Consider the following 57,671-nt stretch of genomic DNA (forward strand, 5'->3'; position numbering starts at 1 on the left):
GAAGACACTAGGCTGGAAAACGCCGGCGGAGGCGCTTGACGATCTTCTGTTATGAGTGAAAGTAACTGGTGTTGCGACGACCGTTTGAATCCGCCTTGGCTGCCCCTGTCGCTGTGGTGAACGAGCCCGCCACGATGAACCGGCCGTCGATCGTGCAGAGCCTGTTCCAGCGCATCCAGCACGAAGCTGGCGTGCGCTGTGCGAGAGGCTCACCAGCCCACGATCCTGCGGGCATAGGCGTCGATCACGAAGGCGACGTAGACAAATCCGGTCCAGGTCGCGACATAGGTGAAGTCGGACAGCCACAGGACATTCGGCCTTGGCGCCTTGAACTGGCGGTTGACGTGATCCAGCGGGCATGGCGCAGCCTTGTCGCTGATCGTGGTCTTGACGGGTTTGCCGCGGATGACCCCTTGCAAACCCATGTCCCGCATCAGTCGCGACACCGTGCAACGGGCAACATCGAAGCCTTCGCGCTTGAGCTGGCGCCAGACCTTGCGCACGCCGTAGACCCGGAAGTTCTCGTCGAAGACGCGCCGGACCTCGATCTTCAGCCTGGCATCCTGCCTGGCTCGCGCCGACAGCTTGGCCGGATCGCGCCGCTTGGCCACATGGGCGTGGTAGGTCGAGGGGGCAATCGGCAAGACCTTGCAGATCGGCTCGACCCCATGCGCCCCACGATGATCGTCGATGAAGGCGATCATGGCTTGGACCGGCGGTCGAGCTCCGCCATCGCAAAATAAGCGCTCGCCTTGCGCAAGATCTCGTTGGCCTGTCGAAGCTCACGGTTCTCCCGTTCCAGGGCCTTCAGCTTCTCGGCCATGTCGGTCGGAACGCCGGCTCGCTGCCCGCTGTCGATCTCGGCCTTCTTGACCCAGTCATGCAGCGTCTGCGGTGTGCAGCCGATCTTGGCCGCAATCGAGGTCACTGCCGCCCAGCGCGACGGGTGCTCGCCGGCGTGATCCAGAACCATCCGAACCGCACGGTCCCGGACCTCAGGCGAAAACTTGTTCGTCGTCTTGCTTGTCATGGCTCCATCCTCTCAGGAGTTGGAGCCTCCGGCAAACCCGGGGCGGTTCAGTCCAATCTGCACTGTCATTTTGTGTTGGCGTGATGTTTCCAGGCGGGCGTTCTCGACCAAGAAGACCGCAGTCAAGCTTACTCGACGCGCTTGCGTCTACTGCGATTGGTTTGTCGCATCTCAGACATTGACAGAGCGGGCGGCAGATGACGGCAATGAGGTGCTTTTGCGCAAGCCAACCTACGGGATCTTACGTAGGGCATGTGTCGCATTCTCTTGATCTAAAAATTGCATCGTCTTTTGCATGAAGCAGAAGAAGCCATTCTCCGACGCCAAACATTGGCGAGGCCGTGCGGAAGCGACGCGAGTAAAAGCGGAGTCGCTCAAGGACGACACATCCAGACGCAGGCTCCTCAGGATCGCCAAGGAATATGATAAGCTGGCTCGCCGCGCGGAGGAGCGGCAAAGAAAGGAGGTTGACGGGCAGTTCTGATCCCCGCCGGAGCGAACGGTTGCATCGAAGGTCAAGGCGTTGTGATCGCAGCGCAAAGCCTCGGCCGTCGGACGGCTCTAGGGCAAACGCCCTGATCGGTAACGCCAATGAGCGAGGCTGCTCAAACGTGCGGTCAGCGCGTCCGAGCCTCTGGCCGTGAATCGCTTGTGGGTCAGGGTGGCCGGCCACTTAGATGATGCGTTGACGGTGTCTCAGGCGTCAAGCTGGCTAACCGCTGGACATGGAAAGGCATGAGATGAAAGCCGACCGTCTGATCGTCGCAAAGAGCGAAATTACAACCTCTCGCTCGACGAACTGGCGAAGCATTTGGCGTCGCTTTGCATCATTTGCTGAAGCCGGCGACGTGTCTTTGGGTGACAAAGTAGCCGGTTCACCGGATCACGCCACGCGAATTGGCTTCCGCCGCCATTTTGGGCGTCAGGCGTTTCAGTCGAGCTCTGGCGTCTTGGACCAAACACACGGATAGCTCAACGCCATAACGTTGCGGCTTATTAAGGCGAGGCGGCGAGCAGAAGCTCCTGCTGGCTGGCTTGCGTGGCCAAACCATCGGAGATGTCTGCGCGGATCGTCTGCATGAGGCAAGTTCGCACCGAAGTCACGCATGACGAGAAGATCCAAGCGAAAATCATAGCCGAAAGACCTACCACGAAGAGCTGTCCGGTGGACGATTCCTGACGGACCGATGTTCTTCATCCAGATAAGTTCGGTGCAGATGATCAGGAGTAATTGCGACTGCTCATGCCGGGGTGGCAACCGCTCGATATATCAGTCAGAGGACACGAGCGGTGCCGGCGTCAACTCTATCGGCCGAAGCAAGGAGGAACGCGTGAGGAAGCAAATTGTAGAAAGACTCGAGGCAGGGCGCGTCGGCGATGGCCGACTCGCCGCCGAACCAGGATCTGGTCCTTCCGCTCACTTCTTCGTGCAGGGGCCTTGTGGCTGCCACCTCAAGATCATCGGCTTCGTTCGTCCGGGATGGGAGCATGTCTCGGTGTCGGCGCGACGCCATCTCCAAACTGGGACGAAATGTCGCTCGTCAAAGACCTGTTTGGGACGGCGCGGCGAAATCCGTTATGAGATCGCACTCATCTGCGCAAACAGATTTGCCGCTTGAGACGGCCGGAGCCCGACGGTGTTTAAGTCGAGCGGCGGCAAAGTACTTTGCTGCTCCTACAGGCGGGGAGCACACCGTCGATGGAGCCTAGGTGACCTAATGGTGCACAGGCCCGCCAACGGCGTGCGGGTCACCACTCTGCGCCCAAAGCCCAACCCGCTGCTCCAGGCGGCGGGAGGCAACGCTCACACAAGTGGCTCGTCCGAACACCGTTTATTGTGCGGAATGCGACGTGCGTAACCACACCAGCGAGGAATCGTCCGGGGACGAATAGAGCAGGTCCGTGAATCCGTTATATATGGCGCGCGGCCAAACACATTAATTTTAGGAAGGGATCCTATGGAGCGCAACCACGGTACGCATCGGCTAGTTGCCTGAGTGAGAGGCGCTGAGCAGTGTTGTTGCGCGTTCCTCGATGGTGCGAGGGAATCCTGCGTGAGAGGCGGCTATGAGCCTGATATGAGCGCCATCCCGGCGAAACTCGGCGACAATTCTCGTTTGATACCGGGCAAGAGTGTTGCTTTGCAGAGCTACGCACGATGGTGTCGACTATATGATTGAGCGAAAGTCTTGGGGGGCTGAGGAAGTCGAAGGCAATCGCGGCCGCAACGGCGCGCCGGTTGGCCGCGACTGGGAACGTGCCGAGGCCGGGGAGCTCTACGCGCTGCCACTTGCCGACCTCCTGTTTCACGGCCAGCACGTTCATTGCGACAATTGTGGTCCAAACCACGTCGGAACCGCAAGCTTGCTCAGCGTCAACACCGGCGGTTGTTCTGAAGACTGCGCCTACTGCGCACAGGGCGTGCATTACGACACTGGCCTGAAGGCGACTCGCTTGATGGATCGCGCGGATGTGGTCGCCGCCGCGCAGCACGCCAAGGCCGCCGGAGCGATTCGCTTCTGCATGGCCGCGGCCTGGCGCAGTCAAGGACCGCGATCTCGATCAGGTCTGCGACACGATTGTCGCCATTAAACGTGTTGTCACGGAGACGTGCGTAACGCTCGGCATGCTCACGCCAAAGCAGGCCGCACGGCTCGTCGACGTCGGCCCCGACTTTTACAATCACAACATGGACGTCGCTTAGGTTGTCAAACCGATAGAGGTGCTGCGCGCAAGCGATCAGCGTAGGTGAAAAATGCGAATTGTCTTGATGAAGGGAACGATTCATTGTGCCTCGGTAACTGAAGCCGACCTGCACTATGAAGGCTCGATCTCGATTGATCGCGGGCTCCTGGACGCGGCCGGTATCCTGATCAACGAACGCGTCGAACTCTACAATCTTGAGACGGGAGCACGCTTTGCAACGTTTGTGACAGAAGCGCCACAAGGATCCGGCACCGTAGACGTGAACGGTGCGGCGGCCCGACTGGCGATGCCCGGAGATAAGATAAGTATCGTCGCATACGCGTCATTTGACGAGGAGGATGCAAAAATCTTCAGGCCGCGCATCGTGCTGGTTGATCGAGAAAATCGCATCCTGCCGGTTTGAATTCAAAAGACCCTATTTTTCGTCGCCAGTTGAAGTTTTGCGGCGTCCATCGTTGCTCAGCGAGTGAAGAATGAGTTCCGTCATTGCCGCTAAATCGGCCAGCTATGTGGCAGGCCTGGATGCGGTTAAAGAAGACGATCGCCTGCGCGGTGTCATGCCGCGCATCGGGACCGACTTTTCATCAAGCGATTATCTGGCCCTGGCAAGCGTGCCGCGCATGGAAAAGGCCATTCTGACCGCCCTGGAAGCCGGTGCTCCGATCGGAGCCAGCGGACCACGGCTTCTGCGCGGTAACTGCGAGGAGCAGGAATGCCTCCAGACAGAAGCCGCGGGGCTCTTCGGGGCGCAGACCGCGCTCTTCATCGGCGGTGGCTATTTCGCAAGTTTTCCAGTGCTGACAATGCTGCCGCAACGGCACGGTCTGCTTGTCCTTGAGTCTCTGGTTCACGCCAGTACTCATGAAGGGGCGCGAGCTGGCCGAGCCGCTTTCAGAATCTGCGCACATAACTATCCGGAGGCTATTGAGAGCGAAACGCGCGACTGGCGTGCCGCGGGCGGAGCGGGGCAGGTCTGGATCGTAGTCGCGAGCCTTTACAGCGTGGATAGCGATTTACCACCGCTTGAAGAGTTGCTCACGATCGCGGACCGACACGATGCGTTCTTGGTTGTGGGCGAGGTGCATGCCACCGGTGTTTGCGGCGAGAAGGGACGAGGGCTCACAGCGCCCAATGAAGGACGCGAGAATCTCCTCGTTGTTCATGCCTGCGGTAAGGTGCTGCGAGCTGCCGGCGCACTTGTCACCGCCTCCGGCGTCCTGCGCGACTTCATAATCAATTTCTGTTGCCCGTTTGTTTTCGCGACCGCCCCTTCGTTAATAGCGTTGGCCGTACGCGAGGCTCTGTTGATCCTGCAGGAGGAGGCGGAGCGCCAACAGCGCCTGGCGAAGCTTGTCGCGTTCACGCATCTGGAGATGGTGGCGCGAGGCGAGAAGAGACCTTCGAACTCGCAGATCCCGCCCTATATGGTAATTTTGCTGACGCTCAACGTCGAAGAGCATGAGGTTACGTGCGATGCTCGATGCGCTCACTGAGGAGACGAGGGGCGGGTCCCGATGAGTCAGCGGATCGTGGTGACCGGCACAGATACTGGGATCGGAAAAACTGTCTTTTCGGCAGGCCTTGCCCATCTGCTCGGCGCGAATTATTGGAAACCAATTCAGGCCGGTCTTAAAGAAGAGACCGACAGCCAGCTGGTCGCCCGACTGGGCGGTCTGTCGGCCGATCGGATCATTCCGGAGCGTTACCGTCTTAGAACGCCCGCTTCCCCGCATCATTCCGCCGAAATAGACGCAATTCGCATCGATCCCGATTCGCTCGTGGTGCCGGATGCCGGGGAGCGACCGCTCATCATCGAAGGCGTCGGCGGGCTGATGGTGCCGCTGCATTCCAGCGCACTTTACATCGACGTCTTCGAGCGGTGGCGGCTTCCCGTCGTGCTTTGCGCCCGCACGCAACTCGGGACCATCAATCACTCTCTGCTGTCGATAGAGGCCTTGCGAAAGCGCCAGATCGAACTTCTTGGGATCGCATTCATCGGGGAAAGAAATTCTGAAACTGAGAGCGCAATTTGTGAAATCACGCGGGTGCGTTGGTTAGGACGGCTTCCCTGGATTTCTCCTCTGACAGCAGACAACCTGCAGGCTGTCTTCAAGGGCTCGTTTATCCCCGGCGATTTCGGGCCTTGATGCCAAACAAGAGGTGGCCAACTTGGCATCCATTCACGCAGCATGCTCTTGACAACGAAATGGCCAAAGTTGTGCGTGGCTACGGTGCTTATCTCTACACTGCGCCGGTCGGATCAAAAATGAAACCGCATCCTGGTGGGTCGCCACTCACGGCCATTACTATCCGCAAATCGTGAGCGCGATTTAGAAGAACAGGCCGGCAAGCTGAACCAACTGATTTTCGCCGGCTACACGCACGATCCGGCTGAAGAGGTCGCTCGGCTCCTTCTGAACATCGCACCCCGAGGCGTCGAACCTGTTTTCTACTCGGATAGTAGCTCAGGAGGCGACGCACGCGGAGATGGTGGACAGGTCATCCGCATTCTGGAGTGTGCGGCAGCCGTGCGAGCGCCGGCGCATCTTTCCTGTTTCGCTCGCCTGGATCACGGTCGCTTCGGAATTGCCTGCAGTCCGCCGAAGCCGCGGCTTTGAGCGCCAATCAACGGCCATACGAAATCGACATGCCGCCTTAGCGTGGGCTTTGACACGTAAATCGGAGCCTCATAAGGACATTCACCGACGCCGCGCGCGTGCATCGTCTACAGGCCGCCGTTTTGAGTCGCAGAATGTTTGGATGCTGGAGTCCCAGAATCACATCGCAGAGGAACATCTTGAAAGAGTTTGTTTGCTGATCGCGCAATCATTGGAAACTTTGTGCTCTCCAACTTCTCAGTGACGCGCCTTTTCAGGCTCCCTATTGACAGAGACCATTTGCTCTTCCAAGGGAAAGGCCATTTCCAGAAACATGCGGGCCGGGTCCGATCGAACATGAGTCACATTTCGCAGCTGTCAGGTGAGCGCGTCACGACTCCAGTTCTGCAACGATTCAAAGAGGAGAGGCGCGCCATCGTCATGACCACGGCTTATGATGCGGTAACGGCACGTATCGCCGATCCTGTGGTCGACGTCATTCTTGTTGGCGATAGCGTCGGCAACGTATGCCTTGGGTTTGATGACACGTTACCGGTCAGCATGGCTATGATGAACCACCACCTGGAGGCGGTCGCGCGGACAAGGCCTCGGGCCATGCTTGTAGCTGACATGCCGTTTCTTAGCTTTCATCTCAGTCCCGACGACACGATACGCAACGCTGGAGGATTCCTTCAGCGTGGCGCCGACGCCGTCAAGCTTGAGGGAGGGGGTAAGCGTGTCGAGATGATCCGAGCCTTGGTGAATTGCGAAATTCCCGTGATGGGCCATCTAGGTCTCACGCCACAAAGCGTCAACGCAATGGGTGGCTTCAAGGTGCAAGGTCGGAACGCGGACGATGCCCTACGTCTGCTTGACGATGCGCACCAGCTACAGCAGGCGGGATGCTTTGCTCTTGTCCTTGAAGGCATCCCGGCTGAGCTCGCTGCCCGAGCGACTGAATCTCTGACCATACCAACGATTGGGATCGGAGCGGGTCCAAGTTGCTCAGGCCAAGTTCTAGTGTTCCACGACGTGTTGGGGCTCGCAGGAAGCCATTATCCAAAATTCGTGCGTGTCTATGTAGAGGGCCATCAGCTGCTGCAGGAGGGCCTCTCGCGCTGGGCAGCTGATGTCCGTAGCGGAGCATTCCCTGCGGCGCAGGAGTCATATCGGCTTCCGGACGGCTTGCGCGGGGCGATCGTAAACTGGACGCCTTCCAAGTCAAGCTAGTGCAAGGTCCAACATGCAAACGAGCAAGTACGGTCGGGGAACTGCGCGGCGCCATTGCAGAGGAGCGCCAGTCCGATAACGAGGCGGGGCTTGCTGCGACGATACGTTGGCCGCACGATCGTCATCTAGCCCTGGCCGAAAGCTCGACGACCTGCGTTATCACCGTTAGTGAGTGCCTTCCTCGCACCCGCCCGAGTTGAGACCAAAAGAGGATCTCGGCAGATCGTCTCGTGACTTCCCAAACGGTGGCCGTGCCGCGAAGCGGGTCGGGTTCGTCTCTGCGCCAGATCCCGGGAGACTTGTCCGGCTTTATTTGAGACCTCGTCGAACCGGCGAACCCGCCAAGCCTCGGCACGCTTGCATTTTCGCGGGCATGCAAAGTACGTGTGCAAGCTGTTTCATCGTGCAGCCATTGTCGCATGCATTGGACGCGGGAGTTCAACAACGCGCGGTCGTGCGCCGCATGATCGTTAATCTCAATTAAATCTTCCGATCGAGATCGTCACCGTCTCGAGACGGTGAGAAGCAGACAGGCTCGCGATGAGCAATCGGATCGCCTCAACGAACATGAACGGCTTGTTGGTTTCCAAGGGCCTTTTACTTCGGGCAGCTGCGGGTCTAGACGGAGATTCGAACGACTGGGAGATCTCGGGTTCAGGCAGTCGAAGAACCATCTTGTTGAGTGTGAATGGATTGGCTTCGATCTGGGAAAACTGACGGCTAGACGATTGGTACAGCCGAAGCTAATCTCACGGCACTCGACCGTATTTGGATGGACGGCAATGGGCTGAGTTCGCCGGTGCCATACAACTGAGAGCAATACACGCTCGATGGGGTTGCTCTTATGCCGATCATCGCCTCGACGGCGGCTCGCCGTCGCCGCCGGATCTGGGTTCGAAAGCTATTCCAGCGGCTTCACAAGTCGTTGCTATCGGCACCTGCCGTACTCAAACGATCAAATGGATACAGCTAATTCATTGCAGGTTTGGCTTGCGGGAGACCTGAGCGTGGCGGCATTCCAAGGACGAGCTGGGACAGATATGGAACGCCTCGAACGATCGAGCGGATCGTTAGGGCGATCGCAATGATCGCGGCCCCGAGCACACCCGCGATGATCAACCGGGTCGTGAGATCCCAAAGTTCTCCGAATTGTATGAAATCCATGAGACGGAACACGGTACCCTGGACCAGGTAGAGCAGCAGCGTGGTCTGGCCCAACTCCACAGCGATAAAGCGGGCCATTCGATTTGAATGGCCAAAGCGCCAGCATTGCAACAGGAGTACGATAGCGATTGCTGACGCAGCTGCAGAGCCAACAAACATCACAAGCACGTCTTGAGTTGACCGAAAGTCGTGAATTACCCCAAGATTGTTGTAGACATAGGTGCTCTTACCCCAAGCTAGAAAGCATACGCAGGTCACAATTGAGAGAGATAAAATCAGGAGCGGCTTGTGATGTCGCAATGCACTGGTCGATCGTTCTCCCGATTGAGCAAGCAAGAAGCCGAAGCAGAAGAACGGGTAAGTAAATCTGATCAGCGGTGATATGGAGAATGTCAGAGGCGCGAGCGCGACCATTATGGCTGAGCCAGCTATGACCCACGATCGGCGGGTAAGCATGGTAGAAATCTTGATGAGAAGGTAGGAAATAAACGTGGCCCAGATGAACCAATATGTGCCAGCGAGATCGTCTAAAAATTCCGAAAGTCCGCTCGTTAGGCTGGTCGCGCGCCACAACGCCGCTAACTTAGCTGTCTCCATTATTGCCCACCAAAACAGCATCGGCAGCAACAGCTGCTTCGCACGGTCGGTGGCGGCTCGAGTGAACGGCTTTTGCAGCAGCGATCGAGCAGAAAGATATCCGCTTATCGCCATAAAAAGTGGCATGTGGAACATATAGATCGATTTGTAGTACGGCGAAAGCCAAAACCCGTCGTCTCGGTAGATGACATACTGGATCAGGTGCCCAACAATCACCAAAACAATGAGTGCACCTTTCGCGAAATCTAAACTGAGATCTCGATCGTATGCCTCTGCCGTGCGCGACCTGGGGACGTTCGTTCGAGTCACGGGTAGCAATGCATCAAACATCTAGATATCTGTTGTTGAGGAGCCGGCGGCCCGTTGTCCGCTTCTTTTGCCTCATTTTTGATCCAAACGAAAGGCGATGGCGGGAGTTTTTGGAAGGGGGAATAGGCTCAGCTTGTTAGGCCTTCCACGAACTAGCTGTGGGCCGCGCATCTCTGAATGCCTCGCGGAACTTTGTGGCAAAGACAAGATACCCTAATTTCGCACACGGCCGTAGCGGCATAGGCGCGGCATACGACTTGCAGACGCGTTTGCGGGAGGGAGACTGTCACGCTCAGTCTCCCACTCGGCCCGACGCATCTCAGACCCGGCAGATGCGTCGGGCTTCCTTGGTTGGCCCAGCATAGTTGGCATGCGGTCCATCACTTTCGCTTGACGCCGAGGTGCTCACGCCAAGAGGGGCTTCTGATAGCGGAACGGCGAGCACGCCAACATTGGGATTACGGCACGTGCTACGGGCGTGCGCCGATAGCGGTGCTCTGCAGTTCTGGAGCAAAAGCCGAGGACCAACCGTTTTGATTGGCTTGTTCGGCTTCGTGTGACTGATGCCGTCAATCCGCGTGCCATGACGACTTTCGTCGCGCTATCTCTTGGTGCAGCTCGTGGCTTGGTGTGCATCCGCGACGGCCTTTAGTTGGATCGTACTCGCAGGATGATTGATAGAGAGCCAGCTCCACTAGTGTCGTTCGCGATTGCGAGGTTCTATGCTCAAAGGTGCTGCTCGCACTCACTGTTGTGGATCGAGGGCAGCAGGCGTTCTTCGCGCATCAGCCGACTCAGCGGATCACAGACAGAATCGGCGTTCAGGCGGCACCTCCATAATCGCGGCTTCAAAACTCCTGAACGTTTCGGCAAGGAGGAGCTCGCGCCAGTGACTTGTGCGGCGATGCTGTTGCGCAACGAATTTGTCTCGTGTGCCTACAAATTAGCTTCCTTGGGCTGAATTCAACGTTTCGGTCAACGACTCCTCGAATATGTCTAGGCCTTGTCCCAACGTGTCTTGGTCGATCGTAAGTGCGGGCAAGAACTTCACAACCTGATCCGTCGCTCCGCATCGCTCGATGATTAAGCCCTTCTTAAACGCTTTATGTGACGTCGCCTCTGCGATCTGTGTCGTTTTGCAATCGAAGCCGCATACCATGCCTCGTCCACGAACAGCAAACTTGTTTCCGTACTGATGCGCGATAGCATCGAGCCGACGCCGCATAAATGCGCCCAAGCGTTGGACCTGCTGCGAGAACATCTGGTTACGCCAATACAGGGTCACGGCCGCTTTGCCAGAAACGAGTGCAAGATTGTTTCCTCGAAACGTTCCCGTGTGCTCGCCTGGTTCCCATGCGTCGATCGCTTCTTTGATCAAGAGCATCGACAACGGCAAGCCGTAACCACTCAGCGATTTCGACATCACAACAATGTCTGGCGACAAAGCAGCGAACTCAAAGCTGAAGAACTCGCCTGTGCGACCACAGCCCATTTGGATATCGTCAACTATGAAAATAGCTCCGACCTCTTTTGCCAAAGCCTGAATTGACTGCAACCATTCCTTACCGGCGACGTTAATGCCTCCCTCTCCTTGCACGGTTTCGACGAGAATGGCGGCGGGAAGGTCAATACCACTGCTCTCGTCCATTAATACCTTTCGCACGTAATCCGCCGGACTGTCAGCGGAGCCAAGATACCCATCATACGGCATGAAAGTTGTGCCGGATAAGGGAATGCTGCTGGCGTTGCGGTAAAAGCGGTTACCGCTCGCAGCTAGGGCTCCCAAGCTGTGGCCGTGATATCCGTTCGTGAAAGAAATGACGTTGTGACGCCCTGTGATCTTACGCGAGAGCTTTAGGGCTGCTTCAACGGCGTTAGCTCCCGTAGGACCCGTAAATTGAAAGCGATAACAAAGATTCCGTTCACGAAGGATGACAGAGCTAAAAGTCTCCATGAATTCGACCTTTGCTGGAGTGGCCATGTCCAAGCCGTGGATGACGCCGTCCGACTCCAGGTACTTGGTGATTGCTGCTTTGATCTCCTGATTGTTGTGGCCATAGTTTAGCGCTCCAGCGCCGGACAGAAAGTCAATGACCTTTCGGCCACCCTCAGTGAACATGATCGATCCGCGCGCCCGACTGAAGACAGCAGGAAAGGAACGTGAGTACGAGCGGACATTCGACTCAAGCGTTTCGACTGTTTGCATTCTGCGCGGCCCGTGTACTCCGACCATGTGATCGTCTCCTCGGCAAGAAAAGCTGCCCGACGAACATGCGCTCGGCCAACATCGTACAAGAGAGTCAAACGTCGTCTCTCGACGTCCTTTGGGTTGCGCGTAGCGCGTCTGAAAATCAGCTCCAGCGATTTACCTGAGAACCGTGCCGAACAAAGCTACTATGTCTAGTAGTATCTCCACATCCAACGAACGCCACTGGCTAAGGTCGTCTTTCGCGGACAGGCTCGCTTAGCCGGCGCGCGAGGAATTGTCGCATGCCGTGCGGTAGCTTGCGTTAGGATGAATCCTGAAAAGGAGAAAGCGTGGACCCAACTTTCATGGTGACCCAAAAGGGCGCACTCCCGTCGGTAGCGAAGGCAGGGCTTGAGATCGCATCGATCAGGGACATCAGTATTACGGCTGCAACGGATGCGTAAGTTTCGGGTGCTTCGGCCCGCCGAAGGATACTGGGATGGAATGCTCCAATCTCGCGGTGCAAACTGTGGATCGCTCGCAAGTTCAACATGGCCTGCATGCGGATTCCGATTTATTCCGGCCCGGTATTCCGACTTGAAGCCGGCCACCGTTCCGATTTGAAGCCGGCCGGGGTTTTGGAAGTCGGCGTTTTCGTTTGGGTCAGTCCCTCAGGCATCAAGTCGCTCGTTGATCAACGGGGGGAAGCGGATGCCGGCCAAGAGAGAACTGACCATGCGACAGATACGACAGATGCTGCGGCTTGCCCGTGATGGGGTGAGCGCCCGGGAGATCGGGCGCACGCTCGGCGTGGCGCGCAGCACCATTCAGGACAATCTCAAGCGTGCCTCGACTGCCGGGCTGGCGTGGCCTTTGGCGGGCGATCTGACCGACGCCGTTCTTGAACAACGTCTGTTTGCCCATGCCGGCGTCAGGCGCGGCTTCCGCCGGCGAGCTGAGCCGGATTGGGCCTCGCTGGCCTGTGAGCTGAAGCGGCCTGGCGTCAATCTGATGGTGCTGTGGGAGGAGTACCGGGCGGTCCACCCGGAAGGATATGGCTACAGCCGGTTCTGCGACTTATTCCGGGAATTCGAGCGGCGGCTGTCGCCGACGATGCGGCAGGACCATCCGGCCGGCGACAAGGTCTTTGTCGATTACTCCGGCAAGAAAATCATGATGGTCGATCGTGCAACCGGGGTCGTGCGTGAAGCGGAGATCTTCGTCGCCGTGCTTGGCGCCTCCAATTACACCTACGCCGAAGCGAGCTGGACGCAGACACTTCCGGACTGGATCGAGGCCCATGTCCGCATGTTCCGGTTCTTTGGCGGGGTACCGCGCCTTGTCGTCCCCGACAATCTGAAATCCGGCGTCCACAGAGCCTCGTTCTATGACCCTGAAATCAATCGCAGCTACGGGATGATGGCGTCCCATTACGGCGTTGGCATCCTTCCGGCACGGCCAAGAAAGCCCCGGGATAAGGCCAAAGTGGAAGCCGGAGTGCGTTTTGCCCAGACCTATACTCCTCGGGCGACTTCGCCGGCAGACCTTCTTCTACCTAGCCGAGGCGAACGCGGCAATCGCCGCCGCGCTGGAGCGCATCAACGCGCACGTCATGCGCCGGATTGGCGTCAGCCACCGACAATTGTTCGAGACCGTCGAGAGGCCTGTCCTGGCGCCGTTGCCGGATGCCGACTATCAGTTCGCGGAATGGCTCTTGGCCCGCGTCTCGCTCGATTATCACGTCGAGGTCGACGGCTTCTTCTACTCAGTTCCACACGGCCTGATCCGGGGAGCAGGTCCACGTTCGCGCCACCACCCGGACCATCGAGTTGTTCCATCGGGGTTTGCGTGTTGCGGCTCACCAGCGCCGTTATGGCAGCCGCCGGCACGGCACTGATCCCGATCACATGCCCAGTGCGCATCGGCGTTACGCGGAGTGGACTCCCGATCGATTCCGGCGTTGGGGGCGGTCAATCGGGCCCAACACCGAGGGGCTCGTCCTCGCCATCCTGGCCAATCGGCCTCATCCCGAACAGGGATTCCGGACCTGTCTCGGCGTGCTTCGGCTATTCAAGGATATTGATCCCGAACGCGCCGAGCTGGTCGCGGCCCGCCGGTTGCGGTCCGCGCGCGGACCTACAAGAGCATCGCCTCTATCATCGCCAACAAGCTCGAACGCGGCTCTCGCGACACCGAGGACGCGGTCATCGAACATCCCAATCTACGCGGCCCCGGTTACTTCCATTGAAAGGAAATCCAGCATGCTTACCCATCCCACCCTCTACCTGCTGCATAGCCTTGGTCTCCAAGGTCTGGCCAAAGGCTTCAAGGACCTCGATGCCCAGTCCGAAGCGCGCAGCCTCGAAACACGCCGAATGGCTGGCGTTGCTCCTCGAACACGAGAAAACGCTGCGCCAGCAAAAGCGGTTCGAAAGCAGAGCTCGAGCCGCCAAGCTGCGTCATGCCGCCTGCGTCGAGGATGTCGACTACCGCGCTATCCGCGGCCTCGACCGCGCGCTCTTTCTAAAACTCGCCGCCGGTGACTGGATCCGGGCACGACATAATCTCCTTGTTACCGGGCCGTGCGGTGTCGGCAAGAGCTGGCTCGCTTGCGCCCTTGGCAACAAGGCTTGCCGAGACGACTTCTCAGTTGCCTACCATCGTGTACCGCGTCTCTTCGCCGCGCTCGCACTCGGCCGCTCCGATGGCCGTTACACCAAGATGCTGCACGCTATCGCACGACTCGATCTTCTGATCCTGGACGACTGGGGACCAGAACCTCTCGACGCCGACCAACGCCGTGATTTGCTCGAAATCGTTGAGGATCGATACGAATCCCGCTCGATTATCGTCACCAGCCAGCTGCCCGTCGATCGCTGGTACGAAATCATCGGACCATCGCCGACGCGATCCTCGATCGCCTCGTCCACAATGCCTACCGCATCGAACTCAAAGGGGAGAGCCTCAGAAAGCAGAAGCAAACTGCTCAAGATCAACCGGTCTCTTGACCTTCCCAGCCCTCAACGACATCATGAAATTGACCCATGCGAACGACGCCACGGGTGGCCGGCTTCACATCGGAATACCCGGCCGGCTTCGAATTGGAATGCATGGCCGGCTTCGTCGGAATCCGCAGCCTGCAGCCTTTGTGATTGCAGCGATCGTCTTGAAGGGCTGCGTGATTTCGCTGTGATTGGCGCGTCATCCTCCACAGACACGGGACCGCACTTTCTGTGGAACACTCGCGAAAGCTCGGGTGAACCCTTTTCGGCGAGGTCCTGCTTCGCAAGCCGCTGCCGTGGTACTTTCGACCTAAGCTCAGCATCGCCGTTGGTGCGCACCTTTGTTCGGGCGAGGAGGGCCTCACCTCGTCTGATTACGCGATCATACCGGTGGCGTTTTTGTCAGGAGCCCTGCAAGTGCTTTCGATGAGAGGCCGAAGGCACAACAACAGAGACAGGAATGCGGCAAGGTGGAAAGGCCATGGTGCCACGGGCACGAGGTAAGCAGTGGCAGCGGCACATGGATCGATATCGTAAGCGCCGCGCGGGCGCGGTGTGGTCGAGACTGCTGCTTCCCCGTCTTTCACGCGTCCGTTCCGCTACGATGCTCGCGGAGCGCTTCATCGAGGCAGGTTATCAACTCCAGACCGGCAAAGGGTTTGGCGAAAAAGCCAGCTACACCGGCGCTCAACGCGCGGGCTCGCGTACGATCATCCGCGACGGCAGTAATCAAGATGAATGGCGTGGCGTGGCCCTGGGCCCGCATCTGTTCCAAAAGTTCAAAGCCGCTCATCCTGGGCATCTGCACGTCTGCAATGACACAGGACGTGTTCTTCAATTGAGACGACCGCAAGAACTCCTCAGCCGACGCAAACGTATGAACGTGGTGGCCCTGCGATTTCAAAAGGTTGTTCAGTGCGGCACGAATCGAAGGATCGTCGTCGACAACGGAAACAGTTGAATACCTGGACAAGACACCCCGTTCTAGTTGGGCGAAGGCGGTGGCAGAAGCATGACAGCCAGCTGAAGGGTGCGCGTGTTCGATCAAATTGTAAAATCATACTTAGGTTTGTACCCTGGAACGGTCGGTGCCAATTCCAAGCCTCTCACTCATCCTGATCAAATCGGCTAGCGATCGAGCGCCCATCTTCTTCATCACGTGCCCGCGATAGATTTTTACTGTAATCTCGGCGAGCCCGAGTTCCGCGGCTACCTGTTTGTTCAACAGGCCGGCGGCGACCAGTTTCAAGACATCCTGCTCTCGTGGACTTAGGGCCTCAAACAAGGACTGCAGCCTCCCGACCGCTTTCTCTACACCCCGCCTCTTGCGATCCTGTTCGATAGCTGCGACTACGCCATCGAGCAGTTCCTGATCGCGAAATGGTTTGCTGAGAAAATCGATTGCTCCACTCTTCATGGCTTTGACGGTCATCGGAATATCGCCATGAGCGGTAATGAAAATGATGGGAATGTGAATCTTCAGTTTGGCTAACTCACTCTGGAGCTCAAGCCCGCTCGATCCTGGCAGCCTGATGTCAAGCACGAGGCAGCTAGGAACATCAGGAAGCTCGCTCTGGAGCAGTTCCTGGGCCGATCCGTAAGCAACGACATCTAGACCGATCGAACGAAATAGGTTGACCAGCGATTCGCGCATTGAGAGGTCATCGTCGACGACGACGACGCTCGGCCTCATCTCCGGCCCTACGACATTTGCGGCTTCCTTCCGCGGTTCAGAGCGCTTGGTCACGATAAGAGCCTCACTTGTACGATTTGCAGTAGAATTGTCCCGTCACAACGACCTTTGAGCGAGATATGCCGCCTTTCGCGCAGGCTAATCACTGCGATTTTCGAGGTATGTGACTGGTTAGCCATTCGCACCAGCGTGACCCATTACAGGAAAGTCTAGCAAAAACCGCTCGAGTGGTCGAGAACTGCCTTTCGCGTCTATCCGTCGGCGCGTTGGATCGACCCCGCGGCCTCGATCGAATCGATGAACGGCCGGTCGATAAGCATCGGACTTGCGGCGCTCGCTTTAGCACGGTAGCGCGTGTCGCCGGCCTTCGCGAGTGGTGCTGCAGCGAACGACTCAATCTTGCGGCTGAAGGATCAGAATGCCCGCCGCCTTGGTAGTTGAACGCGGGGGCGCGAGCTGAGCGAATTGGCGCGATTGTGCCTGTGCACGCGCCGATTCCGCCGGCCTTGCGATCGGCAAGCGGCATAGACTATCGCCCCCGTGCCAAGGAAAATAGAAAGCAGAACGAGTAGCAGCGGCATCAGCACATGAACACTTCTTTTCCGTCGTCAGGGCGCCTGTGAGTTGCGTCTTTGCGAGCTTGGGGAAAGCACCTTGCGTCGACTTCGTACAACCTGACGCAAGGTGCGATTCAAGTCCTTTCCGTCATCATGTTTGTAGGAAATATGCTCGAACTCGAGCTGCTGCAGGGACGCGCAGGTTCGTTCGTCTCGTTGCTTCCTTCACCAGGCTCGCCCCCAAGATCAGGCGGCGTAATCTGAATGGAGAGGCGGGATACACTCCATTCGTTGTCCGGCTGCGGACCGGTGCGGCAACAAGCAGCTGCGTTTGCTCTGCTGCATCAGTCAAACAACCGCTGATCCAGCGACAGAATCATTCTCCCAAGAATTGGCGACATCAGGGATCCGCGTCGGGCAGCCTGGAGATCGGCTCTTTGACCTACACAGGAACGACAAAACGCGGCCCGAGCGGCCAACCTGAAGCTATTGTCAGACCTACCAGTAGCTGATCGATCCGCTAGGCAGGGTCATTAAAGGCGGCCCGACGCACTCCGTCGAGAAGAAAGTGCGTCGGGGTCGCCCCACATCGCCAGTACATCCGTGGTGATGCTGCCTCCAATGAAGCAACCAGCGTGGCAAAACTGAGGCTCGCTCAGCAAGGCAGAGTAGTAGTGACTCCTGCTTCTTCGTACCTAGCGTCACGTGTACGATCCTGGTGTAGATCTATCGAATTGGCAAAAGTCCGATCCGGCAAAGTTCTCGTCGGCAGAGCTTGAATAAATGTTATCACGGTGCGCGTGGCGACAAGAGGCGTTCCGCAGCTCTTCATTTTAACTGCGATTATCTTCACCGCTTTTGGGATAGCTTACGCCTTGCTTGAAGCGATCTAAGCAGCAGATATCTATCGGTTTCGCATGGCCGGCAATCGTCCTCCTGCGAACCGCAGCGAGCGACATTCCGAGCCGTGAGGCCTGTACGGGCGCTTCGTTCGCATCAGGAGTGTCTTTGTCGCGGGTCAGTGCTCGATCAATGGGAGCAGGAATGATGAGAATAGTCATGGGCGCGGTTTCGCTCACAATGGCTCGCAGATCTGCCCTTGTGCTGTGGTTCAGAGTTGATGACTGCGTGGCGCCTTCCCAGCGGCGCCAGGGGTGAACATCGATCTCGAAAACAGCACCACGCGCGTCAGCGGGATTTCTAGCCTGTCCTCTGCCAAATGTACCGAGGAGCTCTCTGACAAACGTCGCCGAGAGCATCGTGAATTCTGTGCGCGGTTCTCGATGCGATTGCGGCTCCCGCGCTTGTCCCGTTGGTATGGGCTTCGCCGCCTTCCACTCCGCCAAGGCCGGAGGCGCTGCAACCCTCAGACCGGCGCCCCTGCTTGCGCGGGCCGGTATGACAACAATCTCCTCTCCGCTCTTCCTACGACGCGCAGATGCTCGCGGGCCTCCGGCAAGAGGGTGTCGGGTTTCACTGCATCGGTGAAGCCCGGGCCGAGTGCGCTCGAAGGGTCCGCCGTGTCCAGAGCGGGATAGGGTTTCACATTAGCGCGCGCGAAAGGGCGGTCGGCGTCAGACACCCAAATCGCTCGCGAGCGCCGATGGAAAGGCCGTTGACTGTCTCCCCGCTGGCATTCTCCACCAAATGGCAATGGTCGGCGACCTGCATTGCGTGCGGCAGGGCTTTGCTGCAGCTTCGCCATATCCCCTCAACGATCGCGAGCGACGATCGAGATCGTGGGATGAGCAGCCAGCCAGGCTTGCGCGGTCGCGGCCTCGCGATCCGGCATCAACGTGACGACCCGGGCCTTGTCCAGATGATGCTGGCGTATCGGTGATTGCGCCGCCAGGCCCAGTCATCAATGCCGATGATCCCGGGTGGAACAGCTGACAGACAGCTACGGCGTGGGACGACGCGCTGGAGCGTGTCTTTGCTCCCGTGGCAGCATCAGCCGTTTTGCAAAACTGCCGGTCGACGGCCAAAGCGCCAGACCGAGGTGATGGACGATAGAGTCCAGCCTCGCCGTGCGTCGCGCCGATGGAGCCAATACCCCCTCGCCGAAACGCTCAATGAAGATCTGGCGTCCGCCCAGGTCGGCGTCGCAGCGGGAGCGGCGGGCGATCACCAGGAGCTCTACGACTCGCCCCGGACAGCGGCAGATCAGTTACGCGTCGCCGATACCGGTGATGGATACGCCGCGAAACTGTCCCACAAGGCCGACAGCGCCGGAAGCCCGAACCGTGATGACGGCCTTATCACCCTCGTAGCATGTATTCTCTACAACAAACCCACGTGGCACCAGACTGGAGCGGTCGCGTGCCTCCTGCATGGCGCTGATTCTCCACCAATCAATGCGCCAGACATCCTTGAACTGCATTTAAAATGAGTCAGAGCCCATCATTCCACGCCGAAACACACCGCCAATCTGGGAGTTTATTTTGCGGTGTCACTTCTGGGGAGATTCCGCGCGCCGTTGACAAGCCCCTTTCTGACACTACGTCGTTCACGTCCTCGTACATGGCCCGTCGTCCGAACAGGGATTGGGGAAGCTGCGCGATTGGCGGCTCTTCGGCCAGTTCTGGTGCCGGCGAGAGCCGTTCCAGCCAGCTCGATCAGCCGAAGCCGGGATGAGCCCTGAGTCGGTTTTGGAGTGCCTGCCGATCGGCGACGAGGTTGTCGAGATGTAGCACGGCTGGCCATCGTCTTTGCGCCAATAGCCTAACCAGCGCCCGCGTGCCATCCACCACGAAGACTCCGCAATCGTAACCGTTCCGCTGCCGCGCCATGCGGGCTGGCTCTAGGCGAGCCTCCAGCCTGTCTGCGAGCTCCCGTGCGACGGCGTTGTGTCCTCCAGGAGAGGAGTCGTAGTGATAGGCAACCATCCTTTCCGGCGCGCGGCGATCAACAAGCAGCAGAGACCAATGGAGACCGCCGCCAGTGCGGCCACCATCGCTTATCGGCATGAACAGGAAGTTGGCGGTCTCGTTATTATCCCGGTCATTGACGACCGCGTGGATAGTTTCGCGAAAGTCGACGTCGTTCTCGATGAAGCGCAGCTGATGGGCTTGCGCAGGCCGCAGGAACCGCGTCCGCGCGGCCAAATCGGGATTGTCCCGCTGCAACTCCTGCTCCAGGAGCTCGTAATCCGCCGTAATATGCTCGTCGCCCAGCCAGTCCCTGGCGCCCAGCCCCAGTCCACTGGGGCCGTGGAGTGAGGCTGTCCTATCCAAAGCCCCGATCTGAGCACCGGAAGCCGAGGATGACCAAGGATGATGGACGAACTGAAAGTCCCTGCGCCCTCCCGGCCCCGACGAGACCGAGTAGAGCTCACGGTTAATCAAGACCGGGCGTGGGCCGCTGAACTGGGTCGGCAGGAGCTCGAGGTTCTCCAGTATGTTGATCTGAACCCGCGAGACCGGTCGGGAGCCGTGCTCCCCCCAGTCGTCGCCGACGAGATATCCAATATCCTGTAGCTCCTGAGGCGCACCAGAGGGCCCGATGACGAACGGTGGTCCCGCGAGGCTAGCCACCGGTGCAGACTGAGCATCATCACGCGCCTCGTACGGCGTAGATGGCAAATCAAGCAGAGACCCAAGACCGCCATAAATGTCGGACGACCGAATCCCGGAATCACTGGGCACTGGAACAGAGCGGGCATCATCACGCACCTCGTGTGGCGTGGTGGGCAAATCAACCAGAGACCCTAGACCGCCGTAGATGTCGGACGACCGAGCCGCGGAAGCGCTAGACACAGGAAATGAGCGAGCATCATCACGCAACTCGTGCGGTGTGGACGGCAAATCGACCAGAGATCCGAGACCGCGATAAATGTCTGACGACCGAGCCGCGACAGGCGACAGTGGCGTGGCTTCCGGCGTGAGCCACTCACGCATATCGAAGTCGTGTGGCAACTGCGGCGACCACCTGGAGGTTGCCCCGGCAGGTTCCTGTCCGCTGGCTTGGTCCACCTCCCAAGGATACTCCTCATCGTAGCTTTCGGCATATGACTCTGCAGGCTGCTGCGGGCTGCCGCGCTGCATAGGAGCTTCGGCTGGCGAACACCCTTGCCCAGAGACGGGCAACCCAAGCGCCCGATTCGCCTCAACAACTTTTAGGTAGTTTCGAAGCATCGTCAAAGCTTTGCCCGGCAATTGAGCTTTGGTCTTCCTAAACTCCTTGACATCTTGGTCTAATGCGTGCTGTTGCGCCCCGCTGAGTCGGTCAACTATGCTGCCCCTACCTTCCCTTTGGAGCCAGTCACTGAAACCGCGAAGGCGGCTAGCCAGTATTTGAAAAGGCAGCCTCTGCTGCGCAGTCGAGTCCCCAAGGCCGCCCAAGGCTTGATCGAGCATACCCTCGATGAGGGGGGCGTCTGCGGGATGGGGGCCCAGGAGGCGGCGGTCCATGAGACGCGAGCCTGGCCCGATCGGTCCGATGTTCTCTCCCCCTGGCACAAGCCTCCGGAGATGATCCAGCGTCGAATGAAGACGGTTTTCAGTGTCGTTACCTTGCGCTTTATACTCATCGACATCGTCCGCAAGCGTGGCATCGCGAAACCGAGGAGCCAATGGCTCCTTGTTGTTTTCATGGAGCCAGTTAGCGAATTTTTTTGCATGTATGAGACTACTGTCAATGGTGTTTTTGGGAACTTTGGCTTGTACGGCTGCCCTCCTGAACCTGGCCATGAGCGCAGCGTCTCCGGCAGGAGGGGCAGCCAAGCGCTGTCGTAGCTGGGGGTTGAAATTTGCGGGGCGCCCCTGGGCTTTCGCAACGTGGAACTCCCGAAGCACTGTCAGCACCGGATGGACATGCTTTGTGCCACCCTCCTCTACATAGAGTGTCGCAAGTCGTTTCAACTCATCAGGACGGTCAAGCAAGCTGGACAGCGTCAAGGTCTTGGACCGAAGCCAGATGACGAATTTATGCAGATTCCCGACCCACCAATCAACAGTCTTGCGCACGCGGCCGGCGGATTCGGCGGCCTCCCTGAACTCGGAAATGAGTTGCTCGTCATCTGAGAGCGCGGCTGGTGGAAGATCGGACTGCTGAACATTTGTCAACGCCTCAATGACTTGATCTTTGATGTTTTTGCTGCCAGCGGGGTCCACTTCCTGCGCATAGTCCAGCGCATCGTTCTCCAACCCAGGCTCGTTCAGCCGGTCGGCAATTGGGCCTCTCTCGTGCTCGTTAAGCCAGGCACTGAAGTTGCGTAAATGAGATGCATTCCTCTGGGCGGTGTGCATGAACACACTGCCGACCGACGCCCTCAAGAACCTGGAAACAAGCACTTTGTCCGACTCAAAGGGCTCAATCGCGCTACGCCGCTTGGCGAAATACATGCGTAGCTCTGTCGAAAGTACCTCTTCCTGCGTCGAAGCCCCGGACAAGCTATTTCCGCTGCTTAGCCCCAACGCTTTCTTGATGCCCTTGACCCCTGCTTTGAAGCGCGGCAGCAGTCGGTGGCGTTCGCTTTGCGGCGCTGAGCATGATTCACGAGCCTCCGATGAAGCTTGATACGCGTCCACCGATGATGTCGATCGCCTGGATCGCAAGCTGTTGGAGTCCGCATCAGGGGCGTCTAGGCCGTAACGCGTGCTGCGCAACAGTTTGGTCGGCGGGTTGGACCGCGACGGCATGGAATCGCCGAGACCAGTGCGTTGGATGCATGCCTCGCCCTCCAGAGCGGTCGCATCGCCGTCTGCGGGGCTCGCATCAGGCGAACTCCCCTCCGCGGAGCGCTCATCAGAGGAGCTGAGGTGCAGCTCGCTCAGCTGCTGCTCAAATCCGGCTTGACCCGCGGGCATGTTACCCGCTTGTTGCCTTGCCGGCTGCTGCTCTTGCCGAGCAGCGTACCCCTGCACCCAAGATTCCGTATTCCATGGGTCGATTGAATTGATCGGATCCACACTCTCTCCCGTGAAGAGACAAACTTCGTAAGCCCGCGAGCTAAGTGCTACAACCTGACGTTAAGTGGGGTTCAAGGCCTTTTTCTCGTGTCGTGTTTCTTTTTGCTCCGAGGCAGCGCTCCTGGCAATTCCGACGTTCGGGAAAACGTAAGCTCCAGGGGTAACATAGCGATCAGCCCCGCAGATCGCGAGTTCCGGTGGCTCAAGTTCCTTATGATCCACTGCAGGCCGCAACCGAGCGAGTTTTCTCCATACCGCTTCGGCTTCGGTGGCCTTAATTCGCGTGCGAACCTGAGAACCGCGATCGTCGTCGAGACGATCAGCGGCGGCATAGCTGACGCACGACCCGCTGCTGATGCTGTGCAGGCCTGCCTGCGCGCGGGATTGGGCTGGATCGACACGATCAGGCGGTGATGTATTGGGTGTGTAAGTCGCATCTTGGTTGCGGCGGTCCAGTCTTTGGCGGCCTTGATCGGTACTCGCCCCGTGCGAAGTCCCTTCACAAGCTCGCCCCATATGTGTCAGATTCTGGCTCAATCCATATTGACTGGGCGGGCAAATGCCGCGGGATTCCCTCAGCCGAACTCTGTTCGGCTCAAATGTCGACAGTGACATCCAGCCCCTGTGGGAGGACGGTGATCGCGCGTTCTGCCGTGCGTGGCGCCAGCAAATCCACGGCAGCAGGGCTGTCGTCCTTGTCGTGCGGCCCATAGCGGAACACCCAGCGACGCTCGACCGCCTCGCCCATGAATGTGAGCTGAGGGAGGAGCTAGACGAGGCGTGGGCGGCGCGGCCGTTGGAACTTATCCGGGAAGCTGGTCGGACTATGCTGGTCCTGCAGGATCCATGCGGCGAGCCACTGTTAAATTCACTCGGGAGCCGCATGGAGCCCGAGCGCTTCCTGCGCCTCGCGGTTGGTATCACAAGGGCCGTGGGCAAGCTTCACCAGCGCGGCTTCGTCCACAAGGACCTGAAACCCGCTCACATTCTGGTCAATTGTCCTGACGAACAGGTCCGACTCACTGGGTTTGGTCTGGCTTCCCGACTTTCCCGCGAGCGCGTGCCGCCTGAGCCTGCCGAGTTCATCGCCGGCTCGCTGCCATACATGGCGCCCGAACAGACCGGACGAATGAATCGCTCAGTCGACTGTCGCAGTGACCTCTATTCACTTGGCGTGACATTCTATCAGATGCTGACCGGCGCGCTGCCGTTCACGGGCTCAGATCCCTTGGAGTGGATCCACTGTCATATTGCAAGAAAAGCAACACCGCCTGTTGAAAAATCGCAAAACCTCCCGGAGCCAATCTCTCAGGTTGTGATGAAACTCCTCGCGAAAGCCGCCGAGGAACGCTACCAGACGGCCGCTGGCCTCGAGCACGATCTGCAACGCTGTCTGGCAGCATGGGCCAACCACAGTCGCATCGACACATTTGAGCTCGGCGCAGACGACACACCTGATCGGTTGCTCATCCCCGAGAAGCTCTATGGCAGAGCCCGCGACATCGATACCTTGCTTGGCTCTTTCGATCGCGCGGTGAAGAGCGGCGCGCCGAGATTGGTGCTGGTTGCGGGCTACTCCGGCATTGGTAAGTCCTCGCTTGTCCAGGAGCTACACAAAGTACTCGTGCCCTCGCGCGGACTGTTAGCATCAGGCAAATTCGAGCAACTGAAGCGCGATGTTCCCTATGCGACATTAGCACAGACCTTTCAGAGTCTTGTGCGTCCTCTTCTCAGCAAAAGTGAGGGCGAACTCGCGACCTGGCGGCAAGCGCTCCGGGAGGCGCTCGGCGCGAATGGGCGCCTGATGGTCGAATTGATCCCCGATCTGAGCCTGATCATTGGCGAGCAGCCCGCGCCAGCTGAGCTTCCACCCCGGCAAGCGCAAAATCGTTTTCAACTCGTGCTTCGCCGCTTTATCGGTGTTTTCGCCCGGCGAACCCATCCATTGGTGCTCTTCCTCGACGATTTGCAGTGGCACGATGCCGCAACGCTCGACCTGATCGAGGATCTTCTGACTCAGTCGGACCTGCACCTGCTGTTGATTGGAGCTTACCGCAGCAACGAAGTTGATGCAGGCCATCCACTGAGACGCAAGCTCGAGTCCATCAGGGTCGCCGACGTAAATCTAGAGGAGATCACGCTGTCGCCGCTCACTGCCGTCGATGTCGCGCAGTTGGTCGCGGATACCCTTCGCTGCGGACCAAAACGCGCTGCCCCGCTTGCAAAGTTGCTGCATCAGAAGACGATGGGCAATCCGTTCTTCGCCATTCAATTCTTGTCCGAACTTGCCGAAGAGCAGCTGTTAACGTTCGATCACGAGCCGGGGCTCTGGCGTTGGGATCTCGAGCGCATTCACGCAAAAGCGTACACCGAGAACGTCGTCGATCTGATGCTCGGCAAGCTCATCCGGCTGCCCGAGGAAACGCAGAACGCGCTGCAACAGCTTGCCTGTTTCGGCAACATCGCCGGGATGGCGGAGCTTGCGATCGTGCTCGAAACCTCACACGAGCAGGTGCATGCGAGGCTTTGGCCGGCGATCCGGCAGGAACTGATCGCGCGCCAGGGAACAGTCTACCGGTTTGTCCACGATCGCGTTCAAGAGGCGGCTTACTTGCTGGTGCCGGAATCCTCGCGCGCTCCTGCCCATTTGCGGATCGGTCGAATGCTTGCGGCACATGTCCCTGCGCACAAACGTGAGGAGGCTATCTTCGATGTTGTCAGTCAACTCAATCGAGGTGTCGCGCTCATCGCTTCCGGTCAGGAGCGAGAGCAGCTCGCGGAGTTTAATTTAATCGCAGGGCAGCGTGCCAGGGCGTCGGCGGCCTACGCCTCGGCACTGACATATTTCACCGTCGGTGCTGCGCTGCTCGCGCAGGATTCGTGGCAAAGGCGCCACGAACTCGCATTCGCACTGGAAACCAGTCGGGCCGAATGTGAATGCTTGGTAGGCCGGCTGGAGGTTGCGGAGTGCCTCCTGTCTGCGCTGTCGAAGCGCGCTTTGAGCGCGCCCGAACGAGCGACGGTCGCATGTTTGCGGGTCGATCTTTACTTGACGCTCGGTCAGCACGGCCGAGCGGTGTTCATAGGTCTCGAATATCTTCGCGATGTCGGGATCGAATGGTCGCGGCATCCGACGGACCAAGAAACACTAACCGAATATCAGCGGATGTGGTCACGTCTGCCAGACGCGATCGAGGAGCTTGCTGGTTTGCCTGAAATGACAGATCAGACCACGCTTGCCACGCTTTCCGTCTTGACGCGGATTCTTCCGCCCGCAGGTTTCACGGACGCCAATATATCCGCTCTGGTCATCTGCAGAGCCGTCAGCATCAGCCTCGAATACGGCAACACTGATGCGTCTTGTACCCACTACGCATGGCTGGGCCGAATCTCGGCCGGCCGCTTCGGTGACTACCAAGCGGCTGATAAATTTGGTCGTCTTGCGTGCGATCTGGTTGATCGCGGTGAGTTCTCTCGTTTTCGGGCTCCGGTCTATTTGGCGATGGGAGGCAACGTGATCCCGTGGACGAAGCCCCTGAGGGACGGACGAGTGTTGATCCGGCGAGCGCTCGAAGCTGCGAACAGCATCGGCGATTTCATCTATGAGGCGTACAGCTTGGTTCATCTAACCTCAAATATGTTGATGGCAGGAGATCCCCTGAAAGAGGTGCAGAACGAGATAGAGAAGAGCCTTGCTACGATACGGAACAGAAAGGTCAAGTTTGCTGCTGATGCCATGACTGCACAGCTCGCAATTATTAGAACCATGCGCGGCCTCACGCGCTCATTCGGTTCCTTCGATGATCAGCAATTTGACGAGCAGGACATCGAGCGATCATTTGAACGCAGTCCGGAGCTGTCACCGAGCGAAACCGTCTACTGGATCCGCAAACTTCAGGCGCGGTTTCTGGCCGGCGATTATCCTGCAGCTATTGCTGCTCGCTCGAAGGCAGAGCCCCGATTGTGGACCATCCCGACAGAGTCCTTGATCGCGGAATTTCACTTCTATGGCGCGCTGTCTCTCTCCTGTTACTGCGAGAGGCTGTGTGAAAGCGAACAACAGCAACATCGCGAAATGATTGATGCCCATCACAGACAGCTGCAGATATGGGTCACGAATTGCCCCGAAAACTTTGGCAATCGGGCTTCCTTGGTCGGGGCTGAAATTGCGAGGCTGGAATGCCGGGATGCGGACGCAATGCGACTGTACGAACACTCAATCCAGACCGCAGGACGTAACGGTTTCGCCCATCACGAGGGGGTCGCTTGCGAACTTGCAGCGCGCTTTTATGCAGCGCGCGGCTTTGACAGGATCTCCCGGGTTTACCTGCAGGACGCCCGGCATGGCTACCTTCGTTGGGGAGCAGATGGTAAGGTGCGTCAACTCGAGGAGCTGAATCCCCATCTCAACCATGAGGAGACCACGCTTGCCGTGAATGGCATGAGGATCGGAGCTCCGGTTGAGCATCTTGACCTGGCGACGGTGACAAAAGTGTCGCAGGCGATTTCCGGCGAGATTGTGCTTCAAAAACTAATCGACACGCTTATGCGGACTGCCATTGAGCAGGCTGGCGCCGAGCGAGGTTTGTTGATTCTGCTGGATGAGGGCGAGCCACGGATCGAGGCGGAAGCCACAACGGTAGCGGATGCGCTGCTTGTAAAGGTGGGTGAACAGCCCGTGACTCCGATGGCTCTTCCCGAGTCCGTGCTGCATTTCGTCCTACGTGTCCGCGAAAACGTCATTCTCGAAGATGCTGCCGCCGAGCCTTCATTTGCGGAAGACCCGTATATCCGCGAGCGCAAATCGCGTTCTATTCTTTGCCTGCCGCTGATCACGCAAGGCAAGCTGATCGGCGTACTTTATCTGGAGAATAATCTCGCCCCGCGCATATTCTCGGCTGCGCGCAACTCTGTGTTGAAAATGCTTGCCTCTCAAGCTGCAACAGCGCTGGAAAACAGTCGGTTGTACAGCGAAGTGCAGCAACGGGAGGCGAAAATCCGGCGCTTACTCGACGCTAACGTCATCGGAATCTTTATCATCCGCAAAGGGGGCGAGATCATCGAGGCAAATCAACCCTTCCTCACGATGGTTGGATACGACCAAGGGGATCTTCTCGCAGGACGAGTGAACGGTCTCGACCTGACGCCTCCAGAATGGCACGAGCGCACAATGGATGCTCGGACAGAAGCAAAAAGGACCGGAGCTGTTCAGCAGTTCGAGAAAGAGTATATTCGGAAGGATGGCAGCCGCGTGCCGGTGCTAATTGGCCTCGCCGTATTCGATGAGCGACAGGACCACGGTGTTGGCTTCGTCCTCGATCTGACAGAGCGAAAGAAAGTGGAAGCGGAAGCCCGTGAAAGCGAACGACGCTATCGCGAAACTCTGATGGGCCTTGCACACGCCAATCGGATCACGACAATGGGACAGCTGGCCGCCTCGATCGCCCATGAGGTGAACCAGCCGATTGCGGCGATCAGCAGCAATGCGGGGGCAGGGCTAAATTGGCTCGGTGCTCAACCCCCAAATCTGGAAGAGGTTCGGCAGACCTTCGGTTTGATTGTCCGTGACAGTATGCGCGCGGGGGATGTGATCCGCCGGATCCGCGCTCTTATGAATAAGGCTCCGATACAAACGGAGCTTCTTGCAATGGACGAAGTGATCTTGGAGGTGCTGGCCCTAGTTGGCGCGGAACTCGCAAAACATGAAGTGTGGGTGCGAACCCGACGGCCTGAGGCGTTGCCGCTCGTTCGAGCAGATCGCGTTCAGGTGCGGCAGGTGATTCTCAATCTGATCACGAACGCCATCGAGGCCATGAGCGAGATCAACGAAGGCGAGCGCGAATTACTGATCGCTACGCGGACTGATGGTTCGAATAATGTAGTGGTCGCTTTTCGGGATACGGGTCCAGGACTCGATCCAAACAGCGCAGAGCGCGTGTTCGAGGCGTTTTACACCACCAAATCCGAAGGTATGGGCATGGGGCTGGCCATTTGCCATTCTATTATTGAGGCGCACGGGGGCCGAATGTGGGCGGGCGCCAATGATCCTCGCGGAGCCGTCTTTCAGTTCAGCATGCCCGTTGCGCCGGAGGGCGTGGATCGGGCGGAACAGGTCTCTTGAGCGTCTGAGGTCGAGTGGGTCGCCGAGCAGGGGTGCTCCGGGAGTCCCCGATCCCCGATCATCAGGACAGAAGCAAGCTGCGCGATCTTGATAACTTGAGACATTCGCGTTTCTTGCTGCCCGTTGGAAGTGTTGGCGCGACCGCTGATTACGAACTGTCAGAAAATCTGCAACCCGACCGCATGCCAGATTCCACACGCTCGCTGGCCCTTTGCTAATCTCTACAGAATTGCAAGCCATCAAGCGCAATCAAACGAAACCTGCAGACGCAGTGTTCGAGATGCGACGGCAATCGTCATTCGAAGCATCGTTGTTTGAGCCGGAAGGGCGATATCAATCGGGAAAGTAGTTTTAGTTGCATGCAACCCTCGCCCAAGCTTGAGCAGAGCTTCGGAGGCGGATCAGGTTAACCCGTTTGCGGGAGTCGGTGCTGAACTGGTTGGGAAGGGGGGCTTTGACAATAAAGAGCCGGCGCCGCGCTCGTAAATCCGATCTCAATGCAAAAGCATTGCTGCGATGCCGTGCGAACCATCCCATGGGCCGCCACTGGTGCATCGTTTTTTCTGCGAAGTTGGCCTCGTAGCCTGGGCGCCACGGCTGCCGCTCGCGATAGACGGCGCGCGTTCAATGGCATCATACACGTTTCTGTGATGCGTGAGGCGCCTGACGCGAGCAGAAACCCGCCGCCGCCAGCACGTCGTTGGGCTGATGGAGAGCAGTCGAGGAAGTCGAGAAAATCCACGTGGCACCGGGTCGTTTACGATAAGCCGTTCGGGTTCGTCATCCTTTCGGAATGAGGTGAGCGGCACGACGCTCTTCCTCACCGTCGCTGTTGGATAAGCCCTCGATGACGCCGGCGCGATCCGCCGTATTGCGGTTCCGGCTCATCTTCCGCGTGCCATCGAGCCGTGCAATTTGCAATCGCACACCGACAATCCCCTTGAGCCCCGCTTGACGAAATCGGCAGGAGCGTCGGAGATAGCCCAACTTTGCCCGAGCACTCCTGCATATCGGTCAGCCGCGTGACGACCTCCCCTCAATCGATCGGCATCATCGAAGAACTCAACTCGACCGTAGGCATGCACCGCGACATAGTTCCACGTCGGTACGGCCTCGCCCGTGTCATGCTTGGTCACGTCCAGGAAGGGCTGACATAGGCCCGCGCCCCAGCGAAAATCGCCATGGCCTCGCCAGTCGGCGTCAGCTTCCAATGCGGACTCGAACGCGCCAGGCGCGCGTAAATGTTGCCCATGGAGCCTTCGCTCTCGTCGAATACTACGGGCAGCGCTCCAACAAGCCCTTCGTGAGTGGCGGTGATCAGTGTCGCTGACTGCCTCGCGCATTTTCCGATGAGGCGTTGTCGACGACTCGGAAGGCGGGCGGCGTGTACATGGGCGAAGCCACCCGGCGCCCAACGGACAGCCGGGCGGCTCTTGATTTGAACTGCGGTGCGCCTCATGCCGGATCACAGAAAAAGCCTACCTGGGTAGTTTCATTCCTCCGCGCACGCTGGCGCTGAGGCAGCTAACCTATGATGTGTGGAAGGGGGTAGATCGAAGAGCGTTTGCAAGCCGGTCCAGCCGTCGTCTTCGAGCCGTGCGCCTTAGGGCCAGCCGTGGGATAGCATCTTGCTTTCATTCTGACCGAGCTCTCGAAGCATCGACCGCTGCTTTCATCGGCCGTGAGTGGCTCAATGGCTACCCAGATCCGTCGCAGTTGGTACGGCAGCCTGCGGCTGCACACTTCGGCTGTTGTTTAGCAGGGTTCCAATATTCCGTCCCTGCCTTATTGAGGCCGATGTGATGGCGTTAACGCCCCATGCTGATGGCCCATTCCAGTTCAGCATTTCAGGTCGAAAGTCCAGTTTCTCGTGCGGATTTCCGGGTAGCAGAGAGAGCTAATGTTTAGAAAAGACACGATGGAGCACATCAAGCGTTCGTTGCGCGTGCTCGGCGGACTTGCTGTCGTTCTCGGCATCTCTTCCGTGCTCGGATCGAACAATGTGCGATCGGAAGCCCTCAACGGCTTTGGCTCTGCAGCGACGGGCGGCCTTGGAGGCGAGATAGTTCAGGTGAGATCAACCGAAGCTCTGAATCATGAGTTATGTCGTTCGTACAGCTTCGGGCAGTGCAATGACAATAGTCCGCGCGAGATCCAGGTAATCGGAACCATAGATTTTACCGGTACGGAAGGGCGAGGCGAGGGGCAGGGATGCCAATACGGCCGCGCTTGTTCGGCACCTTACAAGCGTGAGTCCCTTCTCCTCCTAGATGGCAACGACGCGCATTGCGATGGCAAGGAGAAGACGTTGGTCGGCTTCGACCGGGCCGGCAAGCGCCCGCTGGAAATTGGCTCAAACAAAACAGTGATCGGCGTTGGTCCGAGCGCTACAATCAAAGGGAAGGGGCTGCGCCTGAATGGGGTCAGCAACGTCGTTATTCGCAACCTGACCATCAGTGATGTCAATCAAGGCGTGATATTTGCCGGTGATGCTATTGCAATTGCGCGAGCCGACCTGGTTTGGATCGATCACAACCGATTTCATAATATCGGGCGACAGATGATTGCCGGCGGCTTTGGCCCTACGACGAATATTACGATTTCTTGGAACGACTTCGATGGCAGCGATACCTATTCCTCCTATTGCAACGGGGAGCACTATTGGAATCTCCTATTTCTCGGTGTCCCGCAGACGATCACTATCGCAAATAATTATTTCCATGAGATCTCGGGGCGGGCGCCGCACATTGACGGTGCGCACGCCGTTATTCATCTCGTTAACAATTATTTCCACAACACGAATGCGCAACAAAGCGGCGGATTCTTCCATGCCGTGGATGCTGGATCATCTGTGCAAGCACTGGTCGAAGGTAATTACTTCGACAACATTGAAACACCTATAAAGACTGGGAGTGGACATATCTTTGGTTTGTTAGGCAAAGCCAGCGGGGCCATGCAGAACATCTGCCTCACCGTGCTCGGACGCCGGTGCATCGAGAACATCGCCATCCCAGTGCCGCGGTTCAATGGCTTTCGCCTGGATGAAACCGTAGTTCAATCGTTTGGAGATCTTCCAAGCTCGTCTATTCCTCTTCCATTTCGAGCGGATGATGTTCCGGCCGTGATTGCCGCCAGGGCAGGTCCCGGACACCTTGGGAGCCGGTGATGGCTCGTTCGCAGATGCGGCTCGAGACTTGGCCGATTGCCGCTAACAGTTGAGTGGAAGGCGCATACTGGACGAGAACGGCACGCACGGCTGGCTGCCCGACATTGTACGAGGACCGTACGGCCTTTCTCTTCGGGGGCCGAGCGGTACAATTCCTGTCGATTATGCGCCCTATGCCTTTCCCCGCCGACCCAGGCGCTCGCCTCAAATGCTTCCGTCCGGTTTTTGACGGATTCGGGTTGGAAAGAGGAAGGGGGCAGCATCGAGTTCCTGGCAACTGTTCGAATTATCATCCGATCAGCTAGCTGACGGACCTTCACAGCTTCGTTTTCCGACTGGCATGGTGCTTGCTCGAGAGTACCCGTAGCGCGAGGTTCGCCTTCGAAACCGAGTGACCCTAACCCTTATTGTTGAAGAATCCGCAAGGCGACTCATCCAACGGCTTGCCGACGAACTCTGGACCGTTCACAGCAACGCCTTCGATTACGCCGGGACCTGCCGTGTTCGCGAAATCGACCAGAAAATTTTGATGAGGTCTTTACTAAAACGATCTATGAGGCCGAGCATCCTGTGGTCCGTGTACATCCCGAGACCGGCGAGCGCGCGCTGGTGCTCGGCGATCTGGTGCAAAGGTTTATCGATATCCAAAAGCGCGACGGTCAGAGGCTGTTCGATCTATTCCAGTCTCATATCGCGGCGCCCGAAAACACCGTGCGCTGGAGCTGGAAAGAGGGCGATGTCGCAATTTGGGATAACCGCGCAACGCAGCATTATGCGGTCAACGATTACGGTGACCAGCATCGCGTCGTCCATCGTGCCACAATCGATGGTGACGCGCCTGTCAGCGTCGACGGCCGATGCAGTGTAACGCGCCTCAAGACGACGAAGCATCCCTCCGCGAAGGTTGCCTAGCATGGCTCGGCGAACTTACCGGCAATGCACGGCTCTTATCGCATGTTCGCGCGAATAGACTGTTCGCGATACGCAGAGGCATGAAACAATCGTTGCGGCAAGCCCGTCGACTTGGAGCCGAAGCTGCAGTAACAGGCCCCGCCGCCTCGATCCACAAAACGGCCCCTCTTTTTTTTCGTCCGGCGTACCCCGCAGAACAGATGCGCGGAGTGTCGTCAAGCAGAGCAGCAACCTAATTTCGTCGACTTGAGGCAATTCTGATTGATTTGTGCGTCCGGGAGAACGTCTTCGCAAGCTAGTCGTCAACTAAGCATTTTATGAAGTTCTGCCGCGCCTCGCCGGCCTGAACTCAATGCAAAAATTAAGAGAGCGAACAGTTATGTATGGTCGAATTGGTGGATCCTCGATAGCGCCTACACCCGCGATGCCACGCGAGAATAGGATTGCCGCAGCCTGACGCCGTGCCTGCTTGCCAGGCGGTTCAGCCCTCGGATTGCTGCATGCAGCAATTTGACGTCAGTCCGAAAGCTGATGGCCTTCGGCTGCACCGTGGTGTCGACCGTGACCCGCTTGAGGTCTTGGCTGCGCAACGCGCCGGCCTCGTGCGCCACCGGCAGGCTCTCGGCCAGCAGCAACTCCAGATTGTCGCCGACCCGCAGATCCGAGCGCTCGTGCGGGAACGCGTGCTGGAAGAACTCTTCGCCGGTGAAGTACTGGAAATACGGGTCGTGGACCCTGCGCTCACAGACCCCCTCATCGGACCGCCGGTAAATGTGCTTGAGCAACAACAGGCCGGTCATGAAGCGGGTCTCAATCCCCGGCCGGCCGTTCTCGCTGTAGAACGGCGCGATCTCGCCATCGATCCAGTCCCAATCTATCTTGCCGGCAAGCAGAACCAGCTCGTGCTTCAGATTGATGATCTGGTCGAGTCGAGCCCGGAACAGATCGTTCGATCACGTCGTCTTGTGCTTCTTCGGCCGCATCGTCCCGGCACAGAATTATGCCCCGCCCCGAAAATGAATCCATAAAACGAAATTGCAAGTTTGGGGTTCTCGACCCCCAAATCCCTGCAATCTCAAATGCCTCCGCATCTGAACAACAGACGATCCGTACTAAGGGCACTGCAGCGCGTGCTCGGCAAATAGGATGGAGACGATGCAGCCGACGTCCTGCTCACGGCGGTTAGCGATGCCAGCGCATGTCTGAGGCGCTGGTTATTTCCAGTCTATCAACGGATGAGCCTCGTCGGACGGCGCACGCAAACTGGCGCTTCCGCTGTCGGCTTTGCCTTTGAGTGCGAGCGAAAGGTTCAGATTGTTGCGCAACATCTCGTTGTCTGGCTCCGTTGCAAGTGCACGTTGATACAGCGCTTGGGCCTCAGAGTGGCGTCCCTCGGTGTCGAGGACCACGGCTTTCGCGTTCAGTGCACGCAGATCACCGGGTGTGGCAATCAAAACGCTGTCCAGTATCTGAAGCGCCTCATCCGCGTGCTTTCGCGCCAGTAAGGCCCGCGCAAGAGGGATCGCAACATCAACGTTGCCGGGCCGTTGGCTCAAAGCAGCGCGCAGAGTGTCCTCACCAGCATCCTGGCGAAATGCGTGCACAACGCGCTCGCGCACGGCAGGATCGACATCCTTGGTAGCTGATATCTCTGGTCCTGGCGCCTCCGCTACTCCAATAGATGATTTATTCAAGCTAGTGCAACCGCCGACCAGCAGAACAGCGAGCACTGCGAGGAGCCTAGAGCACGAGCCCGCGCCAATGGAGCGCAGCTGCTGCCCTGCTTGTGGTTGTCTCATCAGGTCCATCCCACGATCAACTGCTGCTCCATCAACCGGCCGCGGCAACCGGGCGGCGACGCTCCGCTGACGGAACCGTCTCCTTCGTTTCCGTGAGTGTGACGGATCCAACCGGCTGGATCGTGAAATCGGAGGCGAGATCCTGGTAGGACAGAACAGGTAGATCAATACTGTTGCGGGTGAGAAAACCGCGGACGAAACGCCGGATATCCATTGAACCCAGAATGACCGGCCGGCTTTGACCCGATGCGATGCTTGCATGGATCCGACGGAATTGGGAAAGCAGCTTCTCGGTTTGCGAATCCTCTAAGACGAGGTAGGGGCCGACAGCGGTATCACGCAGCCCACCACGCACGATCTCCTCAGTTTCCCGCTCGATGATAAAGGCGGCCACGACACGATGGGCATTGGCATAGCGATGGCAGATCTGCCGACTCAGACCGGAGCGAACATATTCGGTGAGCAGCACGACACTTTTCTCGCGTTCGCTCCATTCGGCCAGCGTCTCCAGCACCAGGCGGGTGTTGCGAATGGGGATGCCCTCGTCCAGTAAGCGGCGCAGGACGTCGGCGATCCGGGGAACCGGCGTCGTGCGTAGCACCTCCTTCACCAGATCGGCGTACTCCTGCTCCATCCGGTTGAGCAATTGACGCGTCTCCTGAATGCCCAGCAAGCGCTGTGCGTACCGTGTCAATGTCGAATGGACGCGTAAGCCGACGAGTTCGCTAGGACTATGATACCCTATTCCGGCGGCTTTGAGAGCCGGCGCATGCTCTTGTTCGATCCAGATCCGGTTTGTGTCCGTCTCCTGCCGAAACGGGATACCGCTCAATTCAATGTTCGCCACGTCATCGTTAAGCATGAGCTGCGCCGGATCAACGAAATCCGCTTCAACGGGGACTCCCTCGACATCCACCCTAAATTGCGACTCAGCTAAGCTCTGATCGAGTTGGGCGGGGATGCGTGGAATGGTGATGCCAAGATCGGCTGAGACCAGCGCCGAAACGCGTCCGATGCATTGCTCGAGCTCCCCTTTGCCGATTGCATGTGTCAGATTGGGTGCGAGGAATAGCGCGATCGGAAGTGCCTCCGTAGGGACGGTCTGCTTCTCGGCTTGTGTTGGGCCCGGGCTCGAACCGGTGACACGGGCGTCCGTTTTGGCGGTTATCTTCCCACTTTGCGTACCAACCTTGAAATAGCTCGCGCCGGCAAAGAATGCGGCCAGGATAACAAATGGAGGCAGGGGGAAACCGGGCACGAGTCCCATCACAAGCAACACGCAGGCTGCCAGCCGTAGTGCTTGTGTGCTCGCTGTAAGTTGGTTGACGATATCGGCACCGAGTTTGAGCCTGGTGGGCCCGTTGACGCGGGTGACGATAGTTGCGGCTGTGATCGACAGCAGCAGCGCCGGAATTTGCGAGATTAGCGCATCACCTATGGTCAGCAGCGTATATTGATGCAGCGCCTCATCGAGCGACATTCCCCTGGAAAGCAGGCCGATGCTGATCCCACCTAGCATATTGATGCAGATGACTATCAGCCCGGCGACGGCGTCGCCTTTGACGAATTTCATAGCGCCGTCCATGGCGCCGTGAAGCTGGCTTTCTTGCTCAAGCACGGCGCGCCGGCTGCGGGCTTCGTGCTGATCGATGTGGCCGTTGCGCAGCTCCGCGTCGATCGCCATCTGCTTGCCGGGCAGCGCATCGAGTGTGAAGCGCGCCGACACCTCTGCGACCCGTTCGGCGCCCTTGGCGAGAACCATGAACTGCACCATCGTCACGATCAGGAATATGACAATTCCGACGGCGATGTTGCCCGATATGACGAAGTCGCCGAAAGTGTGAATGATGCTACCGGCATCACCCTCAGCGAGAATCAGCCGCGTCGTTGCGACCGTAAGCGCCAGACGAAAGACGGTAGAGATAAGGATCACGCCCGGCAAGGACGAAAAGTCGACTGGCGTGTTGAGATGCAGGGCGACCATCAGCAGCAATATCGCCAAGCCAAGGTTGAAGCCGATCAGCGTGTCGATCGCTACGATCGGGATCGGTATGATCATCAGGGCGATCGCCAGAAGCAGAACCAACGCGACCATCAAGTCCGGATGGGCCGGCGCGCGCGCAATAAGGTTGCGTAGGACGTTGGCCATGAGCAGCCCCTATTGTTGTTCGAACCGAGTTGCGCTGCCCCGCAACGAAACATAGCGTGCAAAGGTGGCTCGCGCCTCAGCCATGCGGCCACTCTTGCGCAGGGCGTGACTGCGCAAGAGCATCAGAGGCAGGCGCGAAGACGGCTGGCCGTCAAGAGTGTCCAGCCTATCCAATACCGCCAGTGCTTCATGGCCGCTGCCCTCTGAGACCAGAGCGTAGGCCAGAATGCGCAGCAGGTCGACGTTCTGAGAGCGTTCGTGAGCCACGAATCGCAGCAGAGCCAAGCTTTCGGCGCTGTTCCCACAAGCAAGGTGGACATAGGAAAGCGCGCAGAGCAACTCAAGCTCCTGTTCAGAGATCAGCGGCACCTCACGGTCTTTGGACACGTTTGGCGGTGGAATACGCGTGAGGTGTTGCCCTCGGTCAACCTCGGCCATTGCTAGCCTTTGATTAAGCCGTTCTGATTCTGCCGGAGCAGAACTAGCCGCCGCAGCTCCTGCTGCAGCACACCGATCCCTTCACGTGACACCGAATCCTCTGGCGCCGCCGACAGCGCAACAGCCAGAGTTTCGAGAAAAAGGCCATGTTTGTCTGCACGCAGAACGTCCCAATGACGTAAGTGCGGCGTGACGAACGAGAGCAGGTTGCCTGCGAGATTGGGGCCATTTAACCGAGCCAGTTCTGAACATGGCGCGGTCTCACCTACTTGGCTGCGCGTCTTGTCCAAATTGACGCGCGAGACTGGATCGACAGAGTCGATCTCCACCGCCGCCCCGATTGTGGCCCCAACCGGCAGTTCCTGCAACGGCCTATCCCGAAAAGTTGGCGCGTGCCTCTTGCCAACACCTACTTGCGCCGCCTCGATCTCGATGCCATCGGCTTGAGAGATGGTCGGCTGAACGATAGGTGTATGATCGCCGAGGTCGATCCTCTGAAAGGAGGTGCGAGGCTCTACAGAATGCCGGGGCAGCCTAGTCATGATAAATTCCTTCTGACCTGCGAAGGTGAAACTCTAGTAGGGGAGGGCAGCAAGCCGGCCATTCCGGCTCAGCAGCACGCGTCCCTCCTCGATCCGATCGACGGTCCATCCATTATTCAACAGCGCGCCCATGAAGTACTTTTGGTCGCCAATGACGAGATAAGGATCCGTTCCGCGCCATACGGCCTGAACGGCAATTGAGGAGGGCATCTTCTCTTCCTTGACCGCTACTGTGTTGAGGAGCGTATAAGCGCCACTACTATGGTGATCGAACCGTTGCTGGACGTCCTGCCATTTTGCAACAGAGGCGGGCGTAATGGTGCCGTGAACGGTGACAACATCCGGCCCAGAACCGACTTTGATGTTGAGAAGACCCGCTCTATCAACTTCCTCTTGCAGCCGTTCGGCAGCTGCATCGGTCGTTAGAGCATCAGGAGCGCTGAGCGCCGGTTTGGGCGCAACTTCTACGGCCGGGGGCGAATCGGTGCTGAGGACCGCAGCGGTGTCAGCGTGGACGAAAAGAGTTGAGACTGTGCCGATCGTCACAGAGCTTATGAGGACAATCGCAAGTGCGGCAATCGATACACGCCAGCCGTCGAGAGAGCCAGCTTGTTTGGAGCCCTCTATCGACCAGCGAATGGACATTGCGCCCGCATGAATAACGGCTGGGAGGGCAACAACAACGCGCTCGTTTGAGGAAATTGTCTCGTGACCTTCGACGCGGATTTGACTGGCTAGGGCCTCGATCTGAATCGAATCGCAATGTGGGGTGATGCGAAGGTGTTGCCGTTCGAGACCTTGTTCGATGAAGACGAAATCGGCATCGAAGCCACTGCCAATAAGGCTCGATCCAGGCCCTGCCTTGCCGGTCAGCCCGGAATAAAGTCCCGATAGCACTTCGAAATGCAGGCTGTCCGGTTCATGCACAATCGGTCTCCTTAACAGCGAGAGCAGCCGTACGGCGATACCGTACGGCTGATTTCGAGTTCGCTGACAATTCACACCCGAAAAGTGGGGCGACGATGTCGTCCAACTTGTCCGTTACTGCACCCGCTCATCAGCCGCCTTCTTGATCGTCGAAAGCGACGTTGTAAGCGTGCGAAGCTGAACATCCCTCTCGGCCGCCTGGGTGCTAACGGCAGTCAGAGCGGCGAGTTGCTTGTCGAACGCTGCCTGCGCCGCGACCTGAGTCATCGCGTCAGCTCCTCCAGCGAGAGCCGCACCAGCCGCGCCGCCTGCGGTCGAGGTGTTAGTCGCACTTGTCTTGCCAGTCATACTATTTCTCCTATTTTTCGATATTGCCGCTTTAGCGGCTCCTATATCCTGACGCCGTAAGTCCAACATCAGGAATCCTGCTCTGTCTCCGCGATGGCTTCGTCGAAGCTCGCTGACGCACTATTTACAAGTTGGAGACCGACGGACCCGAGAGCAGCTGTGAACGCTTGCTGCAAACGCGCATCTTGCGAGTTATCGTCCGGACTGGACGCGCCATTTGCAGGGCTGGTTGTACCAGACGATCGACCATCATCATGCGCACGTGGCGCACCATCATTCTCATGCGTGCCGGGCATGTGCGAGTTGTTTTTGTCGCCGCGGGCCGCACGGAGATTGGTATCAACGTGCACAGCGGCGCTTGACGGAATGCGCATCGCGTTCTCCTATCTTAATTTCGATCATGCCGATGAAGCCAATCTCCACATCGTCATTGTGCCAGCAGTAGCTTTCGATAACCTGACGAGACTTGGAGAATGCAATAAGTCGATGGAAATTCGTCTCCTTGGGTGCTCCGTATCAGCAATCGTATCTGAGCAGTGCCCTGGCGGACACTCGGGCCAGATGACTTGTGAAGGAAAGCCATGCTTTCCGGGTAGCGATCGATCCCGCGCTCTGTTTCTTCATAAGGTAGAGCTTCAACGAGCGGACTCGCAGCACCGGGACCGAAGAAGCCAACGTGCTGAGACCGAGGCGCTGGAATAGCTCGCCTGCGACACGTCACTTCTTTGGCGATTGCTTCTCCTCGGGCGGCGGTGATGCCTCGATCCCAGGTATTCAGTGCTCAGACGAGCCGGCCGCGAACAGCGATCCCTCAGTCCTGCTATGCCTTAGGGCGATGCGGTCAATCCCACTTCGCGGCGCGGGCGGACGCCTACGCCTCGCGCGGCGGCGCTCGGCGTCTCCCAGCTCTGCACTAGCGGCCTAATGTGCCCTCGGCTCACATTTGTAAGCCTGCCATTCTCGTCGATGTCGATCCCGCTTTCTCGTGGGAGATAAAGCGTCGATAACTTCGGCCTGTCCGATTGGAGCCAGATGTCGGCCTATGCAACTTTCGCAGCCGCGAAATGAAACTGAGGCTGATCGTGTATCGGACCTTCTGCCCACATCGTGGGCCGAAGTTCGACACGACAAAGTGTCTGCGTGCGGGCGGCGGGTTCGAACGTGCAGGCAAAGCTTGCGGGACCTACTGATCGGTAGGTGGTGGCCGGCCAATCGGAGGGCCCACAAGTGCGCATAGCTTACAGCACGGTCTGAGGCGGCGCGTCGTTCCAACTAGCTGTTGGCGCCCACAGCTTGCATGCGCTCGGACTCAATCCGTTCCTCTAGCTGGTTCAAGTAATTTTCCGCGTGGGACTGTGCGATCGAAACCGGCAGATTGATGCCAGCCGTCGCGGCTTCTTGAATTGCCTGCTTCATTAAGCCTTCGCGCATGGCTAGCTTGACCTCGGGGCCGCCGAGGCAGCCCACCGCCTGCGACGCAAGACTGATGCCCGCTTCTTCCAACGCTAGCTTGATGTTGCCACCGGTAATGGCAGTGTGAAGAAGAGTTGCTGCTTGCGCCTCGCTCTCGAGCACCATTGACGCGAGATCGGCCAATTCGCCAAGGCCTGGAATAAAGCCGAGTAAACCAACTCCGGTTGCAGCCCAGTCGAGCGCCTTCGGGACGACCTTGAGCACGTCGTCAACAACATGCATGAAAGCGCCGCCATTTTTCTTGGGAGACTTGATCTCGGGCTGATCAGCGACGCCCATCATCATGTCCGCGGCAGCAGACTGCTCGCCGGCCGTTTGGGCGACATGCGTCTTCAATTGATGCGCGGTGCGGTTCGCAGTCGACATGTTGTCGAAGAAGTGAGTGAAGTCGTTATTGCTGATATTGCCGGAATCGACCGTATGGCCTCCGCCGAAGTCGAAGAACTGATGGTGGGCCTTGTAGCCTGTGATCGAATTATTCATCAACCCGAACAACAGGGGATCCGAGAGCAGCTGGGAGGCAGCCTTTCGCATGTCGGGGGTTAGACTGTTGTCATCGGCCATGCTCGCTAGCTTGTCCTGAGTCAGGTCGCCCTTCCCGAAAAAAGCGCCCTGATTCGTTTTGATCGTGTCCAGCGTATCCAGCTCGGTTTGCGCGAGATTCATCGATGATGACGCAACCTGCAGGAAGTCCTCTTTGTGGACCTTATCTATCGAGCCACCGTACAACTGTTTCCATTCATCAGGGTAGCTGAGAAAGTATCTCGCGGCCGCGAGAACCTGCGGCGGGCTTTTTCCGGCTTTTGCCTCGCCATCGACAATCTTCTTAAAATCGGCGAGGCTGAGGTTCTTGGGCAGACTGTCGGAATACCGATAGAGCTCGCGCAATGCATCACTCTCGGTCATAATTGACGGCTGGCCGTCTCCGGTGCCGTCGGATGGAATGTAGTTTTGTTGGTAGCTGTGCGCCTGCTGTTCTTGGAATGTGGCAACCTGTGCGTGATGGTAGGAAAAGCCCGAGAGATCACCTGCCTTGATCTTCCCGCCGCAGTGGCCGTCGCCTTGCGAGCCTATTGCATAGAAGAGCTCAGGATCCTGCTGCAATGCCCCGATCGCCGTCTTCAGATCCGGCGGCGTGGAGGGATCGTTGGCCAAATCTGAAAGGGACTCCCAATCGAGCGGGCATTTGTCTTTGTGACGGTTCAGCACCGACACAATCTGCAACTCGGCGTTGGTCAAGGTGCCGCCGTTCCATGTGATCCTTGAGCTGGGTACAGGCGCCGTTGCAACACTGGCGCTCGCACCAGAGGACGACTCCGTGGTCTGCGCAGGTGCGTCCAATGCATCGGTGAGAGTCGGAGGCAGGATATGCAGTGCCTCCTGCACGAGCTCCTCCGTCAGTTGCTTGTCGGAATCTGGCGGCTCCGAATGATCGCCTATCGCGTCCTTCAAGGAGTAGCTGGCCAGCACCGCCTCGAAGCTTGAATGCTCCGGCAGCGACGAGAGCCCCGGAGCAAGCCCGGACAAAGCCGCGGTTGGATTGGCATTTAGCAATAGGTTGTTCACTGATATACATCCTTTGGTGTGAGATTGCGCCACAAGTTGATCATGTGGCGCAGCCGAGCGCGTGACACAACGAGCAAGAAGCAATGCTACGCGGAGCTCAACGGCTCCTGTCAGGTGCGTCCGGTTGCTCAGTGCGTCCCAGCGCTCAGTTCCGCAACAAATCTATCGGCGCATCGCCGGCTAGATTTTCACGCTCCTGTGGTACAAGGGATTAGCTGTCGAGAAGCTGACGGTCCGCAAGAACTCGGGATGAGTCATGAAAGACGCCCTTCCGAAAGCTCTAGTGCATTCTCAAGATATGTCTGGCGCTAGCTTCTTGCGTTCGACCGCGTTCCAATTAACTACTCGGGTCCGCCTCGGCTTCGTGCGTCCGTGGCCTGACCTGACGTCGATCGCGATGCTCCGCGGAATCCCGGTCCAGCCAGTCGCACTCAAGCTGGCAGCATTGCCTCTCGAAAACCGATAGAGCACACACAGACTCCGCGTTGGGTTGCTGTAAGCCACTCGCTGCATCAACTCATCTCCGGGCTGGACCAGGAACCGCGCTGTGTTAATGCGATGCCTCGGGCAAAAGAGGGCTCTCCAGTCGTCCATCACGAAAGACCATGCTCGACGACCCCCGAAACAACATCAAAACTGATTGCTGCGGCGGCTTTTCGACAATCGTAGGGTTTCGCGGCGCCTGTGCCTCCGCCAGCAGGCTTTTGAGCGTTTGGTCCACAAGCGCGATAAACCGAGGCGGACCAGAAACGAAGACTGGGCCATCTCCTGCTGCAGGTCTCACAAAATAGCGCTCATCGGAGATGTTGAGAGCATCGAGTGCGGCCTTGAATGCTTCGAAGGTGATTGGAGTCAGGACGAGCAAGCGGCTTTGCGCCTCGTGCGCATCAGATACATAAAGCACCAGTCCATCGTAGTACCATTGAAGATTGTAGAGCCTGCTTAAGCGTTCGAGGAATTCTCGCGGCGCGAGATCCGGCATTCGCCCGCGAATCCGCCCCTTTACCTCGGTGCTCACATTGATTCGGATATTTAAATTGTTGCCAAACTCCTGCAGTGCGGCAGCAAGGTCCTGGTCCAGAACCGTGTAGCTATAAGGCGTCGATGGCAGCGGCAGGGGAGCGCCGAGCGCTCTAACGAGCCCCAGGAGAATAAAAGCTCCGACATATAAGAGGTTCTTCAAGATGTGCAGCCTCCTGGCTCTGATGAGCACTCCTAGTATTCTTCCGCTAGCGAACAAGCACCGAAATTCGTCACAAAGGTGGAGGCCGAGAATTCGTCCCAAATGCGAGGCCACGCGTGATCTTTAGATGACGGTGCTCCTGATACTCGTCAGCTTCTGGTCAGCTCGCTTCGCTAGGGGTGCTGGGCCGTTCACGGTGTCGAACGGCTAATCTCATGACGTGAGAGCAACGATGTCGTCCATGATGCTTGGCGTTACGCCGATATCCGCCAGTCCGCTCGAATGTCTATCCGAGGCTTGTTCATCGACGCGGGCTCAGTTTCACGAGAGTCTCGCGCAGGTGGGTTCAAATCGAGATGCCGCCTCTTCGATGATCGATAGGGCGTTGGCTCCGCCAGTGTCGGAGGCTCAGCGTGCAGCCACGCAGGTAAGCCCCCTTGGCGATCGCATCCTTCGAAATCTTGCTGCAATGCATCGAGGCATAGCATTTCCTTCGGCGGTCGGCGGTGAGCCGACTCCTGCGAATAGCCTCCAGCTTGGACCGGCAGCGCAGCCCATCTTGCGCTCGCACGAATTCGAGGTGCACCCGGTCGGAAACCTGGAAGGTGCAGACCATTTCGAATCGACATTGGCGAATCTGCGGGATGTTTACAATAGCGTCACCCTGGTTTCGCTCATCTCCAAGTGCACTGGCGCTGCCAGCTCGTCTCTGAACAAGCTGCTCTCGGCAGGCTGACAGACGTTGATGAGCGGTTTCCCGCATAGAAAGATCGGTCGCCGCGCGAGCGCGGGAAGGCGGTTTCGCATTCTTATGGCGTTGCCGATTTTTCTCTCCCTGGCCGGTTGCAAGGTAGATGTCTATACCAAGGTGCAAGAGCGTGAAGCCAACGAAATGCTTGCGCTTCTCCTCAGAAAGGGTGTCGATGCCGTCCGCATTGTCGCCAAGGATGGGACCAGCGTGATTCAGGTGGAAGAAAAGCAGCTAGCCTTCTCCATCGACCTGCTGAATGGCGAGGGCTTGCCGCGCCAGACTTTCAAGAACCTCGGGGAGGTTTTCAAGGGATCTGGTCTTGTTGCCTCTCCGGTTGAAGAGCGCGCCCGGTACGTTTACGCTCTAAGTGAAGAGTTGTCGCGCACGATCAACGATATCGATGGGGTACTCTCCGCCCGTGTCCATGTTGTTCTGCCGAAGAATGACCTTTTGCGACAGGATGCAACCCCGTCCTCGGCGTCGGTTTTCATCCGACATGGCTCCAATGTGAGGCTCTCAGCCTTGCTACCGCAGATCAAGATGCTCGTCGCCAACAGTATCGAAGGGCTATCATATGACAAGGTAGCGGTCGTGTTCGTGCCGGTTGAGCGGGCTCAGCATGAGCTGTCGTCAGCGTCAGCAGCTGCTTCGGCTCAACCGGCCAAGTTCATGTCGCCCCCCTTGTTTGCGATCGGGGTCGGAGGTGCGGGTGCTGCGCTGGGCGTTCTATCTTACATGTTGCTGAGCACACGGATGCGCCAGTTCGGTCGATCATCGCGGAAAGTTGGAAATCTCGGCGGATCTTCGACCATGTACCCGCGGCCCAAGCCGTCGGCAAAGAATTGAGCTCTGATGCAAAATAGACGGAATGCAGTATGGGTATCGATGCCATCCAACGAGCCAAATCATTCACCTCATCCGCATTCCGATCGCCTGCGCGAACTTGCTGCGGTGATGCATCCGAGCCGTTTTGCCGCCCGTCTTGATGCGCTGCTGTCAACGCCCACGGTGCTGCGGTTGCAGAGGAGTGTCAGGCTTCAGGAGAGACTGGCCGAATTGGCGGTAGGCAATGAAGGCGCCTGGAACGGAAGTAACTGGGGCAGGGACGTTCTGCTCGGCCATGATCCGCATCGCGCCGCCCTGCTCGCTGGCAGCGTTTGGCATGCCCGTTCATTGCTGAAGCTGGTGTCAAGGCGTGATCTGGAAACTCTGATCGGAAATGTCGGTGCGGAAGCACATGCTTTCGGTATACGAAACTTGTCCAGCGCAGTCGCAACTACAACGATTCTCGATCCGGAACGACTTTCGCAAGGAATAGAACACGACGGATATGCCTCTCTTGGTGCTTGGCTCGATGAAGCTTCAGAGCTTGACCGTAAGCGCGTTCTTCTCCGCTTACCTGTGGGGACGGCCGCGGAAGCGCCAGCCACCGAACACCACAGGGCGGCAGGCCAATTGCTGTCTTTGGTGATGACCCATCTGGCCACGGGGGCACCAACGGCATGACCGACAACGATCATGCATTGCCAGCAGACCCGCAGATTCGTCCGGTCGGCCCGCTTATACCAGCCGCGGAACTTGGGATCTGGTCCGAAGCGCTAAAGACCCGGGCGCTAGCGGAGCGGTATCTGCTCCAGGTTCGCAGCTGGGCAAGAAAAGCCTATGAGCGCGAGCAGGCGCGCGGCCACTCCGAGGGTCTGAAGACAGGTTCGGACGAAATGGCGCAGCTGGTTTCCCGGGCTACTTGCGAGCTGGCACGCCGAAAAGCTGTTCTGGAACATGAGTTGCCGCAGCTCGTCCTCGATATCTTGGACGACGTCCTGGGCTCCTTCGATCCCGGCGAGATTTTGGTGAGGACGGTTCGTCATGCGATCGATCGAACATATGGCAGTGCGGAAGTGCGTCTTCATGTGTCGCCTGTGAAAGCCGATGCACTGATCCGCGAGTTCGCAGCGTTCGACGGAAGGAATGGTCGGCCGAAACTTACAATTGACCCGGACCCGGCTCTGACGCCGGATCAGTGCGTTTTGTGGAGCGAATTTGGCAATGTCGATCTAGGGCTTGCCGCGCAGCTGCGTATCTTACGTGTTGGCCTTGCCCCGTCTTCTCAGGAACGCGAGCCGTGACCACGCTACGACGATCCTATGACGATGGGCTGGTCGAAGCGGCTGTGCGCGCCGAGTTGTCATCTGTGAAATCTACAGCAAAGCAGATCGATACGCGCGCGGTGCGCGGACGGATCACACGAGCGGTCGGCACATTGCTTCATGCCGTATTGCCAGGGGCACGTGTTGGGGAACTTTGTGTGTTGCAGGATCATGGCACTGGATGGTCACTTGAGGCCGAGGTCATCGGTCTGCTGCCGAACGGGGTGTTGCTGACGCCTATCGGCGAAACGATAGGCCTGTCTAACCGCGCGGAAGTGGTTCCGACCGGGCGAATGCGTGAAGTTTCAGTTGGACCCGATTTGCTTGGCCGCGTGATTGACAGTGCCGGCCGTCCGCTCGACGGCAAGGGGCCAATAAAGGCGGCCCACACTCGCCCGCTCCGCGGCAGGGCGCCCAATCCAATGAGGCGGCGTGGCATCGAGCGGCCGTTTCCGCTCGGCGTTCGCGTGCTGGATGGACTGCTGACGTGCGGCGAAGGCCAGCGGATCGGAATCTATGGAGATGCAGGTTGCGGCAAGTCGACCTTGATGTCGCAAATTGTAAGGGGCGCGGCCGCCGACGTGACCGTCGTTGCGCTTGTGGGAGAGCGTGGACGTGAGGTACGTGAATTCATCGAGCGTCATATCGGAGAGGCTCTCGATCGTACGATTGTGGTCGTTGAGACCTCCGACCGCTCGGCAATGGAGCGGGTGCAATGCGCTCATATGGCGACTGCACTCGCGGAGTACTTTCGTGATCAAGGGCTGCGCGTCGTACTGATCATGGATTCATTGACGCGCTTTAGCCGCGCAATGCGCGAAATAGGCCTTGCCGCAGGAGAACCTCCCACGCGGCGCGGATTTCCTCCCTCCGTGTTTGCGCTTCTGCCGAGTCTATTGGAGCGTGCCGGTATGGGCGAGCACGGCTCGATCACGGCGTTCTATACCGTGCTTGTCGAAGGTGATGGCACGGGCGATCCAATCGCCGAAGAATCGCGCGGTATTCTCGATGGTCATATCATTCTTTCACGCGCGCTCGCGTCGCGTGAACATTTTCCCGCCATCGACGTGCTGTCGAGCCGAAGTCGCGTTATGGATGCGGTCGTCTCTAGGTCACATCGAAAGGCGGCATCCTTCTTCCGCGAACTGCTCTCGCGCTACAATGAGGCGGAGTTCTTGATCAAAGTCGGTGAATACAAGCCGGGCAGCGATCCGCTAACTGACCGGGCAATCGCCTCAATTGAGCAGTTGCGGAAATTCGTGTGCCAGGGCCAGGACGAGCCTTCCAATTTTGAGGAGACCGTGACATGGATGTCGCGTCTGACGGCCTGAAACCGGTCGAAGCGTCGAAATTACGGCTCGTAAAGGACATAAGAGAGCGAAGCGTGCTTCGTGAGCTGTCCAATATCGAAGCCAAGCGCCGCATTGCGTTTGAAGCGGTGGAGCGAGCTTCCAGCGATCTTGCAACCGTCGAGAAACACCGCGCAAGCGTCGAAGATCAACTCTACCAGGAAATGGCATCTCTCAGTGCGATGTCCGGCACGGAACTCGACCGTCGCTGCCATCTGGTCATTGGACGGCTCACCGCCGAGATCGCATCGAGGCGGGAGGCGCTTGAGCAGGCGCGCATCGCTCAAGAGCAAGTACAGACGGCGGTTGTTGAGGCCCGGGCTCTCTGGGCCAAGCGTGCGGCGGCGAGCCACAAATGGCGACAGATCGAGCGCGATGTTGAGCGCACGACCGATTCTCGTCTGGAGTTCGCAGCCGAAATCGAGACGGACGATGATCAGTTGCTCCCGTATCAGGGTGCTTCGCATAGCCAAGGGGTAGGCGGTTCAATTTGATGGCTGGCTCTCTGGCACGACCGTGTGGTCGTGTAGAAATCAATTCGCTAGATACTCCGGGTGGACTCGCAGAGTTCGAGCCCTCTCTACTCCTGTCCCACGGTGTCGTCTTGTGGCTCAATGAGATCGCCGCGCCGCGCATCGTTCTGCGGAGCCGCCTTGGCGAAAAGCCGCTATCCATCCGTATGAACCGGCTTGTGTGGCAGGCGGAGCCGTCTGCCCTGGCCATGCTTGATTGCGTATTTCGCGTCGGAGGTGAAACGGCTGTATTGTCCTTGCCCCGCCCGCTTGTGGAGACACTGATTTCGACGGTGCAGCCTGGCCTCACTTTACCTTCCGAGCCTACCCGTTCGCTCCTTCTCGAACTTGCGCTCGAATCCTTGCTCTGTCCACTGGAAGCGCTGCTAGCGGGGGATCTGCAACTTGCCCGCATCGACGAAGCAAGCGCGCACGGCCCTTATCTGGAACTCGAGATCGCCCACGGGCCGCTCGCGGCCAAGGCTCGCCTATTCCTATTCCCGTCCCTGGACGGTCCGGTTCCGTCCGCGTTCCGAATCTTAGGCGAGCTGGTCCGCCAATTGCCGCGCGAGACGCGCGTGCTTTCTCCGGAATTGCCTGTCGTTATTGCAACGGAGATTGGCTCGCTGCGCGTGTCCATCGCACTGATTCGTCAAGCACAGGCGGGCGACGCACTGTTGCCGGACGTCATTCCCCTTGCCGGCGGCGAGGTCATCCTCACAGCGGACAGGTTATGGGCTCCGGCACAGGTCACCGGTGACACACTGGTCCTGCGGGGGCCGTTCCGCCTGCAACCCCACCCTCTAAAGCGGGCACATATGATGACAAAACGCCAAGCGCAGCAACTGATCCCTCCCTCAGAAGCCGACATCGACAGTGTTGAGATCACGCTTGTGTTCGAATGCGGCCGCTGGTCTATCCCGTTGGGCACGTTGAGAAGCATCAACGAAGGGCATGTGTTCGAACTTGGTCGCCGCTTTGACAGCCCGGTCGACATTCTTGCCAATGGCCAATTGATCGGCTGCGGCGACGTCGTTCGGGTCGGTGAAGAACTGGCCATCAGGTTGCGTGGCAGGCTGGCGGTCAATGATTGACTTTCCACCAAGTATCGTTGCGCTTCTTGCGGTCACGGTGGGCCTCGGCCTTCTGGCTTTGGCAGTCGTCACAACAACGGCGTTCATAAAGGTTTCCGTCGTTCTCTTCCTGGTTCGCAACGCGCTCGGCACCCAATCCATACCCCCGAACATCGTTCTATATGGCGCTGCATTGATCCTCACCGTATTCATTAGCGCGCCAGTGTTTGAGCAGACCTACAACCGCGTCACCGAGCGGCAACTTCGCTACGAAACGCTCGATGACTGGGTGACCGCCGCTAAGGAAGGCAGCGAACCACTACGCGCTCATCTGAAGAAATTCACCAACGAGGAGCAGCGTACATTCTTCCTGTCGTCGACAGAACGGGTCTGGTCTGAGGAGATGCGCGGCAACGTTACGGCTAATGATTTTGCTATTCTTGTACCCTCGTTTCTGATCTCGGAGTTAAAGCGTGCGTTTGAAATCGGCTTCCTTCTTTATCTTCCATTCATCACGATCGATCTGATTGTAACGACGATCTTGATGGCCATGGGCATGTCCATGGTCTCACCAACACTAATATCTGTTCCTTTCAAGCTCTTTCTATTCGTCACGATCGATGGCTGGTCGCTGCTCATGCACGGATTAGTTTTAAGTTACGCAACGCCAGGAGGTTAAGGTGGACGAAGCCAACATACTCACTCACCTCAGCCGATCGCTTGTCCTATTCATGATCTGGGTTCTGCCACCGCTCCTCTCAGCCCTCGTGGCCGGACTTGGCGTTGGCATCATCCAGGCGGCAACGCAGGTCCAGGATCAAACCTTACCGCTCACCGTGAAGCTCGCCGTCGTCGTCGCCGTGCTAGTTCTATTTTCTCCAGTGCTGAGCGCCCCGCTTATTGAACAAGCCCAGCATATTTTCGCTGAGTTCCCCACTCTTACAGCGAAGTATTAGCGAGTGGAAGGCAGGGCAAAGTCTCTGCGATAGTACCGCCATCTGCCGTCTATGGGGGCGAACCCAGCCGATTATTTGCGGCATTCTCGACTTCTAACATCAGGGCAGGGCGAGCGGGGCCTGTTCCATTGGCCGAAGCAAGCGACTAGCAGATCTCAAATGCATGGTTTGTCACCCACCGAGACGCAAACACTGATCCAGACTGCTATGGACTTCGTTGTTGCGGCCGGCCTAGGTGCAGCCCGCACTCTAGGCATCACCTTAGTGCTTCCCGTATTTACGCGACTGCACATTAGCGGGATGATCCGCGGTAGCTTGGCGCTCGTGATCGGACTGCCATGCTTGGTGCATATCAAGGATGGCCTGCAGACGCTAGATCCAGGCACCCGTACGATCGTCGTCGCGTTCATTGGTCTCAAGGAGATATTCATCGGCCTGCTGATCGGCATCTTGCTCGGTATACCACTATGGAGCATCCAAGCGGTTGGTGAGATCATAGATACCCAGCGAGGTGTTTCGAGCCAGGTGGACGATCCTGCGACCCACAGCCAAGTCTCGGCGACAGGTCTTTTTCTCGGGACCGCTGCGGTTACGATTTTCGTTGTGTCTGGAGGTCTGCAGACGATGGTCAGATGCCTCTATGAGAGTTATCTGATCTGGCCCATATATCAGCTACTTCCTACGCTGACGCTGCAAGGGGCAACGGAATTTGTAGCGCTCCTCGACCATATCATGCATACGACCCTGCTGGTTTCTGGGCCTGTCACGGCCCTACTGCTCCTGATCGAGATATCCCTTATGTTGCTCGGGCGCTTTGCGCCACAAATCAAGCTCAACGATCACTGCCTAACCATCAAGAATGTCGCTTTTGGCATCATCATGATCAGTTACACCGTCTATCTCATCGAATACATGGGCGCGGAGATCATCCAGTTCAACGGCGTGCTGGAGTGGCTTGCGAAGTTATGAACGGCGCGAGCGAAGAGAAGAACCTTCCACCAACCCCCAAGAAGCTACGGGACGCGCGTAAGAAAGGACAGAGTCCGCGCAGCGCCGACTTTGTCACCGGCGTCAGCGTTTGCGCAGGTTTCGGCTGCCTATACGTTAGAGCGGGCCAGATTGAAAACGGCTGGCAACAAGCGTTGCGGCTAGTCAATAAGCTGCAGGCGCAGCCCTTCGATAGCGCGGTCCGGCAGGCGCTGGTCGGATTGATCGAAATTTCTATTGCGGCAGTTGCCCCAATCATCGGAGCGGTGGTGATTGCGGCTATCTTGGCCAGTGTCCTGGCTAGCGGCGGGCCGACATTTTCTATGGAGCCGTTGCAACCAGGCCTTGAGAAGTTGGATCCCGTCAAAGGGCTGAAAAAGATTATCTCTCAGCGATCACTTGTGGAGCTCGGCAAGTCACTAATCAAAGTATTGCTTCTCGGTGGAACCCTTCTTCTTGTTGTGGCCGCAAGTTGGAAAGCGCTTGTGTACTTGCCCGTCTGCGGTTTGGCGTGCTTCGGGTTTGTCTTTAACCGGCTCAAAGTTCTGATCGAGATTACGTCCGGCGCTTTTCTGATCGGCGGTTTGATTGATCTACTACTTCAGCGCTGGCTGTTCTTGCGCGATATGCGCATGACGCAGAGCGAAGCGAAGCGCGAGTCCAAGGAACAGGAGGGCAATCCTCACATCAAGAATGAACACCGTCGGCACCGGCGCGAGTCGGCGAACGAGTCGCCGCTCGGTATCCATCGGGCCACATTGATCCTGACCGGCCCCGCAATGTTGATTGGGCTGCGCTATGTTCGTGGTGAAACTGGTGTTCCGGTCTTGGTCTGTCGCGGTGAGGGCGAACTTGCTTCACGTTTGCTTGGTCAGGCGCGGGCACTGCATCTCAGCATTGTCCTGGACGATATGTTGACGCGTCAGCTGATCCAAAAGGCAGCATTGGGGAAGGGCGTTCCGATCGACTGCTTCGAGAGGGTTGCAAAAGCGCTCTTTGCCGCAGGCCTGGTCTAGCTCCGCGCGCGCGCCCCAAATTGCACAACCTGATCTGCAGACCGCGCGATCACGAAGGAAAGCGAACATTGTTTGTAGGATCGTCTGCTTATCGCTGACCGACTGACCAGAATATCAGCCAACATAGCGCCGTATGCTGCTTAGAATTGATGAGGTGCTCATGAACTTCCGATAGAACTCAGTTCTGAGTTCCATGTTCCAAGTTGCCGTGGTCAGTCGGCGTGATGGTCCTGCGGGCCGGAGAGGGAAGCACCGCACGATCGCCACTGGTTGGCACGACAGCTTCATTGCCCAGCAAGTCGCCGGGATCGTTGACCATGACTCCCAGGTTGTTCTGGATGGAGCAGCCAAGCGTTGGATTGAAAGAATTGTCGTCTACCGAAGGGCCAACGATCGAAAGCGGTGGACAGATGGCAGGATGTACTTCGTAGATAGTCGCCTCGATCTTTACCCCGAAATGGGCGGGCAGACTGATGGCGGAATCGGAGAGGCGGATATTCCAGGGGGTAACACCCATCGCGCGGGCATCATGGGCCACTTGCGCAATCAGCCTGGGTGAGCCCGTGACATCGAGATGGAGTGCATCCCACCGACCGCGACTGGCGCTCGCAATGAAGTCCCGCAGACGAGATCTCTCGACGCGACGAACGCCCTGTAGCAGCAAGACGCTTGTCTTCTGCTCTATCCGGATCGTTCGTTCAGCGCGCCCAGAATAGATCGCAGAACCGTTTGTGCATCCACCTACGCTCGCCGAAATAGCGATCAAGCAATACAGATGTCGCAAGCTCATACGCTGTCCTTATTCGATGATAAAGTTGGCGCCGCCGCTAGCGCTTGGTTGTGCCTTGGGAGCATCACGGTCTCGCGGCGAACTTGCCAACGTGTTTGTTAAAGTGCGCCCGGCATCCGAGGGTGGTCCGATGCGGTCAGTGGGCGCGCTCATCTTGCCAGGAGTCGATCCTGGTCGCACGATGTAGGGCGTGACAATAATTACCAGCTCCGTCTCGTCCTTCTGAAATGAGGAAGAACGAAACAGCGCACCCAGGATCGGCACATCGCTCAACCAAGGAAAACGGCCAATGTCGGTGCTGAAATTGCGCCGGATAAGCCCTCCGATTGCAAAGCTTTGACCGCTGGCAAGCTCGACGACCGTACTGGCACGCCGCGTGGAAAGACCGGGTATAGACGTTCCATTGACGCTGACTTCGCCTACTTTCGACAGCTCGCTGACCTCAGGCTTCACGTGAAGATTGATCTGGTTGTTGCTGAGAACCGTCGGGACGAACTCTAGGCTAATCCCAAATTGACGGAATTGGACTGAGACCTGCCGATTGTCCTGCATGACCGGAATCGGAAATTCGCCGCCTGCCAGGAAACTTGCTGATTCGCCGGACATGGCGGTAAGGTTCGGTTCAGCCAGTACATACGCGAGGTTCTCGTTAGCGAGTACGTCTAGAACAGCACTGACGTTCGCACCGCCAATGCCGTATCCGACGCTTGCCGAGCCGGCTCCACGGGTGGCGCTTGCACCACCAGCTTTGCCACTTTTAAAGCCGAAAACGAAAGGGCCCGTTTGACCCGAGGCGGAGAGGTTAATGCCAAGCTCCTTCATGGCGGTGCGCGAAACCTCGGCGACTCGCACGCTAAGATTGACCTGGAGTGAACCGGCCACCTGGATCTTGTTGACGACCAGCGCATCCGCACCGAGAAACTGCTCCGTGATCTTCTTGGCGCTGTCGACGAGATCGGGATTTGGTGCTGTTCCGCTAAGAATCGCGCCGCGCGGCGTATAGCTAACTTGGATCGGATAGTCCCCGAGCTGCGCCTTCAGCGCGGCACGCAGATCCTCTATAGGTTGGGTGACGACAACGCGAAGCTCGGCTAGCGCCTCGCCATTATCGTTCAAAGCGAACAAGCTGGTCCGCCCCGAGTGTTTTCCAAACACGAAGATGGTCGTGTTCGACGGCGCCTGATAGTCCGCGATCGTCGGGTCGGCAACAAAGATGCTCGCAGCTGGAGCTGGGAGATGAATTGTTTTGCCCTGCGAGGAGGAAAGAGTCAGAGTTCCCTGAAGGCTATCAGCAGTCGCGCGTGGAGTCCCCACAGTACCAACCCGCTTTACCTGAGCCGTGGCGGCAAAGGGAGAAAGTAGAGCGACCATGCATAGCGCACAAACAATGCAGGGAGGAGCGGCAGATGTGACGGCGCTCGGCCCTCCGCGGCTGCCATGATGAGTGTTAGGAGCGAACTTCAAGGGAGCCTTCGCTTTCAGGTTCAATCGATTGCGCAGCGGGCACCTGCGCCAGTTCAAGTGCATAACCGACGCCGCGCACCGTTGTGATCCGTGGCGTCGCGGCGGACCGGCTCAAATGTGTGCGTAAGCGGTAGATCCCAACTTCTAGGGCGTTGGTCGAGACCTCGTCGTCGAACGCATAGAGGCTCTCCTCCAGTGACGCTCGTGATACGGTGCGGCCAGCGCGGCTGAGCAAATGTTCAAGAATGCAAAGTTCGCGCCGGGCGATCCTTAATTGCCGATCATCAATTGAAACTTGCCGGCCGATAGAATCGAAATGTAGATTTCCGAACGTAAGAACGGGCGCTGTCATTTGCGGCGATCGTCGCAAAATGGCTCGCATACGAGCGACGAGTTCATCGATAGATATTGGCTTGGGCAGGAAATCGTCTGCGCCGCCGTTGAAGATCGCGATTCGTCTGCCCAGATCGTTCAACTTGCTCACTATTATGGCGGGAATCGAACATCCCTCGCGTCTCAACTGCTTCAGCCAGTCCAAGCCATCTCCATCGGGCAAAACCAGTTCGAGCAAGACAATTTGATAGCTGGCGCAAGCAAGGGCAGTCTCCGCCTCGTCAAGAATGCGGACGACATCCACGGCAAAACCGCAAACCAACAGCGCTTCCTTTACAGCGCGCGCAAAATCCGCATCACGATCAACCACGAGAATTCGCATTCTATCGCCCTTCGCACATCTGTCCCAAAAGCCGAGCGCATTACGGCCGTAAATGAGGTCTGGCCGATCTCAAGAGCTCGCCTTTCGTCTGACCGTCCGAAGCCCGGACCAATGGCGGAGGTCATGGTCGCACCGACGAGTGTCACCCGAGCTTGCTCAGCCTGTTGGCGACTGCGGCGTCTCGCCCGGGGTCGCACACATTGTCGGCGACGCTCAAGATGCCCTTCCGGCTGGAAGAGCGCCTGGATCGTTTCTGGACATCGAGGGCCATAGCAGAACGCTGGCGCATCCGTATGCCCGCAGTTGCGCGGTCATTGACCTGCTGAGGACATTACCGATACTGCCGCTCTCCGAGCCTGAAGCAAAAGCGCACGAGATAATGGCGGGATTTCTGCCTGAATAGACACGAGGATTCGGCATTTGAAGCTCCCAAATCAATTGGTTTGCGTCGGTCTTGCTGTGCTCTCGATCTGATGGACCGCCAAGTGACCCCAATGCAAGTTGCCGGAAGGTAGATTGGGCCTCTGAAGGCCAATGAGCCAATACAGACTGGCGACGAACGACCGATCTGGCTCGGACGCGAGGAAGCCTCCCTCCCGACCCGGTGAGATAAACTAGCGAGTTCCAGCAGTCGCTATATTCAGTCATGTCTGACGTCCCCGATGCAGCAGTCAGGCTGTTGTCCAGAAATGTGGCCGCGGAAACAATAGGAAGTGAATCAGTAGTCGATTCGGCCGCATGTTGGCGTCGTCATCCATCTAGTTTGAGCGGTTGCGGCGCGTGCAAATCATCTCTCGGCGCAAACGGCATGGTATCGAAGTTGGGCTAGGCGCGGCAGGGGGCGGACGGAGACAGTCCGCCTTGCTCTCGGTCCGCTCGGAGTTTCCGGTTGCAACCGGGCAGCGGCGAATCGTACGCCCTGTTGCACAAGAGATCTTTCCGACAGGCCCTCGGCAGGAGGGACGCTCGCAAAGGGTCACGCAATCGAGCGGCGCGATGTTATAGCCTTCAGACATTCGCTATTATTGCCTAACTGTCAGCAAGTGTTGAGGCGACCGATGCCGCGACTTGTCGCAAACCCTACACTCTGACGTTAGGTGCGATTCAAGTGGCTTTGACAGTGATTGATCGAATACCAACTCCCTTGCGGGACCACCGAACTGCGACGAGCCAACCCGGGTGAGCCCATCGACTGGCACACGGTGGTCGACCTAGTCAGCTCGTGCTCCAAAACTACGCCCCGCGCACGAGCAATCAGGCAATCTTTCTTTGCGTTTTGGGCAAGCCATTACGTGCTCGACAGTGCGATAGATCGATTCGGCTCAGACGTCGCAGTTAACATCCACACTATAGCCCGTTGGGGTATCCACGTCTTGCTGCCGCCAACTGGTCCTTGAGTTGGCCTGCGACGGACTGACGAACGCTTTGCGCATGATTTTCCTGAATGCTCCAACAGCGATTGCACTATCGGCCTTCAGGGTAAAATCAACAAATCCATTTTTTTATGGACCGCATCCAACTGCCGAATAGATCATGGAGCGGCGCATCGGCGCATGCTGAGGGTCACGAACGAAGCGATCCAAAAACATGAGCCGACTATTTCAAAGACATTTGCGAACCTCGCACATCAGAAGCAACAAATGTAGGTCGGGCTGACCGGTGCTCTGATGTGTTCAAAGCATGCGAAATAGAACTCGAGCGATCGCGATAGAGCTGATCGGGGGCAAGAGGCGACATATTGAGCTTTGTCATCAAGCTCTGATGCGCGGGTTGATAATAGCAGCTTGAACTGTGGCGTCTCATGCATGGCTTCGCCGGGGAGGTCGGTTTCCGGTAATTTCGGCAACATCGGCCGATATCCCCGCTCGTCCTTCGATCGACACGGCCCTAAACAAACTCGAACTCCTTTTCACGATTTTCTTCTGGGTCTGCCCTTCGGCCCGTCCGGACGCGGCAGGCCGGCGATAAAGCCGACGATGAAAGTATCGAGCGGAAGCCGTTCTTGACGAGGCGGGCCCACATCACTGCTCCCTTCCAGCCGATCCAGAAGAACTCCGCCAACCCATCGCAGTCCGCGCCCGCGCCGATCTCGCCGGCATCGCGTGCGAGTTCTTCATCTGCCGCTCTCTTCGGCGATCGGGCTGGTGGGAATTCTCTGCTCGATTGCTTAATTCTCTATGCTGCCGATGCTTGATGCTTAGCGCCATCTCCCTGCGAGTAGCGCCATATGGCAGGAGCGCGATCGCGAGCGCTACCGCTGCATCGCTATTGGCCGGTACTGCATTCAGGAAATCCGCCGGACCGC

Annotated in this window: 37 protein-coding genes, 9 pseudogenes and 1 other annotated feature; of the genes and pseudogenes, 24 read left to right on the forward strand and 22 right to left on the reverse strand. The window is 58.0% G+C overall.

Annotated elements, in window-relative coordinates; all coding sequences use genetic code 11:
• Window positions 1-95 precede the first annotated feature (95 nt).
• A pseudogene (locus ABIB80_RS35520) lies at window positions 96-1,030 on the reverse strand (IS3 family transposase); the annotation flags it as partial.
• Window positions 630-746 (reverse strand) — a sequence feature (AL1L pseudoknot). Its footprint overlaps the pseudogene before it by 117 nt.
• Window positions 1,031-1,325: 295 nt before the next feature.
• Between ABIB80_RS35520 and ABIB80_RS35525 the strand changes: the two are divergent.
• The 7 genes and pseudogenes from ABIB80_RS35525 (at window position 1,326) to panB (ending at window position 7,563) form a co-directional block, all read left to right on the forward strand.
• Window positions 1,326-1,514, forward strand: coding sequence for a hypothetical protein (locus ABIB80_RS35525; protein WP_354129225.1), 189 nt, complete (start codon window positions 1,326-1,328; stop codon window positions 1,512-1,514).
• A gap of 1,688 nt (window positions 1,515-3,202) precedes the next feature.
• Window positions 3,203-3,731 (forward strand): annotated as a pseudogene (locus ABIB80_RS35530) (radical SAM protein); the annotation flags it as partial.
• Window positions 3,732-3,785: 54 nt separating this feature from the next.
• Entirely contained in the window at window positions 3,786-4,139 is a 354-nt protein-coding gene (gene panD / locus ABIB80_RS35535) for an aspartate 1-decarboxylase (protein WP_354129226.1), read from the forward strand.
• Window positions 4,140-4,209: 70 nt separating this feature from the next.
• A pseudogene (locus ABIB80_RS35540) lies at window positions 4,210-5,254 on the forward strand (aminotransferase class I/II-fold pyridoxal phosphate-dependent enzyme).
• Window positions 5,251-5,883, forward strand: a complete 633-nt coding sequence (gene bioD / locus ABIB80_RS35545; protein WP_354129227.1) for a dethiobiotin synthase — start codon at window positions 5,251-5,253, stop codon at window positions 5,881-5,883. Before ABIB80_RS35540 ends, bioD begins: the two are co-directional and overlap by 4 nt.
• Window positions 5,883-6,204, forward strand: a pseudogene (locus ABIB80_RS35550) (aminotransferase class III-fold pyridoxal phosphate-dependent enzyme); the annotation flags it as partial. The gene bioD and the pseudogene ABIB80_RS35550, both read left to right, overlap by 1 nt.
• Window positions 6,205-6,690: 486 nt before the next feature.
• Complete coding sequence (panB, locus tag ABIB80_RS35555) at window positions 6,691-7,563, forward strand: 3-methyl-2-oxobutanoate hydroxymethyltransferase (RefSeq protein ID WP_354129259.1); 873 nt, start codon at window positions 6,691-6,693, stop codon at window positions 7,561-7,563.
• A 969-nt stretch (window positions 7,564-8,532) separates the two neighbouring features.
• On the opposite strand, the gene nolL is transcribed toward panB, so the two are convergent.
• Together nolL and ectB are read right to left on the reverse strand one after the other, a co-directional pair.
• The gene (nolL, locus tag ABIB80_RS35560) at window positions 8,533-9,654 is read right to left on the reverse strand and encodes a nodulation factor fucose acetyltransferase NolL (RefSeq protein ID WP_354129228.1); all 1,122 of its coding nucleotides are present in this window, start codon (window positions 9,652-9,654) and stop codon (window positions 8,533-8,535) included.
• Window positions 9,655-10,576: 922 nt separating this feature from the next.
• Window positions 10,577-11,839, reverse strand: coding sequence for a diaminobutyrate--2-oxoglutarate transaminase (gene ectB, locus ABIB80_RS35565; protein ID WP_354129260.1), 1,263 nt, complete (start codon window positions 11,837-11,839; stop codon window positions 10,577-10,579).
• Window positions 11,840-12,532: 693 nt separating this feature from the next.
• On the opposite strand from ectB, the pseudogene istA reads away from it, so the two are divergent.
• Both istA and istB read left to right on the forward strand, forming a co-directional pair.
• A pseudogene (gene istA / locus ABIB80_RS39500) lies at window positions 12,533-14,069 on the forward strand (IS21 family transposase).
• 13 nt (window positions 14,070-14,082) lie between these two features.
• A pseudogene (istB, locus tag ABIB80_RS35575) lies at window positions 14,083-14,829 on the forward strand (IS21-like element helper ATPase IstB).
• Window positions 14,830-15,406: 577 nt separating this feature from the next.
• On the opposite strand, the gene ABIB80_RS35580 reads toward istB, so the two are convergent.
• From ABIB80_RS35580 to ABIB80_RS35590, 3 genes are all read right to left on the reverse strand, one after another.
• Window positions 15,407-15,727 carry a response regulator transcription factor gene (locus tag ABIB80_RS35580; protein WP_502918765.1) on the reverse strand — a complete coding sequence of 107 codons (321 nt, stop codon included), beginning with the start codon at window positions 15,725-15,727 and terminating at the stop codon, window positions 15,407-15,409.
• 159 nt (window positions 15,728-15,886) lie between these two features.
• Window positions 15,887-16,516, reverse strand: a complete 630-nt coding sequence (locus ABIB80_RS35585) for a response regulator transcription factor (RefSeq protein WP_354129261.1) — start codon at window positions 16,514-16,516, stop codon at window positions 15,887-15,889.
• 1,390 nt (window positions 16,517-17,906) lie between these two features.
• On the reverse strand, window positions 17,907-18,134 hold the full coding sequence (locus tag ABIB80_RS35590; protein WP_354129230.1) for a hypothetical protein: 228 nt from the start codon (window positions 18,132-18,134) through the stop codon (window positions 17,907-17,909).
• A gap of 941 nt (window positions 18,135-19,075) precedes the next feature.
• Here ABIB80_RS35590 and ABIB80_RS35595 point away from each other — a divergent pair.
• Window positions 19,076-19,462 carry a hypothetical protein gene (locus ABIB80_RS35595; RefSeq protein WP_354129231.1) on the forward strand — a complete coding sequence of 129 codons (387 nt, stop codon included), beginning with the start codon at window positions 19,076-19,078 and terminating at the stop codon, window positions 19,460-19,462.
• A 226-nt stretch (window positions 19,463-19,688) separates the two neighbouring features.
• Here the strand turns inward: ABIB80_RS35595 and ABIB80_RS35600 are convergent, their stop codons facing one another.
• Window positions 19,689-22,982: a Ulp1 family isopeptidase gene (locus ABIB80_RS35600; protein ID WP_354129232.1), complete on the reverse strand. Its 3,294-nt coding sequence runs from the start codon at window positions 22,980-22,982 to the stop codon at window positions 19,689-19,691.
• A gap of 559 nt (window positions 22,983-23,541) precedes the next feature.
• On the opposite strand from ABIB80_RS35600, the gene ABIB80_RS35605 reads away from it, so the two are divergent.
• Complete coding sequence (locus ABIB80_RS35605; protein ID WP_354129233.1) at window positions 23,542-29,103, forward strand: trifunctional serine/threonine-protein kinase/ATP-binding protein/sensor histidine kinase; 5,562 nt, start codon at window positions 23,542-23,544, stop codon at window positions 29,101-29,103.
• An 884-nt stretch (window positions 29,104-29,987) separates the two neighbouring features.
• Here ABIB80_RS35605 and ABIB80_RS35610 read toward each other — a convergent pair.
• Window positions 29,988-30,239 (reverse strand): FMN-binding negative transcriptional regulator, encoded by a 252-nt coding sequence (locus ABIB80_RS35610; RefSeq protein ID WP_354129234.1) that lies wholly within the window; start codon window positions 30,237-30,239, stop codon window positions 29,988-29,990.
• On the reverse strand, window positions 30,236-30,562 hold the full coding sequence (locus tag ABIB80_RS35615) for an FMN-binding negative transcriptional regulator (RefSeq protein ID WP_354129235.1): 327 nt from the start codon (window positions 30,560-30,562) through the stop codon (window positions 30,236-30,238). The genes ABIB80_RS35610 and ABIB80_RS35615 overlap by 4 nt, the downstream gene beginning before the upstream one ends.
• 459 nt (window positions 30,563-31,021) lie before the next feature.
• Here ABIB80_RS35615 and ABIB80_RS35620 point away from each other — a divergent pair, with 459 nt between their 5' ends.
• Both ABIB80_RS35620 and ABIB80_RS35625 read left to right on the forward strand, forming a co-directional pair.
• Window positions 31,022-32,269 carry a pectate lyase family protein gene (locus ABIB80_RS35620; protein ID WP_354129236.1) on the forward strand — a complete coding sequence of 416 codons (1,248 nt, stop codon included), beginning with the start codon at window positions 31,022-31,024 and terminating at the stop codon, window positions 32,267-32,269.
• A 433-nt stretch (window positions 32,270-32,702) separates the two neighbouring features.
• Window positions 32,703-33,181, forward strand: a pseudogene (locus ABIB80_RS35625) (TauD/TfdA dioxygenase family protein); the annotation flags it as partial.
• Window positions 33,182-33,606: 425 nt separating this feature from the next.
• Here ABIB80_RS35625 and ABIB80_RS35630 read toward each other — a convergent pair.
• The 9 genes and pseudogenes from ABIB80_RS35630 to ABIB80_RS35670 all read right to left on the reverse strand — a co-directional run.
• A pseudogene (locus tag ABIB80_RS35630) lies at window positions 33,607-34,125 on the reverse strand (transposase); the annotation flags it as partial.
• Window positions 34,126-34,395: 270 nt separating this feature from the next.
• Window positions 34,396-34,911, reverse strand: coding sequence for a tetratricopeptide repeat protein (locus ABIB80_RS35635; protein ID WP_354129237.1), 516 nt, complete (start codon window positions 34,909-34,911; stop codon window positions 34,396-34,398).
• Window positions 34,912-35,011: 100 nt separating this feature from the next.
• Window positions 35,012-37,129, reverse strand: coding sequence for a type III secretion system export apparatus subunit SctV (gene sctV / locus ABIB80_RS35640; protein WP_354129238.1), 2,118 nt, complete (start codon window positions 37,127-37,129; stop codon window positions 35,012-35,014).
• A gap of 9 nt (window positions 37,130-37,138) precedes the next feature.
• Window positions 37,139-37,567: a histidine kinase gene (locus ABIB80_RS35645; protein ID WP_354129239.1), complete on the reverse strand. Its 429-nt coding sequence runs from the start codon at window positions 37,565-37,567 to the stop codon at window positions 37,139-37,141.
• 2 nt (window positions 37,568-37,569) lie between these two features.
• Window positions 37,570-38,109 carry a hypothetical protein gene (locus tag ABIB80_RS35650; RefSeq protein WP_354129240.1) on the reverse strand — a complete coding sequence of 180 codons (540 nt, stop codon included), beginning with the start codon at window positions 38,107-38,109 and terminating at the stop codon, window positions 37,570-37,572.
• Between the two features lie 33 nt (window positions 38,110-38,142).
• Window positions 38,143-39,036, reverse strand: coding sequence for a SctD/MshK family protein (locus tag ABIB80_RS35655; RefSeq protein WP_354129241.1), 894 nt, complete (start codon window positions 39,034-39,036; stop codon window positions 38,143-38,145).
• Window positions 39,037-39,150: 114 nt separating this feature from the next.
• A complete protein-coding gene (locus ABIB80_RS35660) occupies window positions 39,151-39,384 on the reverse strand; it encodes a hypothetical protein (RefSeq protein WP_354129242.1) in 234 nt (77 codons plus the stop codon).
• Between the two features lie 1,272 nt (window positions 39,385-40,656).
• The gene (locus ABIB80_RS35665) at window positions 40,657-42,429 is read right to left on the reverse strand and encodes an HrpF/NolX family T3SS translocon protein (protein WP_354129262.1); all 1,773 of its coding nucleotides are present in this window, start codon (window positions 42,427-42,429) and stop codon (window positions 40,657-40,659) included.
• Between the two features lie 544 nt (window positions 42,430-42,973).
• A complete protein-coding gene (locus ABIB80_RS35670) occupies window positions 42,974-43,606 on the reverse strand; it encodes a nodulation protein NolW (protein WP_354129243.1) in 633 nt (210 codons plus the stop codon).
• A 244-nt stretch (window positions 43,607-43,850) separates the two neighbouring features.
• Here ABIB80_RS35670 and ABIB80_RS35675 point away from each other — a divergent pair, with 244 nt between their 5' ends.
• From ABIB80_RS35675 to ABIB80_RS35725, 11 genes are all read left to right on the forward strand, one after another.
• The gene (locus tag ABIB80_RS35675; protein ID WP_354129263.1) at window positions 43,851-44,342 is read left to right on the forward strand and encodes a nodulation protein NolB; all 492 of its coding nucleotides are present in this window, start codon (window positions 43,851-43,853) and stop codon (window positions 44,340-44,342) included.
• A 9-nt stretch (window positions 44,343-44,351) separates the two neighbouring features.
• Window positions 44,352-45,203 carry a type III secretion system inner membrane ring lipoprotein SctJ gene (gene sctJ, locus ABIB80_RS35680; protein WP_354129244.1) on the forward strand — a complete coding sequence of 284 codons (852 nt, stop codon included), beginning with the start codon at window positions 44,352-44,354 and terminating at the stop codon, window positions 45,201-45,203.
• 39 nt (window positions 45,204-45,242) lie between these two features.
• Window positions 45,243-45,863 carry a nodulation protein NolU gene (locus ABIB80_RS35685; protein ID WP_354129245.1) on the forward strand — a complete coding sequence of 207 codons (621 nt, stop codon included), beginning with the start codon at window positions 45,243-45,245 and terminating at the stop codon, window positions 45,861-45,863.
• Window positions 45,860-46,483 (forward strand): type III secretion system stator protein SctL, encoded by a 624-nt coding sequence (gene sctL / locus ABIB80_RS35690; RefSeq protein WP_354129246.1) that lies wholly within the window; start codon window positions 45,860-45,862, stop codon window positions 46,481-46,483. Before ABIB80_RS35685 ends, sctL begins: the two co-directional genes overlap by 4 nt.
• Window positions 46,480-47,835, forward strand: coding sequence for a type III secretion system ATPase SctN (gene sctN / locus ABIB80_RS35695; protein WP_354129247.1), 1,356 nt, complete (start codon window positions 46,480-46,482; stop codon window positions 47,833-47,835). The genes sctL and sctN overlap by 4 nt, the downstream gene beginning before the upstream one ends.
• Window positions 47,811-48,347 carry a hypothetical protein gene (locus tag ABIB80_RS35700; RefSeq protein ID WP_354129248.1) on the forward strand — a complete coding sequence of 179 codons (537 nt, stop codon included), beginning with the start codon at window positions 47,811-47,813 and terminating at the stop codon, window positions 48,345-48,347. Before sctN ends, ABIB80_RS35700 begins: the two co-directional genes overlap by 25 nt.
• The gene (sctQ, locus tag ABIB80_RS35705; protein WP_502918764.1) at window positions 48,344-49,459 is read left to right on the forward strand and encodes a type III secretion system cytoplasmic ring protein SctQ; all 1,116 of its coding nucleotides are present in this window, start codon (window positions 48,344-48,346) and stop codon (window positions 49,457-49,459) included. Before ABIB80_RS35700 ends, sctQ begins: the two co-directional genes overlap by 4 nt.
• Entirely contained in the window at window positions 49,452-50,117 is a 666-nt protein-coding gene (sctR, locus tag ABIB80_RS35710; protein WP_354129250.1) for a type III secretion system export apparatus subunit SctR, read from the forward strand. The genes sctQ and sctR overlap by 8 nt, the downstream gene beginning before the upstream one ends.
• A gap of 1 nt (window position 50,118) precedes the next feature.
• Window positions 50,119-50,394: an EscS/YscS/HrcS family type III secretion system export apparatus protein gene (locus ABIB80_RS35715; RefSeq protein ID WP_275173712.1), complete on the forward strand. Its 276-nt coding sequence runs from the start codon at window positions 50,119-50,121 to the stop codon at window positions 50,392-50,394.
• Between the two features lie 159 nt (window positions 50,395-50,553).
• Window positions 50,554-51,363 (forward strand): type III secretion system export apparatus subunit SctT, encoded by an 810-nt coding sequence (sctT, locus tag ABIB80_RS35720; RefSeq protein WP_354129251.1) that lies wholly within the window; start codon window positions 50,554-50,556, stop codon window positions 51,361-51,363.
• A complete protein-coding gene (locus ABIB80_RS35725) occupies window positions 51,360-52,397 on the forward strand; it encodes an EscU/YscU/HrcU family type III secretion system export apparatus switch protein (RefSeq protein ID WP_354129252.1) in 1,038 nt (345 codons plus the stop codon). Before sctT ends, ABIB80_RS35725 begins: the two co-directional genes overlap by 4 nt.
• A 178-nt stretch (window positions 52,398-52,575) precedes the next feature.
• Here the strand turns inward: ABIB80_RS35725 and ABIB80_RS35730 are convergent, their stop codons facing one another.
• The 4 genes and pseudogenes from ABIB80_RS35730 to ABIB80_RS35750 all read right to left on the reverse strand — a co-directional run.
• Window positions 52,576-53,187 carry a CpaD family pilus assembly lipoprotein gene (locus tag ABIB80_RS35730; RefSeq protein WP_354129253.1) on the reverse strand — a complete coding sequence of 204 codons (612 nt, stop codon included), beginning with the start codon at window positions 53,185-53,187 and terminating at the stop codon, window positions 52,576-52,578.
• A gap of 9 nt (window positions 53,188-53,196) precedes the next feature.
• Window positions 53,197-54,558, reverse strand: coding sequence for a type II and III secretion system protein family protein (locus tag ABIB80_RS35735; RefSeq protein ID WP_354129254.1), 1,362 nt, complete (start codon window positions 54,556-54,558; stop codon window positions 53,197-53,199).
• Between the two features lie 76 nt (window positions 54,559-54,634).
• Entirely contained in the window at window positions 54,635-55,366 is a 732-nt protein-coding gene (locus ABIB80_RS35740) for a winged helix-turn-helix domain-containing protein (protein WP_354129255.1), read from the reverse strand.
• Window positions 55,367-57,480: 2,114 nt separating this feature from the next.
• Window positions 57,481-57,603, reverse strand: a pseudogene (locus tag ABIB80_RS35750) (IS6 family transposase); the annotation flags it as partial.
• Window positions 57,604-57,671: the final 68 nt, after the last annotated feature.

Origin of the sequence: Bradyrhizobium sp. i1.15.2, from assembly GCF_040548425.1 — a bacterium.
GTDB classification, from domain to species: Bacteria; Pseudomonadota; Alphaproteobacteria; order Rhizobiales; family Xanthobacteraceae; genus Bradyrhizobium; species Bradyrhizobium canariense.

Coding starts and splice junctions, on each gene's coding strand:
- ABIB80_RS35525 (WP_354129225.1), top strand. CDS start 1,326: ATGAAGCAGAAGAAGCCATTCTCCGACGCCAAACATTGGCGAGGCCGT.
- panD (WP_354129226.1), top strand. CDS start 3,786: ATGCGAATTGTCTTGATGAAGGGAACGATTCATTGTGCCTCGGTAACT.
- bioD (WP_354129227.1), top strand. CDS start 5,251: ATGAGTCAGCGGATCGTGGTGACCGGCACAGATACTGGGATCGGAAAA.
- panB (WP_354129259.1), top strand. CDS start 6,691: ATGAGTCACATTTCGCAGCTGTCAGGTGAGCGCGTCACGACTCCAGTT.
- nolL (WP_354129228.1), bottom strand. CDS start 9,654: ATGTTTGATGCATTGCTACCCGTGACTCGAACGAACGTCCCCAGGTCG.
- ectB (WP_354129260.1), bottom strand. CDS start 11,839: ATGCAAACAGTCGAAACGCTTGAGTCGAATGTCCGCTCGTACTCACGT.
- ABIB80_RS35585 (WP_354129261.1), bottom strand. CDS start 16,516: ATGAGGCCGAGCGTCGTCGTCGTCGACGATGACCTCTCAATGCGCGAA.
- ABIB80_RS35590 (WP_354129230.1), bottom strand. CDS start 18,134: ATGACTATTCTCATCATTCCTGCTCCCATTGATCGAGCACTGACCCGC.
- ABIB80_RS35595 (WP_354129231.1), top strand. CDS start 19,076: ATGGACGATAGAGTCCAGCCTCGCCGTGCGTCGCGCCGATGGAGCCAA.
- ABIB80_RS35605 (WP_354129233.1), top strand. CDS start 23,542: ATGCCGCGGGATTCCCTCAGCCGAACTCTGTTCGGCTCAAATGTCGAC.
- ABIB80_RS35615 (WP_354129235.1), bottom strand. CDS start 30,562: ATGAGGCGCACCGCAGTTCAAATCAAGAGCCGCCCGGCTGTCCGTTGG.
- ABIB80_RS35620 (WP_354129236.1), top strand. CDS start 31,022: ATGGAGCACATCAAGCGTTCGTTGCGCGTGCTCGGCGGACTTGCTGTC.
- sctV (WP_354129238.1), bottom strand. CDS start 37,129: ATGGCCAACGTCCTACGCAACCTTATTGCGCGCGCGCCGGCCCATCCG.
- ABIB80_RS35645 (WP_354129239.1), bottom strand. CDS start 37,567: ATGGCCGAGGTTGACCGAGGGCAACACCTCACGCGTATTCCACCGCCA.
- ABIB80_RS35650 (WP_354129240.1), bottom strand. CDS start 38,109: ATGACTAGGCTGCCCCGGCATTCTGTAGAGCCTCGCACCTCCTTTCAG.
- ABIB80_RS35660 (WP_354129242.1), bottom strand. CDS start 39,384: ATGACTGGCAAGACAAGTGCGACTAACACCTCGACCGCAGGCGGCGCG.
- ABIB80_RS35675 (WP_354129263.1), top strand. CDS start 43,851: ATGCTTGGCGTTACGCCGATATCCGCCAGTCCGCTCGAATGTCTATCC.
- sctJ (WP_354129244.1), top strand. CDS start 44,352: ATGAGCGGTTTCCCGCATAGAAAGATCGGTCGCCGCGCGAGCGCGGGA.
- ABIB80_RS35685 (WP_354129245.1), top strand. CDS start 45,243: ATGCCATCCAACGAGCCAAATCATTCACCTCATCCGCATTCCGATCGC.
- sctL (WP_354129246.1), top strand. CDS start 45,860: ATGACCGACAACGATCATGCATTGCCAGCAGACCCGCAGATTCGTCCG.
- ABIB80_RS35700 (WP_354129248.1), top strand. CDS start 47,811: ATGGATGTCGCGTCTGACGGCCTGAAACCGGTCGAAGCGTCGAAATTA.
- sctR (WP_354129250.1), top strand. CDS start 49,452: ATGATTGACTTTCCACCAAGTATCGTTGCGCTTCTTGCGGTCACGGTG.
- sctT (WP_354129251.1), top strand. CDS start 50,554: ATGCATGGTTTGTCACCCACCGAGACGCAAACACTGATCCAGACTGCT.
- ABIB80_RS35725 (WP_354129252.1), top strand. CDS start 51,360: ATGAACGGCGCGAGCGAAGAGAAGAACCTTCCACCAACCCCCAAGAAG.
- ABIB80_RS35730 (WP_354129253.1), bottom strand. CDS start 53,187: ATGAGCTTGCGACATCTGTATTGCTTGATCGCTATTTCGGCGAGCGTA.
- ABIB80_RS35735 (WP_354129254.1), bottom strand. CDS start 54,558: ATGGTCGCTCTACTTTCTCCCTTTGCCGCCACGGCTCAGGTAAAGCGG.
- ABIB80_RS35740 (WP_354129255.1), bottom strand. CDS start 55,366: ATGCGAATTCTCGTGGTTGATCGTGATGCGGATTTTGCGCGCGCTGTA.